This window comes from Pseudomonas sp. FG36, from assembly GCF_057809275.1.
In genome coordinates this window covers 1-56,222 of the sequence record NZ_JBMDJQ010000019.1, presented here as the reverse complement: position 1 = coordinate 56,222, position 56,222 = coordinate 1, and the positions used below count along the sequence as shown (strand labels likewise).

Annotated in this window: 54 protein-coding genes, 1 pseudogene and 1 riboswitch (1 of these 56 running past the window's edge); of the genes and pseudogenes, 38 read left to right on the top strand and 17 right to left on the bottom strand. The window is 65.1% G+C overall.

Annotated elements, in window-relative coordinates:
- Together ligB and ACODS9_RS16215 are read left to right on the top strand one after the other, a co-directional pair.
- Positions 1-1,297: the 3' portion of an NAD-dependent DNA ligase LigB gene (ligB, locus tag ACODS9_RS16220; RefSeq protein WP_489094276.1), read on the top strand. The gene continues 407 nt to the left of window position 1, outside the view; 1,297 of the gene's 1,704 nt are visible here — the last part of the coding sequence; its start codon lies beyond the left edge, outside the window; it ends in the stop codon at positions 1,295-1,297.
- 117 nt (positions 1,298-1,414) lie between these two features.
- Positions 1,415-1,807, top strand: coding sequence for a DUF1090 domain-containing protein (locus tag ACODS9_RS16215; protein ID WP_023632841.1), 393 nt, complete (start codon positions 1,415-1,417; stop codon positions 1,805-1,807).
- A gap of 54 nt (positions 1,808-1,861) precedes the next feature.
- Here ACODS9_RS16215 and ACODS9_RS16210 read toward each other — a convergent pair whose 3' ends face one another.
- Positions 1,862-2,308 carry a c-type cytochrome gene (locus ACODS9_RS16210; protein ID WP_489094275.1) on the bottom strand — a complete coding sequence of 149 codons (447 nt, stop codon included), beginning with the start codon at positions 2,306-2,308 and terminating at the stop codon, positions 1,862-1,864.
- A gap of 119 nt (positions 2,309-2,427) precedes the next feature.
- Here ACODS9_RS16210 and mltA point away from each other — a divergent pair, with 119 nt between their 5' ends.
- Positions 2,428-3,579, top strand: a complete 1,152-nt coding sequence (gene mltA / locus ACODS9_RS16205; RefSeq protein ID WP_046853942.1) for a murein transglycosylase A — start codon at positions 2,428-2,430, stop codon at positions 3,577-3,579.
- Positions 3,580-3,640: 61 nt separating this feature from the next.
- Here mltA and ACODS9_RS16200 read toward each other — a convergent pair whose 3' ends face one another.
- Positions 3,641-4,027 (bottom strand): MAPEG family protein, encoded by a 387-nt coding sequence (locus ACODS9_RS16200; protein WP_489094274.1) that lies wholly within the window; start codon positions 4,025-4,027, stop codon positions 3,641-3,643.
- 31 nt (positions 4,028-4,058) lie between these two features.
- Entirely contained in the window at positions 4,059-4,892 is an 834-nt protein-coding gene (locus ACODS9_RS16195; RefSeq protein ID WP_414534427.1) for an EamA family transporter, read from the bottom strand.
- Positions 4,893-5,110: 218 nt separating this feature from the next.
- On the opposite strand from ACODS9_RS16195, the gene ACODS9_RS16190 reads away from it, so the two are divergent.
- The gene (locus ACODS9_RS16190; RefSeq protein ID WP_023629467.1) at positions 5,111-6,346 is read left to right on the top strand and encodes a cation:proton antiporter; all 1,236 of its coding nucleotides are present in this window, start codon (positions 5,111-5,113) and stop codon (positions 6,344-6,346) included.
- A gap of 33 nt (positions 6,347-6,379) precedes the next feature.
- On the opposite strand, the gene ACODS9_RS16185 is transcribed toward ACODS9_RS16190, so the two are convergent.
- Positions 6,380-6,781 (bottom strand): acyl-CoA thioesterase, encoded by a 402-nt coding sequence (locus tag ACODS9_RS16185; protein WP_003257757.1) that lies wholly within the window; start codon positions 6,779-6,781, stop codon positions 6,380-6,382.
- Positions 6,782-6,958: 177 nt separating this feature from the next.
- A riboswitch (S-adenosyl-L-homocysteine riboswitch) is annotated at positions 6,959-7,055 on the top strand.
- Positions 7,056-7,076: 21 nt separating this feature from the next.
- Between ACODS9_RS16185 and ahcY the strand changes: the two genes are divergently transcribed.
- The 4 genes from ahcY (at position 7,077) to rhlE2 (ending at position 12,487) form a co-directional block, all read left to right on the top strand.
- A complete protein-coding gene (gene ahcY / locus ACODS9_RS16180; RefSeq protein ID WP_046853939.1) occupies positions 7,077-8,486 on the top strand; it encodes an adenosylhomocysteinase in 1,410 nt (469 codons plus the stop codon).
- A gap of 141 nt (positions 8,487-8,627) precedes the next feature.
- Positions 8,628-9,473 carry a methylenetetrahydrofolate reductase [NAD(P)H] gene (gene metF / locus ACODS9_RS16175; RefSeq protein WP_046853938.1) on the top strand — a complete coding sequence of 282 codons (846 nt, stop codon included), beginning with the start codon at positions 8,628-8,630 and terminating at the stop codon, positions 9,471-9,473.
- 107 nt (positions 9,474-9,580) lie between these two features.
- Positions 9,581-10,363, top strand: coding sequence for a substrate-binding periplasmic protein (locus ACODS9_RS16170; protein WP_489094273.1), 783 nt, complete (start codon positions 9,581-9,583; stop codon positions 10,361-10,363).
- 222 nt (positions 10,364-10,585) lie between these two features.
- A complete protein-coding gene (gene rhlE2, locus ACODS9_RS16165) occupies positions 10,586-12,487 on the top strand; it encodes an RNA helicase RhlE2 (RefSeq protein WP_489094272.1) in 1,902 nt (633 codons plus the stop codon).
- Between the two features lie 94 nt (positions 12,488-12,581).
- Here rhlE2 and ACODS9_RS16160 read toward each other — a convergent pair whose 3' ends face one another.
- The 3 genes from ACODS9_RS16160 to ACODS9_RS16150 all read right to left on the bottom strand — a co-directional run bounded on the left by ACODS9_RS16160 (position 12,582) and on the right by ACODS9_RS16150 (position 15,781).
- Positions 12,582-13,160: a YceI family protein gene (locus tag ACODS9_RS16160; protein WP_023629958.1), complete on the bottom strand. Its 579-nt coding sequence runs from the start codon at positions 13,158-13,160 to the stop codon at positions 12,582-12,584.
- Between the two features lie 34 nt (positions 13,161-13,194).
- On the bottom strand, positions 13,195-13,746 hold the full coding sequence (locus tag ACODS9_RS16155; RefSeq protein WP_094012344.1) for a cytochrome b: 552 nt from the start codon (positions 13,744-13,746) through the stop codon (positions 13,195-13,197).
- Between the two features lie 193 nt (positions 13,747-13,939).
- Positions 13,940-15,781 (bottom strand): flavin monoamine oxidase family protein, encoded by a 1,842-nt coding sequence (locus ACODS9_RS16150; protein WP_489094271.1) that lies wholly within the window; start codon positions 15,779-15,781, stop codon positions 13,940-13,942.
- 190 nt (positions 15,782-15,971) lie between these two features.
- Between ACODS9_RS16150 and ACODS9_RS16145 the strand changes: the two genes are divergently transcribed.
- From ACODS9_RS16145 to ACODS9_RS16135, 3 genes are all read left to right on the top strand, one after another.
- Positions 15,972-16,409 carry a hypothetical protein gene (locus ACODS9_RS16145; protein WP_401108919.1) on the top strand — a complete coding sequence of 146 codons (438 nt, stop codon included), beginning with the start codon at positions 15,972-15,974 and terminating at the stop codon, positions 16,407-16,409.
- Positions 16,410-16,497: 88 nt separating this feature from the next.
- Positions 16,498-17,904 (top strand): adenosylmethionine--8-amino-7-oxononanoate transaminase, encoded by a 1,407-nt coding sequence (locus ACODS9_RS16140; protein ID WP_217867444.1) that lies wholly within the window; start codon positions 16,498-16,500, stop codon positions 17,902-17,904.
- Between the two features lie 81 nt (positions 17,905-17,985).
- The gene (locus ACODS9_RS16135; protein ID WP_489094270.1) at positions 17,986-18,705 is read left to right on the top strand and encodes a 16S rRNA (uracil(1498)-N(3))-methyltransferase; all 720 of its coding nucleotides are present in this window, start codon (positions 17,986-17,988) and stop codon (positions 18,703-18,705) included.
- Here the strand turns inward: ACODS9_RS16135 and trhA are convergent.
- From trhA to pilG, 7 genes are all read right to left on the bottom strand, one after another.
- Entirely contained in the window at positions 18,702-19,319 is a 618-nt protein-coding gene (trhA, locus tag ACODS9_RS16130; RefSeq protein ID WP_046853930.1) for a PAQR family membrane homeostasis protein TrhA, read from the bottom strand. The two genes, ACODS9_RS16135 and trhA, sit on opposite strands and share 4 nt — an antisense overlap.
- A 68-nt stretch (positions 19,320-19,387) precedes the next feature.
- Positions 19,388-19,861 carry a chemotaxis protein CheW gene (locus ACODS9_RS16125; protein ID WP_401108913.1) on the bottom strand — a complete coding sequence of 158 codons (474 nt, stop codon included), beginning with the start codon at positions 19,859-19,861 and terminating at the stop codon, positions 19,388-19,390.
- Positions 19,854-25,148, bottom strand: coding sequence for a hybrid sensor histidine kinase/response regulator (locus ACODS9_RS16120; RefSeq protein ID WP_489094297.1), 5,295 nt, complete (start codon positions 25,146-25,148; stop codon positions 19,854-19,856). The genes ACODS9_RS16125 and ACODS9_RS16120 overlap by 8 nt, the downstream gene beginning before the upstream one ends.
- A gap of 11 nt (positions 25,149-25,159) precedes the next feature.
- A complete protein-coding gene (locus tag ACODS9_RS16115; protein WP_156177729.1) occupies positions 25,160-27,184 on the bottom strand; it encodes a methyl-accepting chemotaxis protein in 2,025 nt (674 codons plus the stop codon).
- A 63-nt stretch (positions 27,185-27,247) separates the two neighbouring features.
- Complete coding sequence (locus ACODS9_RS16110; protein WP_046853926.1) at positions 27,248-27,802, bottom strand: chemotaxis protein CheW; 555 nt, start codon at positions 27,800-27,802, stop codon at positions 27,248-27,250.
- Positions 27,799-28,164, bottom strand: a complete 366-nt coding sequence (gene pilH, locus ACODS9_RS16105) for a twitching motility response regulator PilH (protein WP_046853925.1) — start codon at positions 28,162-28,164, stop codon at positions 27,799-27,801. The genes ACODS9_RS16110 and pilH overlap by 4 nt, the downstream gene beginning before the upstream one ends.
- Before the next feature lie 46 nt (positions 28,165-28,210).
- On the bottom strand, positions 28,211-28,612 hold the full coding sequence (pilG, locus tag ACODS9_RS16100; protein ID WP_046853924.1) for a twitching motility response regulator PilG: 402 nt from the start codon (positions 28,610-28,612) through the stop codon (positions 28,211-28,213).
- 185 nt (positions 28,613-28,797) lie between these two features.
- On the opposite strand from pilG, the gene gshB reads away from it, so the two are divergent.
- The 15 genes from gshB to ACODS9_RS16025 all read left to right on the top strand — a co-directional run bounded on the left by gshB (position 28,798) and on the right by ACODS9_RS16025 (position 44,052).
- A complete protein-coding gene (gene gshB, locus ACODS9_RS16095; protein WP_046853923.1) occupies positions 28,798-29,751 on the top strand; it encodes a glutathione synthase in 954 nt (317 codons plus the stop codon).
- A 233-nt stretch (positions 29,752-29,984) separates the two neighbouring features.
- Positions 29,985-30,884, top strand: a complete 900-nt coding sequence (locus ACODS9_RS16090) for an energy transducer TonB (RefSeq protein ID WP_023631717.1) — start codon at positions 29,985-29,987, stop codon at positions 30,882-30,884.
- Between the two features lie 82 nt (positions 30,885-30,966).
- Positions 30,967-31,944: an ankyrin repeat domain-containing protein gene (locus ACODS9_RS16085; protein WP_489094269.1), complete on the top strand. Its 978-nt coding sequence runs from the start codon at positions 30,967-30,969 to the stop codon at positions 31,942-31,944.
- Positions 31,945-32,249: 305 nt separating this feature from the next.
- The gene (locus tag ACODS9_RS16080) at positions 32,250-32,819 is read left to right on the top strand and encodes a YqgE/AlgH family protein (protein WP_046853921.1); all 570 of its coding nucleotides are present in this window, start codon (positions 32,250-32,252) and stop codon (positions 32,817-32,819) included.
- A complete protein-coding gene (ruvX, locus tag ACODS9_RS16075; protein WP_028688357.1) occupies positions 32,819-33,244 on the top strand; it encodes a Holliday junction resolvase RuvX in 426 nt (141 codons plus the stop codon). Before ACODS9_RS16080 ends, ruvX begins: the two co-directional genes overlap by 1 nt.
- Before the next feature lie 52 nt (positions 33,245-33,296).
- Positions 33,297-33,815, top strand: coding sequence for a bifunctional pyr operon transcriptional regulator/uracil phosphoribosyltransferase PyrR (pyrR, locus tag ACODS9_RS16070; RefSeq protein ID WP_102682235.1), 519 nt, complete (start codon positions 33,297-33,299; stop codon positions 33,813-33,815).
- Positions 33,816-33,827: 12 nt separating this feature from the next.
- Positions 33,828-34,832: an aspartate carbamoyltransferase catalytic subunit gene (locus ACODS9_RS16065; protein WP_038706925.1), complete on the top strand. Its 1,005-nt coding sequence runs from the start codon at positions 33,828-33,830 to the stop codon at positions 34,830-34,832.
- Entirely contained in the window at positions 34,829-36,100 is a 1,272-nt protein-coding gene (locus ACODS9_RS16060) for a dihydroorotase (RefSeq protein ID WP_401108903.1), read from the top strand. Before ACODS9_RS16065 ends, ACODS9_RS16060 begins: the two co-directional genes overlap by 4 nt.
- A gap of 179 nt (positions 36,101-36,279) precedes the next feature.
- On the top strand, positions 36,280-36,810 hold the full coding sequence (gene hslV / locus ACODS9_RS16055; protein WP_011536056.1) for an ATP-dependent protease subunit HslV: 531 nt from the start codon (positions 36,280-36,282) through the stop codon (positions 36,808-36,810).
- 74 nt (positions 36,811-36,884) lie between these two features.
- Positions 36,885-38,228: an ATP-dependent protease ATPase subunit HslU gene (gene hslU, locus ACODS9_RS16050; protein ID WP_046853918.1), complete on the top strand. Its 1,344-nt coding sequence runs from the start codon at positions 36,885-36,887 to the stop codon at positions 38,226-38,228.
- Between the two features lie 87 nt (positions 38,229-38,315).
- Positions 38,316-38,693, top strand: a complete 378-nt coding sequence (locus ACODS9_RS16045) for a gamma-butyrobetaine hydroxylase family protein (protein WP_046853917.1) — start codon at positions 38,316-38,318, stop codon at positions 38,691-38,693.
- A gap of 335 nt (positions 38,694-39,028) precedes the next feature.
- Positions 39,029-40,708, top strand: a complete 1,680-nt coding sequence (gene phaC / locus ACODS9_RS16040) for a class II poly(R)-hydroxyalkanoic acid synthase (protein ID WP_046853916.1) — start codon at positions 39,029-39,031, stop codon at positions 40,706-40,708.
- 64 nt (positions 40,709-40,772) lie between these two features.
- Positions 40,773-41,624, top strand: a complete 852-nt coding sequence (gene phaZ, locus ACODS9_RS16035; RefSeq protein WP_038706927.1) for a poly(3-hydroxyalkanoate) depolymerase — start codon at positions 40,773-40,775, stop codon at positions 41,622-41,624.
- 126 nt (positions 41,625-41,750) lie between these two features.
- Positions 41,751-43,433, top strand: coding sequence for a class II poly(R)-hydroxyalkanoic acid synthase (gene phaC, locus ACODS9_RS16030; protein WP_401108898.1), 1,683 nt, complete (start codon positions 41,751-41,753; stop codon positions 43,431-43,433).
- Between the two features lie 4 nt (positions 43,434-43,437).
- On the top strand, positions 43,438-44,052 hold the full coding sequence (locus ACODS9_RS16025) for a TetR/AcrR family transcriptional regulator (protein WP_046853913.1): 615 nt from the start codon (positions 43,438-43,440) through the stop codon (positions 44,050-44,052).
- Between the two features lie 85 nt (positions 44,053-44,137).
- Here ACODS9_RS16025 and ACODS9_RS16020 read toward each other — a convergent pair whose 3' ends face one another.
- From ACODS9_RS16020 to ACODS9_RS16010, 3 genes are all read right to left on the bottom strand, one after another.
- Complete coding sequence (locus ACODS9_RS16020) at positions 44,138-44,881, bottom strand: phasin family protein (protein WP_489094268.1); 744 nt, start codon at positions 44,879-44,881, stop codon at positions 44,138-44,140.
- Between the two features lie 10 nt (positions 44,882-44,891).
- Positions 44,892-45,314, bottom strand: a complete 423-nt coding sequence (locus ACODS9_RS16015; RefSeq protein WP_023632554.1) for a phasin family protein — start codon at positions 45,312-45,314, stop codon at positions 44,892-44,894.
- Positions 45,315-45,514: 200 nt separating this feature from the next.
- The gene (locus ACODS9_RS16010) at positions 45,515-45,790 is read right to left on the bottom strand and encodes a polyhydroxyalkanoic acid system family protein (protein ID WP_401108893.1); all 276 of its coding nucleotides are present in this window, start codon (positions 45,788-45,790) and stop codon (positions 45,515-45,517) included.
- A 125-nt stretch (positions 45,791-45,915) separates the two neighbouring features.
- Between ACODS9_RS16010 and ubiE the strand changes: the two genes are divergently transcribed.
- The 12 genes and pseudogenes from ubiE to ACODS9_RS15950 all read left to right on the top strand — a co-directional run bounded on the left by ubiE (position 45,916) and on the right by ACODS9_RS15950 (position 56,051).
- The gene (gene ubiE, locus ACODS9_RS16005; RefSeq protein WP_023632556.1) at positions 45,916-46,686 is read left to right on the top strand and encodes a bifunctional demethylmenaquinone methyltransferase/2-methoxy-6-polyprenyl-1,4-benzoquinol methylase UbiE; all 771 of its coding nucleotides are present in this window, start codon (positions 45,916-45,918) and stop codon (positions 46,684-46,686) included.
- Positions 46,686-47,309, top strand: a complete 624-nt coding sequence (locus ACODS9_RS16000) for a ubiquinone biosynthesis accessory factor UbiJ (protein ID WP_038706930.1) — start codon at positions 46,686-46,688, stop codon at positions 47,307-47,309. The genes ubiE and ACODS9_RS16000 overlap by 1 nt, the downstream gene beginning before the upstream one ends.
- Positions 47,306-48,919: a ubiquinone biosynthesis regulatory protein kinase UbiB gene (ubiB, locus tag ACODS9_RS15995; protein ID WP_038706931.1), complete on the top strand. Its 1,614-nt coding sequence runs from the start codon at positions 47,306-47,308 to the stop codon at positions 48,917-48,919. Before ACODS9_RS16000 ends, ubiB begins: the two co-directional genes overlap by 4 nt.
- A 73-nt stretch (positions 48,920-48,992) precedes the next feature.
- The gene (hisI, locus tag ACODS9_RS15990) at positions 48,993-49,385 is read left to right on the top strand and encodes a phosphoribosyl-AMP cyclohydrolase (RefSeq protein ID WP_023632585.1); all 393 of its coding nucleotides are present in this window, start codon (positions 48,993-48,995) and stop codon (positions 49,383-49,385) included.
- Position 49,386: 1 nt separating this feature from the next.
- Positions 49,387-49,722 (top strand): phosphoribosyl-ATP diphosphatase, encoded by a 336-nt coding sequence (locus tag ACODS9_RS15985; RefSeq protein ID WP_139674022.1) that lies wholly within the window; start codon positions 49,387-49,389, stop codon positions 49,720-49,722.
- Between the two features lie 77 nt (positions 49,723-49,799).
- Positions 49,800-50,072, top strand: coding sequence for a twin-arginine translocase TatA/TatE family subunit (locus tag ACODS9_RS15980; protein ID WP_046853910.1), 273 nt, complete (start codon positions 49,800-49,802; stop codon positions 50,070-50,072).
- 3 nt (positions 50,073-50,075) lie between these two features.
- Entirely contained in the window at positions 50,076-50,444 is a 369-nt protein-coding gene (tatB, locus tag ACODS9_RS15975) for a Sec-independent protein translocase protein TatB (protein ID WP_401108887.1), read from the top strand.
- The gene (gene tatC, locus ACODS9_RS15970; RefSeq protein WP_023632588.1) at positions 50,441-51,232 is read left to right on the top strand and encodes a twin-arginine translocase subunit TatC; all 792 of its coding nucleotides are present in this window, start codon (positions 50,441-50,443) and stop codon (positions 51,230-51,232) included. The genes tatB and tatC overlap by 4 nt, the downstream gene beginning before the upstream one ends.
- Positions 51,229-51,936: a 16S rRNA (uracil(1498)-N(3))-methyltransferase gene (locus ACODS9_RS15965; RefSeq protein WP_489094267.1), complete on the top strand. Its 708-nt coding sequence runs from the start codon at positions 51,229-51,231 to the stop codon at positions 51,934-51,936. The genes tatC and ACODS9_RS15965 overlap by 4 nt, the downstream gene beginning before the upstream one ends.
- A 99-nt stretch (positions 51,937-52,035) precedes the next feature.
- Positions 52,036-53,097: pseudogene (locus ACODS9_RS15960) on the top strand (methyl-accepting chemotaxis protein); the annotation flags it as partial.
- The gene (locus ACODS9_RS15955; protein ID WP_404940931.1) at positions 53,080-53,952 is read left to right on the top strand and encodes a methyl-accepting chemotaxis protein; all 873 of its coding nucleotides are present in this window, start codon (positions 53,080-53,082) and stop codon (positions 53,950-53,952) included. The pseudogene ACODS9_RS15960 and the gene ACODS9_RS15955, both read left to right, overlap by 18 nt.
- 155 nt (positions 53,953-54,107) lie before the next feature.
- Complete coding sequence (locus ACODS9_RS15950) at positions 54,108-56,051, top strand: methyl-accepting chemotaxis protein (protein WP_489094266.1); 1,944 nt, start codon at positions 54,108-54,110, stop codon at positions 56,049-56,051.
- Positions 56,052-56,222 lie beyond the last annotated feature (171 nt).

The window sequence follows — 56,222 nt, the reverse complement described above, 5'->3', positions numbered from 1 at the left end:
CCAGCAGGGCCGGTTGGTCCGGCTGCTCAGTCGCGGTGATGGCGTCCAAGGCCATGACTGGAGCCGGCATATTCCCTCGCTCGGCGCCATCACCCGACAGCTGCCGCAACCTGTGGACCTGGTGCTGCAAGGGGAACTGTACAAACGCCTGGAGGGCCATGTGCAGGCCCAGGCAGGCAGCCTCAATGCTCGCGGCAACGTGGCCGGGCTGATGGCACGCAAGCAGCTGGACACCGAGCTCGGCGCGAGCATCGGCCTGTTCGTCTGGGACTGGCCGCACGGGCCGCAAACCCAGGCAGAGCGTCTCGAGCAGCTGGCCGCCATGGGCTTTGCCGACAGCCAGCGCTACAGCGTCGCCATCGCCAGCCCGGAGCAGGCCGCCGAGATGCGCCTGCACTGGTATCGCGCCGCCCTGCCCTTCGCCACCGATGGCGTGATCCTGCGCCAGGACAGCCGCCCGCCCGCCGAACGCTGGCAAGCCAAGGCCCCTTACTGGATTGCGGCCTGGAAATACCCCTTCTCCCAGGCACTGGCCGAAGTGCGCGAAGTGCGCTTTCGCATTGGGCGCACTGGCAAGGTAACCCCCATCCTGCATCTGGCGCCTGTCGAGCTGGACGACCGTCGGGTTTCACAGGTCAGCCTGGGGTCCCTGGCACGCTGGCAGAAACTCGATATTCGCCCTGGCGACCAGGTGGCCATCAGCCTTGCCGGCCTCACCGTTCCGCGGTTTGACGACGTGGTACATCGCTCGGTCGTGCGACAGCCCGTCGCCTCACCGGCTGCCGGCCAGTATGACGCCCACACTTGCTGGCAGGCCGGCGCTGGCTGCGAAGAGCAATTCATCGCCCGATTGAACTGGTTGAGCGGCAAACAGGGGCTGGCCCTTGCAGGGATCGGGCCGGGCACCTGGCGCCGACTGGTGAATGCCGGCCTGGTGACCACACTCGCGGACTGGCTGGAGCTCGATACCCAAGTCCTGGCGGCGGTGCCGGGTCTCGGCGCTGCCAGGGCCCGACAGCTTCATGACAGTTTCAGCGCGGCTCGCTTGCACCCCTTCCTCCAGTGGTTGAAAGCGCTGGGCGCGCCCTTGCCTCAGGGAATGCTCCTGGAGGCCGACTGGTCGACGCTCGCAGCGCGAACTGCTGACGCATGGCAAACCTTGCCGGGCGTCGGTGGCGCAAGATCGAAACAACTCGAGGTATTTTTTGCAACAGAAGATGTTCAGGCCCTTGCCGCGCAACTGGGCGGGTATCGTATCGCCGGTTTCCAGCACTCGAACGACACCGCCGAACAATGACGAGCGTAGGGTAACTCCGAGTTTGCCGTTTAAAGCCCACCAAGGGTTCCTAAATCCGGCAAACCAAGGCAGGATTCCACCAACTTTTGCTGCTCCGCCCCGCTCAGGAGGCTTTTCATGACACGTTTCACCGCTCTTTTCCTGCTGGCAACCCTTGGCCTGGCGACCGGCGTCGCGCAAGCCGCCCAGCCGGATGCAGGCTTGACCGGCTGCGCCGCCAAACGCAGCGCCATCGAGAACCAGCTGAAGATTGCCCGTGACCATGGCAACAGTGACCAGGTTGCCGGGCTCGAAGAGGCGCTGCGTGGCGTGGACAACTGCACCGAAGCCGGCCTGCGCAAAGAGCGCGAGCAGAAAGTGCTCGATGCCCGCCACGAAGTGAACCAGCGCACCAAAGACCTGGACAAAGCCATGAAGAAAGGTGACGCGGAAAAGATCAACAAGCGCAAGGACAAGCTGGCCGAGGCGAAGAAAGAACTGCAGGAAGCCGTGGACGAGCTCGAGCGCTGACCGAACAACCCTCGATGTGGGAGCGAACCCGCTCCCACAACAGCCTCCCACGGCTCAGTGATTACGAAACTCGCTATGACAGGCCTTGCACGCCGCCTCGACCTTGTCCATTGGTGCCTTCATCTGCGCTGCGTCCAGCGACGGGTTGCGGGTCACCGTCACCAGTTCGCCGGTAACGCCCTCCAGCTGCCGGGCCAGGTCCTGGAACCGCGCCTGACGCTCCCAGACATCCGCCCGGGCGCTGCTGTCACCCTCGTCGCGCACCTGCGGGAAGTGCTGCCACGGGTCATGGGCCAGGGTATCCAGCTTCACCGCGCCCTCGGCGAACTTCACGCCATCGAAGGGCAACCGCCCGCGCAGCATGCCACCCATGTCTTCACTGGTCTTGAGCATCTGCTTGAAGATCGCCTTGCGCTGGCCCAGCGGCGAGTTGGGGTCGACGCCGTCACAGGCGGTCAGGGCAAGGGCGGCGAGCAGTACTACGGTCAATCGCTTGAACATCACGGTCTCTTTGGCCAGGCAAACGGGTGGCCAGTATCGCCGCCTGCCGGGCAAAGACCAATAGCCACACAGAAAACAAGGGCGAATGTTCATGTTTCGCCCAGCACAGGACCCTCACGATGAAATCTGTATTGCGCCATCTCGCCTGGGCCCTCCCCGCCCTGGCGCTCCTGGCCGGCTGCAACGGCGGCGAAAGCGCCAAGCCCGAGCCTCATGCCATCGCCACTTATGTGCCAGCCACCTGGAAGGACCTGCCCCAGGTCAGCGACGACGACCTGCTGGCCGGTTTCTATGCCTGGCGCAACGGTTGCGAGAAGCTCAAGCGCGATCCGGTGTGGGCCGCAACCTGCGAGGCAGCCGGTTCAGCCACGGCGAGCGCTGATCAGGTACGCACCTTCCTCGAGCAGAATCTCCAGGTGTACGGGCTGCGCTCGGCGCAGAACAGCGCCAACGGCCTGATCACCGGGTACTACGAGCCGGTCTACCCCGGCAGCCTGGAACGCACCGAAGCCGCGCATGTGCCGGTGTACGGCGTACCCGAGGACATGATCGTGGTCGACCTGGCCAGTGTGTATCCCGAACTCAAGGGCAAGCGCCTGCGCGGGCGCCTCGATGGCCGCGTGCTCAAGCCCTATGACACCGCCGAAGTGATCAACCGCGACGGTGCCAAGGCGCCGGTACTGGCCTGGCTGACCGACCCGATGGACTTGCAGTTCCTGCAGATCCAGGGCTCCGGTCGCATCCAGCTGGAAGGTGGCCGTCAGCTGCGGCTGGGGTATGCCGACCAGAACGGCCACCCCTATAGGCCGATTGGCCGCTGGCTGGTGGACCAGGGCCAGCTGCCCAAGGAACAGGTGACCATGGGCAGCATCCACGCCTGGGCTCAGGCCAACCCACAGCGGGTCCCTGAGTTGCTGGCCAGCAACCCGAGCTATGTGTTCTTCAGCACCCGCCCGGACAGCAACGAAGGTCCGCGCGGCTCGCTCAACGTCCCATTGACCGCTGGCTACAGCGTGGCCATCGACCGTAAGGTGATCCCCCTTGGCAGCCTGTTGTGGCTGTCGACCACGCGGCCTGACGGCGCGCCAGTGGTGCGCCCGGTGGGCGCTCAGGACACTGGTGGCGCCATCACTGGTGAGGTCCGCGCGGATCTGTTCTGGGGCACCGGGCCAGAGGCCGGCGAGCTGGCAGGGAACATGAAACAGCAAGGACAGATCTGGATGCTTTGGCCCAAGGGTCAGCCTCTACCCGACGTCCCCAAGGTCCTCTGACTGGCGTTGTTGCCGGGCAAGCTCCCTTCCATCGCGGGAGCGAGCTTGCCCCACGATGCAGTCAGATCGAAACGACAAAGAACGACACGATCAGCGCCATCCCGATGAACCACACCAGCGAGCGCAACACCGCCCAATCCGCCAGGTAGCAGATGATGTAGAGCAACCGGCTGGTGATGTACAACACGCCCAGCACATCTTGGGTCACTTGTTCGGCATTGCCGACGATATCGGCCACCAGCACTGCCGCGGCAAACGCGGGAAACGCCTCGTAACCGTTCAGCTGGGCGGCATGGGCTCGCCGTGGCAGCCCTTCGAGCTTGTCCAGGAATGCACGCGGATCGTGATTGGCACGCAGGCCGAAATACCCGCTGCTGAGTTTGGCGATCAGTGCACACAGCGGCGGCAGGACCAGCGCGACGAGAATGCACCACAGGGCTACGGTCATCTACAGGACTCCTTGTTCATAGAGGTTCGCTTCAGAGCTTCATCACCAGCATGCCGGCCAGCACCAGCCCGCAAGCTAGGAGTCTTGGCCCGCCAAAAGGTTCTTTGAGGTAGCGCATGCCCAACAGCACCACGAGGATCACGCTCAACTCGCGCAACGCTGCAGCTTCAGCCACCGAGCCCAGGTGCATGGCCCAGAGCACCAGAGCGTAGCTGAACAATACGCAGAACCCGACCGCCAGGCCCAGCTTCCATTGGGTTCGCCAGAACAGCATGAACGGCCCTCGTCGGGCCACCACAGCCAGCAACGGGAACGGCCAGGAGCTAAGCAGGCTCAGCCACACCAGGTAATCCCACGGTTTACCCCACAGGCGTACGGCCTGGCCGTCGAACCAGGTGTAGCAGCCGATGCACAGGCCAATCAGCGCCACCACCGGCAGCATCGACCAGGGCAGGCGGTCGCCGCCGCCGCCCTGCCAAAGCAGGCACGCCATGCCACAGGGGATCAGCAGGATGCCGATGATCTGCTGCTGGCTCAGCGACTCGCCGGCGAAGGCCAGGGTCAGGCCCAGCACCACCAATGGCGACAGACCACGCATCAACGGATAGACCAGGCCCAGGTCGCCGACCCGATAGGCCTGGATCAGCAGAAAGCGGTACAGCTGCTCGGCCAGCGCCGAGGCCAACAGCCAGGGCCAGATCTCGGCGGGCGGGAAATCTACAAAGGCCACCGCCAGCAGGGCGAAACTCAGCGCCACCACGTCCATGCTGGCGATCACCAGCAAGCGCTCGGCGCTGAACTTGATCAAGGTATTCCAGGTGGCATGGAGCAGGGCTGCGACCAGTACGAGGGAAGTTGCCAGCACGCCTTGGAATCCTTGTTGTCGTTTGGTGGGGACCACTATATAGCGCCTGGCCTGTTATGGCCTCATCGCGGGGCAAGCCCGTTCCCACGCCATTGCCTGACAGGAACCAATTGGAGAAATCCGGTCATAAGGTGTGTCCCGAATGCCGCGCCAGGTCATCAAAGAACTGCCCGAGCCATTCGGGTAATGACTTGGAAGCCACTTTCACAGGATTCGGGATGCTTGAATTAGTTGCCGCGTTTATCTGCCTTACCACCCTTCTCACTTATGTGAACTACCGCTTCATCGGCCTGCCGCCGGCCATCGGCGTGATGGTCACCGCATTGCTGTTCTCCCTGATGCTGCAGGGCCTGAGCCTGATCGGCTTCCCTGGCCTGGAAGAACGCGTCGAAGGCCTGATGAACCAGATCGACTTCAACGACCTGCTGATGCACTGGATGCTGTCGTTCCTGCTGTTCGCCGGCGCCTTGCACGTCAACCTCGCCGACCTGCGCAGCTACCGCTGGCCGATCGGCCTGCTGGCCACCCTGGGCGTGCTCATCGCCACCGTGGTGATCGGCTACCTGGCGCACTGGGTGTTCGCCCTGTTCGGCTGGAACGTGCCGTTGATCTACTGCCTGCTGTTCGGCGCGCTGATCTCGCCGACCGACCCGATCGCCGTGCTCGGCGCACTGCGCACCGCCAACGCCTCCAAGCCGCTGAAGACCACCATTGTCGGTGAGTCGCTGTTCAACGACGGCACGGCGGTCGTGGTGTTCACCGTGCTGCTGGGCATCATCCAGCTGGGCGAGACGCCGAGCGTCGCAGACACCGCCATTCTGTTCGCCCGCGAGGCATTGGGCGGCATCGCCTTCGGCGGCCTGATCGGTTACGCCACCTACCGCATGATCAAGAGCGTCGAGCAGTACCAGGTGGAAGTGATGCTGACCCTGGCGCTGGTGATCGGCGGCTCGGCCATGTGCTACGAGCTGCACGTGTCGGCGCCGATCGCCATGGTTGTGGCCGGCCTGATCATCGGCAACCTGGGGCGCAACCTGGCGATGAACGACATGACCCGCCGCTACATGGACGGCTTCTGGGAGCTGATCGACGACATGCTCAACGCCCTGCTGTTCGCCCTGATCGGCCTGGAGCTGTTGCTGCTGCCGTTCAACTGGCTGCACCTGGCGGCCGGTGGCGTGCTGGCGGTGGCGGTGCTGGCTTCGCGGCTGCTGACCGTGGCGCCGGCGATCGTGCTGTTGCGCCGCTGGCGCAGCGTGCCGCAAGGCACCATCCGCGTACTGACCTGGGGCGGCCTGCGCGGTGGCGTTTCGGTGGCCCTGGCGCTGTCGCTGCCGCAGGGCGCCGAGCGTGATCTGCTGCTGTCGATCACTTACATCGTGGTGCTGTCGTCGATCCTGATTCAAGGCCTGACGGTCGGCAAGGTAGTGCGCAAGGTCAGCACACCGGCATGAAAACGCCGGGGCCGCTCTGCGGCCCCGGCTTTATCACTCGACCGCAGAATCGGGGAACTGGTCCTGGATGTACTTGATCTCGGTGCGCCCGTGAGCGGCCGGCAGGCCATCCTCACCCAGGTTGACGAAGACCATCTTGTCGACGGTCAGGATCGCCTTGCGGGTGATCTTGTTGCGCACTTCGCACTTGAGGGTGATCGAGGTGCGACCGAACTCGGTGGCGGTGATGCCCAGCTCGATGATGTCGCCCTGACGCGAAGCACTGACGAAGTTGATCTCGGAAATGTACTTGGTCACCACGCGCTGGTTACCCAGCTGGACGATGGCGTAGATCGCCGCCTCCTCGTCGATCCAGCGCAGCAGGCTGCCGCCGAACAGGGTGCCGTTGGGATTGAGGTCTTCGGGTTTTACCCATTTGCGGGTGTGAAAGTTCATCTGTACTCCTGACCTGCTTGCTGACATGCGCTAATGATGGCAGACCGCTCGGTCACGCTCCATTGAACATCGACTATCGTCTCGATTAATCGACAGAAAGTCTTGGGTGTGTCACACGCCCGCGGCTATAATCTCGCCGTTTCACATGGTCCCCCACAGTGGTGGCCATCCCGCCACCCATCCGAGGGGCGCTGCAGCAGGCTTGGCCTGTCAGGCTCGGTTGGGGCGTTGTCCGCGCAAGCGGACGCTCAACGCACAACGGCGCCCATTCGCACACTACGAATGGAGGCTCTCAATGAGCGCTGTAAACACGCCTGCAGGTTTTTCCGACTTCAAGGTCGCCGACATCTCCCTGGCCGACTGGGGCCGCAAGGAAGTCATCATCGCCGAATCGGAAATGCCCGCACTGATGGGCCTGCGCCGCAAGTATCAAGCCGAGCAACCGCTCAAGGGCGCGAAGATCATCGGCTGCATCCACATGACCATCCAGACTGCCGTGCTGATCGAGACCCTGGTCGCCCTGGGTGCCGAAGTGCGCTGGTCGTCGTGCAACATCTTCTCCACCCAGGACCAGGCCGCCGCCGCCATCGCTGCCGCCGGCATCCCGGTGTTCGCCTGGAAAGGTGAAACCGAGCAGGAATACGAGTGGTGCATCGAGCAGACCATCCTCAAGGATGGCCAGCCATGGGACGCCAACATGGTGCTGGACGACGGCGGTGACCTGACCGAGATCCTGCACAAGAAATACCCGGCCATGCTGGACAAGATCCACGGCGTGACCGAAGAGACCACCACCGGCGTGCACCGCCTGCTGGACATGCTGGCCAAGGGCGAGCTGAAAGTCCCGGCGATCAACGTCAACGACTCGGTCACCAAGAGCAAGAACGACAACAAGTACGGCTGCCGTCACAGCCTCAACGACGCCATCAAGCGCGGTACCGACCACCTGCTATCGGGCAAGCAGGCCCTGGTGATCGGCTACGGCGACGTGGGCAAGGGCTCGGCCCAGTCCCTGCGTCAGGAAGGCATGATCGTCAAGGTCACCGAAGTCGACCCGATCTGCGCCATGCAAGCCTGCATGGACGGTTTCGAAGTCGTCTCGCCATTCAAGGACGGCATCAACACCGGTACCGAAGCCGGCATCAACAAGGACCTGCTCGGCCGCATCGACCTGATCGTCACCACCACCGGTAACGTCAACGTCTGCGACGCCAACATGCTCAAGGCCCTGAAGAAGCGCGCCGTGGTCTGCAACATCGGCCACTTCGACAACGAGATCGACACCGCCTTCATGCGCAAGAACTGGGCATGGGAAGAGGTCAAGCCACAGGTGCACAAGATCCACCGCACCGGTGCCGGCGTGTTCGACCCGCAGAACGATGACTACCTGATCCTGCTGGCCGAAGGCCGCCTGGTGAACCTGGGCAACGCCACCGGCCACCCAAGCCGCATCATGGACGGTTCGTTCGCCAACCAGGTCCTGGCACAGATCTTCCTGTTCGAGCAGAAGTTCGCCGCGCTGCCTGCCGCGAAGAAGGCCGAGCGCCTGACCGTGGAAGTGCTGCCGAAGAAACTCGACGAAGAAGTGGCCCTGGAGATGGTCCGCGGCTTCGGCGGCGTGGTCACCCAGCTGACCCCGCAGCAGGCCGAGTACATCGGTGTGACCGTCGAAGGCCCGTTCAAGCCGGACGCTTACCGCTACTAAGCGGCTGGTTGCCAGTGCCAGGTATTCTTGCCCGGCACTGGCAGGCAACGTTTCGAACCGATGTCCGAGCCAGGCCGGCCCCCACCGTCCTGGCTTTTATTTGCAGGCAGCAGCCCAGGCTCACTGCCGAAGGAACCAGAGATGTCACAAGAACGCCGCTACAGTTTCGAATTCTTCCCCACCAAGACCGATGCCGGTCACGAAAAGCTGATGGGCGTTGCCCGCCAGCTGGCCAGCTACAACCCGGACTTCTTCTCCTGCACCTATGGTGCCGGTGGCTCGACCCGCGACCGCACGCTCAACACCGTGCTGCAACTGGAAAACGAGGTGAAAGTCCCCGCCGCCCCGCACCTGTCCTGCGTGGGCGACAGCAAGGACGACCTGCGCGCCCTGCTGGCCGAGTACCAGGCCGCCGGCATCAAGCGCATCGTCGCCCTGCGTGGCGACCTGCCGTCGGGCATGGGCATGGCCAGCGGCGAACTGCGCTACGCCAGCGACCTGGTCGAGTTCATCCGCCAGGAAACCGGCAACCACTTCCACCTGGAAGTGGCCGCCTACCCGGAGATGCACCCGCAGGCGCGCAACTTCGAGAGCGACCTGGCCAACTTCGTGCACAAGGTCAAGGCCGGCGCCGACAGCGCCATCACCCAGTATTTCTTCAACGCCGACAGCTACTTCTATTTCGTCGAGCGCGCGCAGAAACTGGGCGTCGAGATCCCGGTGGTGCCCGGCATCATGCCGATCACCAACTACAGCAAGCTGGCGCGTTTCTCCGACGCCTGCGGCGCCGAGATCCCACGCTGGATCCGCAAGCAGCTGGAAGCCTATGCCGACGACACCGCCAGCATCCAGGCATTCGGCGAGGAAGTGATCACCCGCATGTGCGAACAATTGCTGCAAGGCGGCGCACCGGGCCTGCACTTCTATACCCTGAACCAGGCCGAGCCGAGCCTGGCGATCTGGAACAACCTGAAGCTGCCACGCTGATGGTCGCGAACAAGGCTTTGGCGCAGGTCAAAGCCTTGTTCGTTCGCGCACGCGCCTGCGGCCAGCGTTCACTGGTCTTGCCCGGGCTTGCAGCGTACTCTCACGCCATGCGCACGCTCATCCTCCCTCTCCTGCTGTTGCTGCTCGCCGGCCTGAGCCCGCTGGCCCATGCCGAACGCCTGCGCATCGTCAGCGACGACTGGGCCCCCTACCTCTACCAGGAGAATGGCCAGGCCAAAGGCATCGACTACGAGATCACCAACGAGGTGTTCAAACGCCTGGGCGTCGAGGTGCAGTGGCAGTTCCTGCCCTGGAAGCGCTGCCTGGCCATGGTCGAACAGGGCCTGGCGGATGCCGTGATGGATATTTTCCAGGTCGACTCGCGCCAGGGCTACATGGTCTACCCGGACGAGCCGATGTCCGAGGTCGAGTTCGTCCTCTACCAAGCGCGTTCACGGCCACATCCGGTCAAGCGCGTCGAGGACCTGGCCGGGCTGACCGTCGGCACCTCGCCGGGCTATGTCTACGACGGCTCTTTCGCCGAATCGCCGCTGTTCCGCCGCGAGCCCGCGCCCAGCCACGAGGCCAACTTCGGCAAGCTGGCGCTCGGACGCATCGACCTGCTGGTGACCGACCGCCGGGTCGGCCGCTATGTGAGCCGCCGCCTGGGCCTGGAGCAGACCGTGGAAGAGCTGCCCCTGGTGGTCAGCCGTCGTCCGCAGTATCTGGGGCTGGCCCGCAAGCCTGGCCGCGAGCAGTTGGCGCGGGCCTTCAGCGAGGAACTGCGGCGCTTCAAACAGGAGCCAGCCTATGCGGCGATCAGTGCCCGCTACCTCGGCAATCAGGATTTTCCTTTCGCCGTTGAGCAGCAGGAACGCGGCACACGCTGATTGCTCTGTTATACTCGGGCCTTCCCGCCCGGCTCACGCCCGGACGCTCGGCCTCGCAACAGGCATCTCGACCCGCAGCCGCGCACCTTTGGTGCCCGCCCGCCGGTTCCAGGATGCGCAGTGAACGCCCAGCTGGACCGGACGCGATCGCATCCCTCCGATGCCCTTCGCGCCAGGCAGAACACCCCATCGGGCCTAGCCCCCACGAGAACAGGATTGCCCATGTCCTTTGCTTCCCTCGGTCTCTCCGAGGCTCTTGTCCGCGCTATCGAGGCAGCGGGCTATACCCAGCCCACTCCGGTGCAACAGCGGGCGATTCCCGCCGTGTTGCAAGGTCGCGACCTGATGGTCGCCGCCCAGACAGGTACTGGTAAAACCGGCGGCTTCGCGCTCCCGATCCTTGAGCGTCTGTTCCCGGGTGGCCACCCCGACAAATCGCAACGCCATGGCCCGCGCCAGCCGCGCGTGCTGGTGCTGACCCCCACCCGCGAGCTGGCTGCCCAGGTGCATGACAGCTTCAAGGTCTATGCCCGCGACCTCAACTTCATCAGCGCCTGCATCTTCGGCGGCGTCGGCATGAACCCGCAGGTCCAGGCCATGGCCAAGGGCGTCGACGTCCTGGTCGCCTGCCCGGGCCGCCTGCTCGACCTGGCCGGCCAAGGCAGCGTCGACCTTTCGCGGGTCGAGATCCTGGTGCTGGACGAAGCCGACCGCATGCTCGACATGGGCTTCATCCACGACGTCAAGAAAGTGCTGGCGCGCCTGCCGGCCAAGCGCCAGAACCTGCTGTTCTCGGCGACCTTCTCCAAGGACATCACCGACCTCGCCGACAAGCTGCTGCACAACCCCGAGCGCATCGAGGTCACGCCGCCGAACACCACCGTCGAGCGTATCGAGCAGCGGGTCTACCGCCTGCCGGCCAGCCACAAGCGCGCCCTGCTGGCGCACCTGATCACCCTGGGCGCCTGGGAACAGGTGCTGGTGTTCACCCGTACCAAGCACGGTGCCAACCGCCTGGCCGAGTACCTTGAGAAGCATGGCCTGACCGCCGCGGCGATCCACGGCAACAAGAGCCAGAACGCCCGCACCAAGGCGCTGGCCGACTTCAAGGCCAACACCGTGCGCGTGCTGGTCGCCACCGACATTGCCGCCCGCGGCCTGGACATCGACCAGTTGCCCCACGTGGTCAACTTCGAGCTGCCCAACGTCGAGGAAGACTACGTTCACCGCATCGGCCGTACGGGCCGTGCCGGTCGCTCCGGTGAAGCCATTTCGATGGTCGCGCCGGACGAAGAAAAGCTGCTCAAGAGCATCGAGCGCGTCACCCGCCAGAAAATCCCGGATGGCGACCTGATGGGCTTTGACGCATCGCAGGTCGAGGCCGAGAAACCGGAAGTGCGCGAGCGCCAGCCGAACAATGGCCGCGGCGGCCGCAACCAGCAACCTCGCGGCGAAGGCAGCAAGGAAGGCAGTGGCGGACGCAAGGACAAAGGCAAGGACAAAGGCCGCAACAAGCCTTCGTCCGAGAAGTCCGCGGAAAAGGACAAGTCCGGCGAGAAACAGCAGCAGGGCCAGCAGCGCAAGCCGCGCGACCAGAAGCCACGCCAGCAGCAGAACAACGGCCAGAAAGCCGCGCCTGTCGCCGCACCCAATCGTGACCCTGAGGAGTTCCTCGACGACGACGTCGACAACTTCGGCAACCGCGCCGACTACGTCAGCCCGTACCAGAACGCCAAGAACCAGGGCCGCAACCGTCGCCCGGGCGGCAACGGTGGCCAAGCCCAGGGGCAAGGCCAACGCAGTGGTGGCGGCCAGGGCCAGGGTCAAGCCCAGGGTCGTGGCAATGGCCAGCAGCGCCAGGGCCAGGGCTCCGGTGAAAAGCGCCCGCGCAACGGCGGCGGCAGCAATGGTGGCGCCCGACGCGACAACAACGGCGGCCGTGCCCGCCGTGAAGACTCGTCCCGCCAGGAACCGGCCGTGCGCAACCCGCGAGAGTCGCAGAGCGCGCCAGTGATCATCCGCAAGGAATCCAAGCTCGACCGCTACCCGACGCCCGAGCAACTGGACGACCTGCCAAGCCGCCCACGCGGTGAGCGCCCTGCGCTGCTGACCCGCAAGGGCTGAGCCCGCCATCGCGGGGCCTGCCCCGCGATGAGGCCATGCAAAGCCAACAAAAACGCCGCCCATTGGGCGGCGTTTTTGTTGCTGGCGAAGCGAATTACTTCTGCTTCACGCCTTCGACGCTGATATCCAGGTCCAGGGTCTGCGAAGTCGGGCCTGGGCCCTTGATGCCGAAGTCGTTCAGGTTCAGCGTGGTGGTGGCGTTGAAGCCAGCGCGCTCGCCGCCCCATGGGTCCTTGCCCTCGCCATTGAACACGGCCTTGAAGGTGACCGGCTTGGTCACGCCGTGCAGGGTCAGGTCGCCGGTCACATCGGCAGTCTTGTCACCGGTCGACTTGACGCTGGTGGAGACGAACTTGGCTTCTGGATATTTTTTGACATCCAGGAAGTCCTTGCTGGCGATGTGCTTGTCACGCTCGGCGTGGTTCGACCACAGGCTGGCAGTCTTCAGGTCGACGCTGATCTTGCTCGCCTCGGGCTTGGCGCTGTCCCAGGTGAAGTTGCCGTCGAAGTCCTTGAAGGTGCCGTGGATGAAGCTGTAGCCCAGGTGGCTGATCTTCCAGTCGACGAACGCGTGCTGGCCTTCCTTGTCGATCTTGTATTCGGCGGCCATGGCCTGGCCGGCGGAGATCAGGGCGGTACCGAGCGCCAGAGCGGCAAAAGTCTTTTTCAACATCCTTACTTCCTTCCTTTGCAATTGAGGTTGAGAGTCAAGCTTTGCGGCCCAGCATGCGGGTCAGGGTCGCGTCACGGTCGATGAAATGATGTTTCAGTGCCGCCAATGCGTGCAGTACAGCGAAAATCACCAGGCCCCAGGCCAGCCAGAGGTGGATCACCCCCGCCAGGTCGGCCTGGTCGGGCAGGTCGCTGACCAGCGCGGGAACGTCGAACAAGCCGAACACCGGAATACCCACGCCGTCGGCGGTGGAAATCAGATAGCCCGCTATCATCACCGCGAACAGGCCCAGGTACAGCGCCAGATGGCCCAGCTTGGCGGCCAGGCGAGTGACCTTGCCATGGTTGGCCGGTGCCGGTGGCGGCGGGCTGACGAAACGCCAGACTACCCGCAACAGCATCAGTGCCAGCAACACCAGACCGATGCTCTTGTGCAGGTCCGGGCCGGACTTGCGCCATGGGTCGTAGTAATCAAGGCCGACCATCCACAGGCCCAGGCCAAACAGCCCGAAGACCGCCAGTGCCACACCCCAGTGCAGGACGATGCTGACCAGGCCATAGCGAGAAGATGAATTGCGCAGTTGCATGTTGGCGTATTTCCCCGTGAAAGCTGTGCACAAGACTAACGCGTAATGCATCGAATAAAAGCGTAAAAAACAGCTTCTGATTATCGAAAAACCAGATATTAATTCTGCAAGCTTCCTATTAAGGAAACATTAACGATAGACGTTTGGAAGATCCGCCGCCATCGCGGGGCCCGCGATGGCGGCTATACCGAGATCAGCCGGCCTTGGCCTGGCTGTTGACCACCGGCTTCTTGGCCGGTTCCGACTTGGCGGTGGCCTTCTTCACCGGCGCCGGTTTGGCTGCAGGCTTGTGGGCCTGCTTGGCCGCAGGCTTGGCTTGAGCGGGCTTGGTAGCGGCAGGTTTCACCGGTTCATCCTTGACCACAGGCGCCGGGACGACCGGGACGGGGGCTGGTGCAGGCACCGGTGCAACCTCTTCAGCCTTGGCGATCGGCGCAGCCTTGGCCTCTGGCTGGTCACCGCCACCAAACAGGCGCGAGAAAAAGCCCGGCTTGTCCTGCTTGGCCTGCTCGACCTTCACTGGCTCTGCCTTGGCGGGGGCCTTGTCGGACGAGCCGCCGAACAGGTTGGAGAAGAACCCGCCCTTGTCCTTCGCGGCCGCCACGCCGGCCGCTCCAGTAGCCGCTGCGGCGGCGACCGATGCAGTCTTGGCCGCGTCGAAGGACTTGCCCGCCGCCAGGTCCTGGACCTGCCCCGCGGCACGCTGGCCGCTACGCAGGGCCCCTTCGAGGGTACCTGGGTAGAGCGCATCGGTGTGTTCGCCGGCAAAGGCGATCCGTTGTACCGGGCGCTCCCACAGGCGCCAGTATTTGCTGATCTGCCCCGGGCCGTAGGCCAGGTAGGCACCGCCCATGCCGGCGTCGGTGCTGTAGCGGCGGATTTCATAACCGGTGAAGGCGCCGCGTGCCTGCGGGTAGAAGGCGTGCAGGCGGATCAGCACCTGGTCGACCATCTGCTTGTCACCAAAAGCCTGGAGCAAGCGGGCGTTATCGCCGGACAGGTTGATCACCACGTTGGCGCCGCCCTTGAGCGCCGGCTCGATCCACAGCATGCCCAGGCCAGTGTTGCTGAAGATCTCGCCGGACATGCGTGCACGGCTTTCCCATACCGGGTTCTTGAACTTGAGCATCAGCTGGTCGCGCCAGCCATAGTTGGTACCCTTCAAGGCGGCCAGGTGCTGCCCGTCCAGGCCCGGTGTCATCTGGATCTTGGCCAGTGCACGCAGCGGCACGGCCATGACCAGATAGTCAGCCTGATAGCCGACGCCGCCGACCTTGACGGTGACACCGTCCTTGTCCTGGACGATGGCGGTGACCGGCGAGCTGGTCTTGATGGTTTTCAGCTGCTTGACGAAGGCCTGGGCCAACACCGGGCTGCCACCAGGCAGGCGCGCGGCGCGCAGATCACGGTCGCTGACATTGCGGTAGACCCGGCCTTGCTGGGCGAAGTACAGCAACGACAGACGCGACGGTTCGTCATAACGGGTGCGGATCTGCTGGTTGACCAACTGACGGGCGGTGGCTGGCAGTTGCAGCTTGTCGAGCCAGGTGGACACGTTCATCTGGTCGAGGGCGAACAGGGTGCTGTTTGCCGCAGGATTGAGCGGGTCTTCGATGGAGCGGGCCAGGTCGTCGAGGGTTTTCTCGTAGCGCTTGAGCGCTTCGGCAGTGGCCGGCTGCTTGGCCGCGAGATCGGTGGCGCTGAAATATTCACCATCGATCAGGTAGCCGGGGTTGCGCACGAACTCCGGGGCCGGCAGGGTGGCGACCTTGAACTGCTCCAGATACTGGTTGAGCACCGGCTGGGTCTTGCTGTTGCCGACCCACTCGCTGGTGGCCAGGCCCGAACGTCCGCCCATGCCCGACTTGGCTTCCAGCAGGGTCACCTGCCAGCCCTTGCTCTGCAGCTCGTAGGCCGCGGTCAGGCCCGCCAGGCCACCACCGACGACGATTGCCGTCTTGTCCTTGGCCAGCGCGACGCCGCTGGTCACCCCGATCAATACCAACGCGCACAGGCGCACCCAAGCAGCAGCCATGATGGCGAACTCCGGTTAGAGAAGCGATAGAAGAGACGGGGAGCAATGCCCCGGGAGAGATGCGTTAAGAATACGTCACCTCTGCCCACCCTGCCACCGCAGTGACATCAAGTGCCTTTGGCAACTGGTAATTTTGTCAGTTGTGCCTCACGCCACTGCGAAAGCAAGCTGCAATCAGGCCAACACCCCAATGGACAAGATCGTGCCTTGCATAGCGCCATTCGACCTCATCGTCGCACCACCCCAAGTGAAACTGAACTGGAACACCACGTCAGCCTGGAGCATGCGTACCCAAGGTCAGGTAGAAATCGAGGACTACGTGACCGACGAATGGCAGATGGCCAAGGAATTGACCCTGCTAGGTGAATGCGACGTTGCGATCGATTTCGGTCGCATCGTGCATGACCTGTCGTTCGAACTGGACATCTGCAGATTCGGCAGGGGCATCAGCCAAGCGTACTGGCTCGAACTCTACGACGGCGAGAGCTTGTTTGTACGCGGCCCCGACCAATACGGCCGCCACGTACACACGCTGGACCGCCCTGTCCTGAGACTGACCATCTGTACATGGCAACGATCCATCGTGCGCCTGCGTGACCTGCAATGGTCGCAGGTCCTGCTTCAATGAGGTAGCAGGCGCCCAACGGTTGTCCTGCCCCCCGGCATTGCTTAGGCTTACGCGGTCAAACCGAGCCGTAACGCCAGGAGAAGTGCCCATGGGCCTCAACGATCAGTGGATGCAGCGTGACCTGAAGGTCCTTTGGCACCCCTGCACCCAGATGAAAGACCACGAACAGCTGCCGCTGATTCCGATCAAGCGCGGCGAGGGCGTGTGGCTGGAGGACTTCGAGGGCAAGCGCTACCTGGACGCCGTCAGCTCATGGTGGGTCAACGCTTTCGGTCATGCCAACCCGCGCATCAACCAGCGCATCAAGGATCAGGTCGACCAGCTCGAACATGTGATCCTCGCCGGCTTCAGCCACCAGCCGGTGATCGAGCTGTCCGAACGCCTGGTGGCGATCACCCCGGCCGGCCTGGAGCGGGTGTTCTACGGCGACAATGGTTCGTCGTGCATCGAAGTGGCGCTGAAGATGAGCTTCCATTACTGGCAGAACACCGGCAAACCGCAGAAGAAGCGCTTCGTCACCCTGACCAACAGCTACCATGGCGAGACCATCGCCGCGATGTCGGTGGGCGACGTGCCGCTGTTTACCGAAACCTACAAGGCGTTGCTGCTGGACACCATCAAGGTGCCAAGCCCGGACTGCTACCTGCGCCCGGAAGGCATGGGCTGGGAAGAGCACTCGCGGAACATGTTCGCGGCCATGGAGCAGACCCTGGCCGAACATCACGCCAGCATCGCCGCGGTGATCGTCGAGCCACTGATCCAGGGCGCCGGCGGCATGCGCATGTACCATCCGGTGTACCTCAAGCTGCTGCGCGAGGCCTGCGACCGTTACGACGTGCACCTGATCCACGATGAGATCGCCGTCGGCTTCGGCCGCACCGGCACGATGTTCGCCTGTGAGCAGGCCGGCATCACCCCGGACTTCCTGTGCCTGTCCAAGGCCCTGACCGGCGGCTACCTGCCGCTGGCCGCCTGCCTGACCACCGACAAGGTCTACCAGGCCTTCTACGACGACTACCCGACCCTGCGCGCCTTCCTGCACTCGCACAGCTACACCGGCAATCCGCTGGCCTGCGCCGCGGCCCTGGCCACTTTGGACATCTTCGAGCAGGACAACGTGATCGAGGCCAACAAGGCCTTGTCGGCGCGCATGGCCAGCGCCACCGCGCACCTGGCCGACCATGCCCACGTCGCCGAAATCCGCCAGACCGGCATGGTCCTGGCCATCGAGATGGTCCAGGACAAGGCCACCAAGGCCGCCTACCCCTGGCAGGAACGCCGCGGCCTGAAAGTCTTCGAGCACGCCCTGAGCCGTGGCGCGCTGTTGCGCCCGCTGGGCAGCGTGGTGTATTTCCTGCCGCCTTACGTGATCACACCCGAACAGATCGACTTCCTGGCCGAGGTGGCCAGCGAAGGGATCGATATCGCCACCCGCGACAAGGTGAGCGTCGCCGTGCCGGCCGACTTCCATCCGGATTTCCGCGATCCGGGCTAACCCCAGACCAACCCGAAACCTGTAGGAGCCGGCTCATCCGTTCCTACAGGATCTGCGTCAGCCTTTTTCCAGAGCAAGCCCATGAGACTCTCCCGCTTCTTCATCGACGCCCCACTGGGCCTTGGCGAGCACGAGCTCCCCGAAGCCCAGGCCCACTACATTGGCCGCGTGCTGCGCATGGCCGCTGGCGACGCCGTGCAGCTGTTCGACGGCAGCGGCCAGGAATACATCGGCCAACTGCTCGAAGTCGGCAAGAAAACCGTGCGCGTCAGCCTCGACCAGGCCCTCCCCGGCCAGGCCGACTCGCCTTTGCACATCCACCTCGGCCAGGGCCTGTCCCGTGGCGAGCGCATGGACTGGGCAATCCAGAAAGCCACCGAGCTGGGTGTCAATGAAATCACCCCGATCGTCAGCGAACGCTGCGAAGTACGCCTGAAGGACGAACGCGCCGACAAGCGCCTGGCCCACTGGCGCCAGGTGGCTGTCAGTGCCTGCGAGCAGTGCGGGCGCTCGACATTGCCGTTGATCCACCCGCCCGTGACCCTGGCCGAGTGGCTGAAAAGCACCGAAGCCGACCTCAAGCTGGTGCTGCACCCGGTGGCCGAGCCACTGACCAGCCATGCCAAACCGGCCAGGCTGGCCTTCCTGATCGGCCCCGAGGGCGGCCTGAGCGAAGCGGAGGTCGAGCAGGCCAAGGCCGCCGGCTGCCACGCCGCCCGCCTCGGCCCTCGCGTGCTGCGCACCGAAACCGCGCCTGTGGTGGCCCTGTCGGTGGCACAGCAACTGTGGGGCGATTTCTAACGCACGTAGAAGAACACCGCGACGAAGTGCATCAGGCTGCCGGCAATCACGAACAGGTGCCAGATGCCATGCCAATGGCGGAATCGGCTGTCAAAGGCGAAGAAGATGATGCCGACGGTGTAGAACACACCGCCGGCCGCCAGCCAGGCGAAGCCGGCGGCACCCAGGCTGTGCAGCAGCGGTTTCACCGCCACCAGTACGATCCAGCCCATCAGCGCATAGATGACGATCGACAGGATCCGCGCCTCCGAGCGCGGCTTGATCTCCTGCAACATCCCAATCAGCGCCAACCCCCAGACCACCCCGAACAGGCTCCAGCCCCAGGGACCGCGCAGGCTGACCAGGCAGAACGGCGTGTAGCTGCCGGCAATCAACAGGTAGATCGACAGGTGGTCGAGCTTGCGCATGACCCGCTTCGCCCGCCCGCGGGTGCTGTGGTAGAGGGTGGAGATGCTGTAGAGCAACAGCAGGGTGAAACCGTAGATGGAGAAACTGACGATCTTCCAGGGATCGCCCTGCAGGCCCGCCACGACGATCAGCCAGCTCGCGCCGATGCAGGCCAGTACCGCGCCGACCAGGTGGGTCCAGGCGTTGAAGCGTTCACCGTAATACATGCAAGCACAGACCTCCCGCAGCAGTCAGGGTTCCTGAGCCCCGCGACAGGGCCCGCGTAACCACTATCCTAGCCAGCTAGAGATTGCAGATCAGCGTCACGCACCAATCTTTCCAGCCCGGCCAGGTCCGGCACCCGCGCCACCTGCTCGCCCACCTGCACTGCCGCCAGCTCCAGCGCGGCCAGTGGCACATCAACATAGTTCAACTGGCTGTCGAGCTTGCACGAGCGCGGAATACCCTGCAGCAGCAACGCCAGGAAGCGCAGGCCGGTATCCCCCAGTGCATTGAGCACCACCACCCGTGCCCGCTCGCCGCAGGTGGTCTGCCCGCCACAGGCCGCCTCGAAACCGATCAACGGCAGGCGCTGCTGGCGCCAGTCCACCCAGCCCAGGTGCCAGGCCGGCTCTCCTGGCTCGCAGGCGATGGCGCGATGACCAATCAATTCGGCCACCGCCACGTTGGGCAGTACCAGGGTGCGGTCGCCCAAGGGCAACAGCAGGCCGGTGAGGCTGCTGCGCTGGCCGGCGATATGTTCAAGCATGGGGTTGGCTCCAGTGGGCGATGCTCTGCAACAGGACCGACTCCTGGTAAGGCTTGCCGAGGTATTCGTTGACACCGATGGCCATGGCGCGGTCGCGGTGCTTCTGCCCGGTGCGCGAGGTGATCATGATGATCGGCAACTGCGCCAGGCGCTGGTCGCGGCGGATGCGCGTGGCCACCTCGAAACCATCCATGCGCGGCATCTCGATATCCAGCAGCAACACGTCCGGGCGGTGCTCTTCGAGCAGCGCCATGGCATCCACCCCGTCCTTGGCGGTCAGCACGCTCATGCCGTGGCGTTCGAGCAGGCGGCTGGTGACCTTGCGCACGGTCACCGAGTCGTCCACCACCATCACCAGCAGTGGCCGACGCGGCACGGGCCCCGTCAGCAGATGCTGCCCCTGCGCCACGCCCGGTAGGCGCGCCAGGCGTCGCTGCTGGCCGCGCAACTGGCCGAGCAGGTCGAGAATCAGCACCACCCGCCCGTCGCCGAGCAGGGTGGCACCGGACAGCCCCGGCACCGCCGCGAACTGCGGGCCCAGGCTCTTGACCACGATCTCGCGGCTGGGCGACAGGCTGTCGACCTGGATCGCGAACGATTGTTCGTGGGAATGGGTGAGCAGCACCGGCAGCGGTACGCTCTGGCCCAGCAGGTTGGGCTGCGTGCCCTCCTGCAACAGTTCGCCGAGGTAACGCAGTGCGTAGTCATGCCCGGCATAGCTGTAGCGTGGCGGGTCAAGCCGGTAGCAGGCCTCCAGCTCCGCTGGCGGCACGCGCACGATGCCCTCGATGGTGTTCAGCCCAATTGCGTATTGCTCATCCTCCACATGCACCATCAGCGCCCGGTTCACCGACACCGTGAACGGCAGGCGGATCAAGAAGCGCGCACCCTTGCCGGGGCTGGACTCGATGCTCATCGAACCGCCCAGTTGCTTGACCTCTTCATGGACCACGTCCATGCCCAGGCCGCGCCCGGAGATCTGGGTGATCTTCTCGGCCGTGGAAAACCCCGGGCGCAGGATGAACTGCAGGATCTCGTGGTCGCTCAGACGCGCCTGAGGATCGAGCAGGCCGCGTTTGATCGCCTTGTTACGCACCGCCTCCAGCGGCACCCCGGCGCCGTCGTCGCTCATCTCGATGACGATGTCGGCGCCTTCGTGCAGCAGGTTCAGGTGGATGGTGCCCTGCTCCGGCTTGTCGGCCGCCAGGCGCGCCTCGCGGGCTTCCAGGCCATGGTCGACGGCATTGCGCAGCATGTGCTCCAGCGGCGCGACCATGCGTTCGAGCACACTGCGGTCCAGCTCGCCCTCGGCATTGCCGACCACCAGTTCGACCTGCTTGCCCAGTTCGCTGGCCACCTGCCGCACCACCCGCTGCAAACGCGGCACCAGGCGCTCGAACGGCACCATCAAGGTGGCGGTCAGCCCCTCTTGCAACTGGCTGTTTACCCGCGCCTGCTGCTGCAACAGGCTATGCGCCTCCTGGGCCCGCTGCAGCAGGGTTTCCTTGAGGTCGAGCAGGTCCGAGGTGGACTCGAACAACGCCCGCGACAATTGCTGCAACTGCGAATGGCGGTCCATCTCAAGTGGGTCGAAGTCGTCGTAGGCATCACCCTCGAACTGGTGCCGGCTCGAGATCCGCCCCTGGGTCTCGATATCCAGGCGCAACAGCTGGTCGCGCATGCGCTCCAGCGTGGTCTCCATCTCGTTGAGGGCGAACTGCGCATCGTTGACCTGCTGCTCGATGCGCCCGCGGATCACCGAATGCTCACCGGCCAGGTTGCCCAGGTCGTCCAGCAGTTCGGCATCGACCTTGACCATGTCCCCGGCTCGCTCGGGGGCGATAGCCGGAGCTTCGGCCGGGGCGGGCTCGGCCTGGGGCTGCCCGGCGGCGCTGTCGGTCAGCGCGGCACTGGAGAAGTTGCGGATATAGTCGATCAGCGCCGTCGCCGCATGCAGGGGCTCGCCCAGGCGCGCCGCGTCGAGCATGTGCGCCAGGCGGTCATGGCAGTTCTGCAGCAGGCTGAACAAGGCCGGCGTCGACGGCAGCCGTACGGCCGCCAGCAGCTCGTAGAGAAATTCCAGCTCATGGGCCAGGTCGCCGATGGCGGCGATCTCGACCATGCGCGCCCCACCCTTGAGGGTGTGCAGGTCGCGCAACAGGTTCTCCACCTCGACCGTGTTGCGCGGGTCGGCCTGCCAGCGCGCCAGGGACTGGGCCGCGCTTTCGAGGATATCGGAACTCTCCTCGAGAAAAACTTCCAGCAGTTCCTTGTCGCCTTCGCTTTCCTGCGTGTCGTCCTGCGCCTCGACCGGGCCAGGTGGCGGAGCGTTGTGGCGGAAATCGCGCAGCTCACCCAGCAACTCCACCGCCGACAGCGGTGACTGGCCCTCGTGCAAGCTGCGCAGCATCCCGGCCAGGGCGTCATGGCTGCGTGCGAGCAGCTCGAACAGCCCCGGGCTTGCCCCGATCCGCCGGTCCACCAACCCTTCGTAGAGCAGCGCGAGCTCCTGGGCAAGCACTTCGATGGCACCGATCGCAGCCATCTGCGCGCCGCCCTTGAGGGTCAGCACATCATGTTGCAACGCAGACAGCGGTGACAGGCTTTCGGGATCGTCCTTCCATTGCCGCAGCGCCTGGTCGGCGCCCTCGAGAATATCGGCGGCTTCCTCGAGGAACAGTTCGACGACCGCGGGGTCCGGTAGCTGACCTGCGATAGGCAGCGTTGTCGCGCCAGCTGCGCCGACCAGCCCCAGGGCCGCCGGGTCGAGGGCATCATCAAGCAAGCCGTGCAAGGCGGCCAGGCAATCGGGGCGTGCTGTCGGATCCTGCCCGGCGGCTATTTCGTCGAACAGGTCGAACAGCGCTTCGTGCGCCTGCCGGGCGATGGCGAAGAAACGCGGCGTCACCGCCAGGCTGCCCTCTTCGACCGCGCCATACAGGTCGAGCAGCCCTTCGCAGACTTCATCCACCTGCCACAGCTCGGCCTGGTGCGCGCCATGGCTGAGGGTGGTCATTTCCTCGAGCAGCAGGTGCAGCTCATGATGCTGCGTTGCGTCGGCCTGCCAGTTGGCCAGCCGCGCCTCGGCGTCGAGCAGGATATCCATGCCCAGGGTCAGGAAAGTGGCCGTCAGTTGCGGGTCACGCCGGGCCCGGCGTGCCGGGTGCGCCTCGGCCTGGTGCCTGGCCAGCCTGGCATCGACCGTTTGCCCGACCTGCTCGATCAACGCCGCAGCCCCCGGAATGGCAGCCAATGGCGTGCTGTCCAGCTGGGCCAGCCCCAGGTGGAACAGCGCACGCGCAGCCTCCAGCAGCTCGATCTCGGCCTGCTGCAAAGGCAGGTGGTGACCTTTGTACTCGCGCACCAGGCGGTCGAGCGCGGTGGCCAGTTCCGCCACCGGCATCACGCCGGCCATGGCGGCGCTGCCCTTGAGGGTGTGCAAGGCGCGTTGCAGGCTGTCGCTGACCACTGAGCCTTGAGCATCAGCCACCTGCAGGAAAGCATCGAGCCCGGCCAGGTGCCCTTGGGCCTCGTTACGGAAAATCTCCAGCAACTGCGGATCGAGACCGTCGATGCTGGCACTGGCCGGCGTGTCGTTGAGCGCCAGCGCATGCAGATGCCCGGCCAGTTGCTCGATCTCCGCAGTGGGCGGCAGTTGGCTGGCGGCGAAGTCGGCGAGCAGGTCGGGCAGGCGCACGAAGACCTGCTGCAAAGCCACCAGGCCTTCGGCGCTCAGCGTGATACGCCCCTCCAACACCCGGTTCAGCAGGTGCTCGGCGCCCCAGGCAAGTTCCGCCACGGCCTCTGCGTGGACCATCCGCCCGCTGCCCTTGAGCGTATGCAGCGCACGACGCACCTCGATCAGTGAATCACGCAAACCGTTGTCGGCACGCCAACGCAGCCATTGCCGCTCGATTTCAGGCAACAGTTCGCCGGCCTCTTCGAGAAACACCTCGCGCAACTCGTCATCGATACCGTCCGCCATCCGGGAGGCAGCCAAGGGACGTTCAAGGCGTGGGCATTGCACGCCCAGGGCGGTCAGGCTGGCGTGGGCCATGTCGATGAAACGCTGGGCATCGGCCAGCGGGTCAGCCACCCGCCACTGCAACCAGGCCTCGCCGGCGCACAAGGCATCGGCCAGATGGGCCAGCTCATCGGGCAGCGGCTCGTCCTCCACATGGACCAGCCAGCCCTGCACATATCCCGCACACCCACCGAACACTTCGGCGGCAGCCGGCAGCATCAGCATCGCCAACGCCCCGCGCACCTGCTGCAGCAGACCGGGCAAGGCCTGCAGGCGCTGACGCGACCAGTCCGACTCCAGGCAGTCGCCGATCAGGTCCTTGGCCTGCTGCAGCACATTGAGCGACTCGTTGAGTACCAGCTGGCGAATCTCGGCAAGGTCAGAACCAGGCAGATTGCCTGGCGAGGTCTCCTCCAGCGGGCCAACCATGCCGTTGAGGGTCGCCTCGACGTACAACAGCGCCCCGGCGACATCCATCAACAGCGCCTCGTCGACCGCGCCGTCCTTCTCGACCTGCGCCTGCAGCGCCAGCACCTGGTCGATGATCACGCGTCGTGGCTGCTGGAAACCCAGCACTGCCAGAGTGTCGGCGACATGGCGCAGGGGCGGCAGCAACGTCTCCAGCGGTTCGCGTGGCGGATGCTCGCCACTGACGAAGGGGTCGAGACGGTCCTTGATGCGCATCAGGTCATCGCACAGCGCCATCACCACCGAACGCAGCGCGTCGCGCCCAGGGCCGGCCTGCATGTGTTCACGCCAGCTCCCCAGGGAAAGGTCGAGGTTGGCCAGGTCCGCCGCGCCAGCCAGACGCTGCCCGAGGTCGCCCAGCAGGCTGCCTTGGGCCAGGGGTTCGGCACCGCGGCAGACGCGCAGCTGGTTGAGCAGGGGCATGACCACCAATGGCAGGTCGTGGCGTGCCCCGCGCAAGCGATCCAGGTAGGGCGGCAATTGCTCGAGCCCCCGGAACAGCGCGCCCAGGCAGTCGCCACGGGGGCTCACCTGACCCTCGGCCATGGCCCGCCCAAGCAGTTCCAGTTCCTCGGCCAGGCGCGTCGCGCCCGGCAACTCGAGCAGGTGCAGGCAACCGTGCACCTGGTGCAGGTTGTCGACGAAGAACGCCAGCATCGACAGGTCGCCCGGATCTGCCGAGAAACGCTCCAGGGCCTGGCGCGCTTGCGCCAGGCAATCAAGGATGGGGGCCTTGATCCAGGCCAGGGCCACCGTGTCGTGGCGCTCGCCGGCCGTTCTGGCCGGGCCGGCCATGCTTGCCCCGCTCACGACCGCTCCACCGGTTTGGGCAGGGTGAAACCGGATACCGAACGGCGCATCTCGCTGGCCATGCGTGCCAGGTGGCGGATGCTGTCGGCCGTCGCGCCGGAGCCGGCGGAGGTCTGCGCGGTGATCTGCTGGATCACCGCCATGGTGTGGGAAATCTGCCCGGCAGACGACGTCTGCAATTGAGCGGCATCGGAGATGCTGTGAATAAGGTCGGCCATCGTCTGCGATACGCCTTCGATCTCTGCCAGGGCCACGCCGGCGTCCTGGGCCAGGCGCGCGCCGCGCACCACTTCGGCGGTGGTCTGCTCCATGGAGATCACAGCCTCGTTGGTGTCGGCCTGGATGGTGCGCACCAACGCCTCGATCTGCCGGGTTGCCGAGGACGAGCGCTCAGCCAGGCGCTGCACTTCGTCGGCGACCACGGCAAAGCCGCGGCCGGCCTCGCCGGCGAGCGATGCCTGGATGGCCGCGTTGAGGGCGAGGATGTTGGTCTGCTCGGCAATGTCGTCGATCAGGCTGACGATATCGCCGATCTCCTGGGAGGACTCACCCAGGCGCTTGATCCGCTTGGCGGTGTCCTGAATCTGTTCACGGATGTTGTCCATGCCGTGGATGGTGTTATGCACCACCTCGTTGCCCTTGTTGGCGATGGCCACCGAGCGCTCGGCCACCTTGGCCGATTCATAGGCATGCGCGGAAACCCGGTCGATCGACTCGACCATGTCGCCCACCGCCTCGGACGCCTCGCTGATCTGCTCGGCCTGGTGCTCGGAAGCCTTGGCCAGTTGGCGGGCGGTGTTCTGGGTGTCCTGCACCGCAGCGGCGACCTGCTCGGCACTGTGGTTGATGGTGGCCACCAGGTCGCGCAGTTGGTCCACCGAGAAGTTGATCGAATCGGCAATGGCCCCGGTGAAGTCCTCCGTCACCGAGACGGTGACGGTCAGGTCGCCGTCGGCCAGTTCCTCGATCTCGTCGAGCAGGCGCATGATCGCCTGCTGGTTGCGCTCGTTCTTCTCGGCGGTCTCGCGGAGCTGGCGGTGGGTGGCGCGTACCATCACCAGGCCGATAAGGATGATCGAAGCCAGTGCCAGCAGGCCGAGCACGTAGCCACCTACGGTGTCGAGGGTACGCCCGCCAGCCAGGTTCTCGAAGCCGTTGGCCAGGTGCGAGGCCTCGTCGAGCAGGGTCTGCGACAGGCTGAAAATGTTGCCGGCAGCCTCGCGCACGCGGAACAGCTCGGGCGAAGTCTCGAGAATTTCGTCCACCGAGCCCGAGACGAACTGGAACAGTTCGGCGATCTCGGCCAGCCGTGCCCGGGCATCGGCATCCTCGACGCGGGTGACCTGAATCGCCGGGTTGCCGGCGAGCATGCCCTCGAGCACCTGGCCGAAGCGGCTGGCGTCGCGGCCAAAGGCATCGGCGGCCTGCACCGAGGTCTCGTCACCGGCGAGCACGGTGTTGACCGAGCCGAGAATGCGCTCGGCCAGCAGCAATTGGCGCTGGGCCACGGCCACCTGATTGGCCGGCGCACCGCTCTGCAGCAGGATTTCCACCACTTTCTCGTATTCGACCTGCAACTGCGGAACGGTCTCGGCCAGGGTGGCCGCGACCTGATGCAGCGACAGCACGGTCTGTTCGCTGGCAAGAATGGTGTCAGTGTTCTTACGCAGGTTTTCCCAGTCCTGGCGTACCGCGTCCATTTCATCGCGCACCGCCACGGGCGCTGCGGGCAGGCCGGTGGTCTTGTCACCTTCGCGCAGGTAGCTCCAGCGCCGCTCGAAGTCGTTGCGCGCATCGCTGAGCAGTCTGAACGCCAGCGCCTTGCCCGCTGCCGCCTCGGTGGCGTTCTTGGCAATGCGCTGGGACAGCACGCGCAGCTCGCCGGCGTGGCCGATGTACTGCTTGTCGTGGTTGGCCTGGGTGTTGAGGTAGGCGAAGTTGGCGAACAACAGGACGATCGACAGGATCAGCACCACGAACAGCACGGTGATCTGCGCGGTGCTGCGCGGGCGTTGGGCCACGGCAGCGGGCGAGACGCCGGCTGCGGCAACGGTGGGTCCTGGCTTGTTCACGTCGAAAGTCCTCTACAACGCCACATCGAGAAAGCCCGGCGCCTGGGCCAGGGCGAACGGGCTGAAGATCGCCCAATTGCGCTCACGGGGAAAATGGCCCTGCACGAAGGGCGCGGCCGCACGGATCAACGGTTGCGGCGGTGACAACTCGAGGCTGCTCAGGGCGAAGTGCTGCAGGCCGACCACTTCGTCCACCAGCAGCCCGGCGAACAGCTCTTCATGATCCAGCACCAGCACCCGCCGTTGCTTGCCCGCTGCAGCCGGACCAAGGCCAAAGAACGCACACAGGTCCATCACCGGCAGCAGCCGCCCTCGCAGGTTGGCCACCCCACGCACCCAGGGCTGCACACCCGGCACCCGGCTACCGCGGGGTTCGCGCAGCACTTCAGCAACTTCACCCATGGGCGCGACGAACCACTGCCCGGCAACACGAAAGCCGATGCCGCTCCATTGTTGCAGGCGGATGTCCTGCGGTGGCTGGTCAGCCACCAGCAGGCGGCAGCGCCGGTCGATGTCCAGCAGCAGCTCGAAGGCGGTCAGCGACGCGCCCTGGGGCCGGGTGGTCAAGCCTGCAGCACTTCTTTGAGCTTGGCGATCAGCGCGTCTTCTTCCACAGGTTTGGTCAGGAAGTCGCGGGCGCCCTGGCGCTGGGCCCAGATCCGATCGGTTTCCTGGTCCTTGGTGGTGACCACGATCACCGGGATGGCGCTGGTTTCCGGGTCCTTGCTCAACTGGCGGGTGGCCTGGAAACCGTTCATGCCGGGCATGACGATGTCCATCAGCACCGCGTCAGGCTTCTCCTGGCGCGCCAGGGCCACGCCGTCGGCGCCGTTGTCGGCCTTGAGCACCCCATAGCCGTGCTTCTCCAGCCATTCGGTCAATCTGTACATCTCTGTCGGCGAGTCGTCGACAATCAGAACTCGGGCCATGCTGTTTCCCCATCAGGAAATAGAGACGCCGCCTTGCGTGGGCGCGTCAGGGTGCGTGTGGATCCTGCGCGGCGAAGCCGGGCACGCAGGCACGGATCGCGTCGAGCAGTTCTTCCTTGCTGAAAGGTTTGGTCAGGAACTGGTCGGAACCGACCACCCGGCCGCGGGCCTTGTCGAACAGGCCGTCGCGGGAAGAGAGCAGGATCACCGGGGTGTCCTTGAACTCGCTGTTGTGCTTGATGATGGCGCAGGTCTGGTAGCCGTCGAGGCGCGGCATCAGCACGTCGACGAAGATGACCCGCGGTTTATGGTCGACGATCTTGGCCAGGGCGTCGAAGCCGTCACTGGCGGTGATCACCTCACAGCCTGCCTCGCCGAGCAACATCTGCGCGGTGCGGCGGATCGTGCGGGAATCGTCGATCACCATCACCTTCAGGGGTTGTTCCATAGTTGCGCTTCTGCCTGGGAGCGAATTCGCCAAAAGGCCGTGCAGGCCATGTGCCTGGCCTTTTTAGCACACTCCCGAAGGCCATTCCATCCGCCCGCCCCTTGACCGTGGGCGCGCCCGGCGCCACCCTGAGCCACTTTTTCTTTCGTGCCATGCGGCCAAGCGCCGCCAAGAGGAACTACCCCATGAGCGTTCGCCTCGGGATTGTCATGGACCCCATCGCGTCCATCTCCTACAAAAAGGACAGCTCGCTGGCCATGCTGCTGGCCGCCCAGGCCCGCGGCTGGAGCCTGTTCTACATGGAGCAGCGCGACCTTTACCAGGGCCAGGGCAAGGCGCGCGCGCGCATGCGCCCGCTCAAGGTATTCGCCGACCCGGCCCGCTGGTTCGAACTGGGCGAGGAGCAGGACAGCACCCTGGCCGAGCTGGACGTGATCCTGATGCGCAAGGACCCGCCCTTCGACATGGAGTTCGTCTACAGCACCTACCTGCTGGAACAGGCCGAGGCCGAAGGCGTGCTGGTGGTCAACAAGCCGCAGAGCCTGCGCGACTGCAACGAGAAGCTGTTCGCTACGCTGTTCCCGCAGTGCACGCCCCCCACCCTGGTCAGCCGCCGCCCCGACATCATCCGCGAGTTCGCCGCCGAGCATGGTGATGTGATTCTCAAGCCGCTGGATGGCATGGGTGGCACTTCGATCTTCCGTCACCGGGTCGGCGACCCCAACCTGTCGGTGATCCTCGAGACCCTGACCGCGCTCGGCGCCCAGCAGATCATGGCCCAGGCCTACCTGCCGGCGATCAAGGACGGCGACAAGCGCATCCTGATGATCGACGGCGAGCCGGTGGACTACTGCCTGGCGCGCATCCCGGCCAGCGGCGAGACCCGCGGCAACCTGGCCGCCGGTGGTCGCGGCGAAGCCCGCCCGTTGAGCGAGCGTGATCGCTGGATCGCCGCCCAGGTCGGCCCGACCTTGCGTGAAAAGGGCCTGCTGTTCGTCGGCCTGGACGTGATCGGCGACTACCTCACCGAAATCAACGTCACCAGCCCGACCTGCATCCGCGAGATCGACGCCGCTTTCAACACCAATATCGGCGGGCAATTGATGGACGCCATTGATCGCAAGCTTCAGGCGCGCTGACCGAGGACACGTGGCAACACCGCGCAGTGGGGTATGATGCCGGTCCTTTTCGACTGAGCTGCTGCCCCGCCGAGGCTCTGTACGAAAAGTCTTGAGACGCAGGTCAGGCAAGGCGAAAACAGCCGAGGAAGCGCAGTGTACTGAAGTACATGAGCATTCCGAGGCTGTTTTCAACGCAGCATGAACAAGTATCAAGGCTTTTCGTACAGAGCCTAGCGGTTGCTGGATACCCGATGACGCTCCCCGCTGACATCCCACCCGACCTGCTGCCACCGCGCGTCCGCCCGGTGGACCGGCTCGGTTTCACCCTGTTCCTGGCCGCCCTGGTGCACCTGGCGCTGATCCTGGGCGTGGGTTTCACCGTGGTCAAACCGGCCGAGATTCGTCACGCCATGGACATCACCCTGGCCACCTTCAAGAGCGAGAAAGCGCCCGAGAAGGCCGACTTCCAGGCCCAGGACAACCAGCAGGGCAGCGGCACCCTGGACAAGAAAGCGGTGCCCAAGACCACCGAGGTCGCGCCGTTCCAGGACAGCAAGATCAACAAGATCACCCCGCCCCCGGCGGCGAAACCGCAAACACCCCCGGCACCGGCCAAGGCCGTGGTCGCCACCCAGGCGCCGAAGCCGCAGAAAGTCGAGCCCAAGCCGAAGGAAAGCAAGCCGCAACCCCAGCCCCAGGCCAAGGTTCCGGACTTCGACAGCTCGCAGCTGTCCAGCCAGATCGCCAGCCTCGAGGCCGAGCTGTCCCAGGAACAGCAGCTCTACGCCAAGCGCCCGCGCATCCACCGCCTGAACGCCGCCTCGACCCTGCGCGACAAGGGCGCCTGGTACAAGGAAGAGTGGCGCAAGAAGGTCGAGCGCATCGGCAACCTCAACTACCCCGAAGAAGCCCGGCGCCAGCAGATGTACGGCAGCCTGCGGATGATGGTGTCGATCAACCGCGACGGCTCGCTGTATGAGGTGCTGGTGCTGGAGTCCTCCGGCCAGCCAGTGCTGGACCAGGCCGCCCAGCGCATCGTGCGCCTGGCGGCGCCCTTCGCGCCGTTCACCGGGGACCTGGCGGAGTTCGACCGCCTGGAGATCATCCGTACCTGGCGCTTTGCCCGGGGTGACCGGCTGCAGAGCAACTGACATCAGGGCTTACCTGATGGCAAAACAATAGCCATTCTGTAATCATGCGCGCCTTTGGATCCAACTGAGAAAGGACTCTTCCATGGCGCGCCCCCCCTTCGCCCGCAATACCGCAGCCTTTGTCTTTGCCCTTGGCGCCCTCGCACTGCCCGCCGTGGCGTGCGCGGATGCCGCCGCCCTGACGCAGAAACTGATCGACGAAGTGGGCGAATACCACTACGACGAAACCCCGCAGCGCCTGGCCGCCATCAAGGCCCTGCTCGACCAGGGCGCCGATCCTGATGGCCAACCGGTGTTCCTGGCGGCCTCCTACAAGGCGACCGCACCTTTCGAGCTGTTCCTGCCGAAAGTGAACGTCAATGCCCCCGTTCAGGAAAACGGCGAAACCTTGCTGCTGCTGACCCTCAACCAGGCTGAGCAGCCGGCCTCCAAGGCCGACCTGGGCATGGTCAAGGCGCTGATCGCAGCAAAAGCCAATGTGAACGTGCAGGCCCAGGAAGACACGGCTTCGCCCCTCAACACCGCGGCGGAAAAGGGCTCGCCAGAGCTGGTCAAACTGCTGCTGGCCGCCGGCGCCGATGCCAAGGCCACCCTGGCCAACGACTTCACGCCCCTGACCGGCAAAGGCGCCTCGAACCTGGAGGTGATCAAGCTGCTGGTCGAGTCCGGCGCCAACCCGTACCAGGTGACAGGCGCGGGATCCACCCCTCTGCACTTTGTCTGCCAACGCCCCTATGAACTCAATGGCCAGCCGGACCCTCAGGCGAACCAGCGCATCGCACTGTTGCTGAAGAAGGGCAGCTCCATCGATGCCATTCACGAGCAGCAAGGCACCTTCCCGGTCGGCACGCCGCTCAAGGAAGCGCTGATGAGCAACAACCCAGACTGCGTCGCCGCCCTGATCAAAGCCGGCGCCAGCCCCCAGGCCCCGGTGTACCCGGCGAGCTACCTGGCGCAGTACCCGACCGCCAGGCAACAGACGATCAAGGCCTATGTACTGTCCCAGGCCGACGCCGAGCCGGATCTGTATCCCGCCGAGATCATCAAGCTGTTCAAGTGACTTCCCCAGGCACGGCGGTCCATACCCACTGCTGGAGGCCGCCTGCTCGAACAACCCGGACTGTGTTGCGGCACTGATCGCCGCAGGTGCCGACCCGGAGGCACCCGCCCATTCGCCGACCTACATGAAGAACTTCCCGGATACCGAGCAGGAAACGGTCAGGCAGTACATCCTGTCCCGTGCAGCGAAACCCCGCAGCCTGTACTCGCCCGGAGTGGTGAAGCTGTTCCAGTAACCCGCCGTGCCACTGACAAGGTGCCCCTGGCACCTTGTCAGCCTCGCCACCTGGCGCCACACTAGCGGTCATGAAGACCCTCGCCCCCAGCTACCTCAAGCACCAGTTCCTGATCGCTATGCCGCACATGGCCGATCCGAACTTTGCCCAGACCCTCACCTACATCGTCGAGCACAATGCCCACGGCGCCATGGGCCTGGTGGTCAACCGCCCGCAGGAGCTGAACCTGGCCGACATCCTCGAACAGTTGCGCCCGGACGATGAGCCGCCGGCCAGCACCCTGCACGTCCCGATCTACCAGGGCGGCCCGGTGCAGACCGACCGCGGCTTCGTGCTGCACAGCAACGACCGCAGCTACCAGGCCACGGTCGAACTGGAGGGCCTGTCGCTGTCCACCTCCCAGGACGTGCTGTTCGCCATCGCCGCTGGCGACGGTCCGCGCAAGAGCCTGATCACCCTGGGCTACGCGGGCTGGGAAGCCGGCCAGCTGGAGGCCGAGCTTGCCGACAACGCCTGGCTCAACTGCCCCTTCGACCCCGAGATCATCTTCGGCATGGCCAGCGACATGCGCCTGGGCGCCGCCGCCGCCAGCCTGGGGATCAACCTCAGCCTGCTGACCAGCCAGGCGGGCCACGCCTGATGGCCGAACTGCGCTTGCTGCTTGGCTTCGACTACGGCACCCGGCAGATCGGCGTGGCCGTCGGCCAGGTGATCACCGGCCAGGCCCGAGAACTGTGCACGCTCAAGGCGCAGAACGGTGTGCCGGACTGGAACCAGGTCGAGAAGCTGATCAAGGAATGGAAACCCGACGCCATCGTCGTCGGCCTGCCGCTGAACATGGACGGCACGCCCAGCGAGATGAGCGAGCGCGCCGAAAAATTCGCCCGCCGCCTGCACGGCCGCTACAACCTGCCGGTGCACACCCACGACGAACGTCTGACCACCTTCGAAGCCAAGGGCGAGCAGATGGCCCGTGGCGGCCGTCACGGCAGCTACCGCGACAATCCGGTCGACGCCATCGCCGCGGCCCTGCTGCTGCAAGGCTGGCTGGAGGCCAACACTTAAATCCGCTTTGCCGCCGGCGGCTTGCCGGCGCCCGCCTTCCGAGGAGCACGCAATGAGCCTACCCAATCCCGCCGACCTGATCCGGCAGATGGCCGTCGACCTTCGCGCCCACCTGGCCCGTCGCACGATCGCCGAGCCACGCTTCATCGGTATCCGCACCGGCGGCGTGTGGGTGGCCCAGGCCCTGCAGGCCGAGCTCGGCGACCAGAGCCCGCTGGGTACCCTGGACGTCTCCTTCTACCGTGACGATTTCAGCCAGAACGGCCTGCACCCGCAGGTGCGCCCCTCGGAGCTGCCTTTCGAGATCGAAGGCCAGCACCTGGTGCTGGTGGACGACGTGCTGATGAGCGGGCGTACCATCCGCGCCGCCCTCAACGAGCTGTTCGACTACGGCCGCCCGGCCAGCGTGACGCTGGTGTGCCTGCTCGACCTGGATGCCGGCGAACTGCCGATCCGCCCGAATGTACTTGGCGCCACCCTGTCCCTGGCCGCCCATGAACGGGTAAAATTGACCGGACCCACGCCGCTCGCCCTCGAGCGCCAGGACCTCGCTCCCGCATCCGCCCTTTAAGAGTCCCCTGCGATGACGCCATTCGACGCCAAGCGCCCGCTGCAGCTCAATGATCAGGGCCAGCTGCGCCACTTCCTCTCGCTCGACGGTTTGCCCCGCGAACTGCTGACCGAAATCCTCGATACCGCCGACTCGTTCCTCGAAGTCGGTGCCCGGGCAGTGAAGAAAGTCCCGCTGCTGCGCGGCAAGACCGTGTGCAACGTATTCTTCGAGAACTCCACCCGTACCCGCACCACCTTCGAGCTGGCCGCCCAGCGCCTGTCGGCGGACGTGATCAGCCTGAACGTGTCGACCTCCTCGACCAGCAAGGGCGAGACCCTGTTCGATACCCTGCGCAACCTGGAGGCCATGGCCGCCGACATGTTCGTCGTGCGCCACTCCGACTCCGGTGCCGCCCATTTCATCGCCGAGCACGTGTGCCCGGACGTGGCCGTGATCAACGGCGGTGACGGCCGCCACGCGCACCCGACCCAGGGCATGCTCGACATGCTCACCATCCGTCGGCACAAGGGCAGCTTCGAGAACCTGTCGGTGGCCATCGTCGGCGACATCCTGCACTCGCGCGTGGCCCGCTCGGACATGCTCGCGCTCAAGGCGCTGGGCTGCCCGGACATCCGCGTGATCGGCCCGAAGACGCTGATCCCGATCGGCATCGAGCAGTACGGCGTGAAGGTCTACACCGATCTTGCCGAGGGCCTCAAGGATGTCGACGTGGTGATCATGCTGCGCCTGCAGCGTGAGCGCATGGCCGGCGGCCTGCTGCCCAGCGAAGGCGAGTTCTACCGCCTGTTCGGCCTGACCACCGCACGCCTGGCCGGCGCCAAGCCCGACGCCATCGTCATGCACCCGGGTCCGATCAACCGGGGCGTGGAGATCGAGTCGGCGGTGGCCGACGGCAAGCACTCGGTGATCCTCAACCAGGTCACCTACGGCATCGCCGTGCGCATGGCCGTGCTGTCCATGGCCATGAGCGGGCAGAACGCGCAACGTCAATTCGAGCAGGAGAACGCCCAGTGACCCTAAGCATCATCGGCGCCCGGGTCATCGACCCTGCCAGCGGCCTGGACACCATCACCGACCTGCACCTCGATGGCGGGCGCATTGCCGCCATCGGCGCGGCCCCGGCGGGCTTCAACGCCAGCCGCACGATCCAGGCCGAAGGCCTGGTCGCCGCCCCCGGCCTGGTCGACCTCGGCGTCTCCCTGCGCGAACCGGGCTACAGCCGCAAGGGCAACATCGCCAGCGAAACCCGCGCCGCGGTCGCCGGCGGCGTCACCAGCCTGTGCTGCCCGCCGCAGACCAAGCCGGTACTGGACACCTCGGCGGTCGCCGAACTGATCCTCGACCGCGCCCGCGAAGCAGCCAACAGCAAGGTCTATCCGATCGGCGCCCTGACCAAAGGCCTGGAAGGCGAGCAACTGGCCGAACTGGTGGCCCTGCACGACACCGGCTGCGTGGCCTTCGGCAACGGCCTGAAAGAGATCCCCAACAACCGCACCCTGGCTCGCGCCCTGGAATACGCCGCAACCTTCGACCTGACCGTTGTGTTCCATTCCCAGGACCGCGACCTGGCCCAGGGCGGCCTCGCCCACGAGGGCCCAATGGCCAGCTTCCTCGGCCTGCCCGGCATCCCGGAAACCGCCGAAACCGTGGCCTTGGCCCGCAACCTGCTGCTGGTCGAGCAGAGCGGCGTGCGCGCCCACTTCACCCAGATCACCAGCGCCCGTGGCGCCCGGCTGATCGCCCAGGCCCAGCAACTGGGACTGCCGGTCACCGCCGATGTGGCGCTGTACCAGCTGATCCTCACCGACGAGGCGCTGCGCGACTTCTCAAGCCTTTACCACGTGCAACCACCTCTGCGCACCGCCGCCGACCGCGACGGCCTGCGAGAAGCCGTGAAATCCGGAGTGATCCAGGCGATTTCCAGCCATCACCAGCCCCACGAGCGCGATGCCAAGCTGGCGCCGTTCGGCGCCACCGAGCCAGGCATCAGCAGTGTCGAGCTGTTGCTGCCGCTGGCCATGACCCTGGTCGAAGATGGCCTGCTCGACCTGCCGACCCTGTTGGCGCGCCTGAGCAGCGGCCCGGCCAAGGCCATGCGCCTGCCGGCCGGCGAGCTGAAAGTCGGCGCCGCCGCCGATCTGGTGCTGTTCGACCCGAAAGCTTCGACCGTGGCCGGCGAAAACTGGTTCTCCCGCGGCGAGAACTGCCCGTTCATCGGCCACTGCCTGCCGGGCGCGGTACGTTATACCTTGGTCGATGGACACGTCTGCCACGAGGCCTGAGTAACGCCATCGCGGGGCAAGCCCGCTCCCACGAAGCCCCCTGGGGTCATTGTGTGGAGCAGGCCTGCCAGGCAATGCCTTGAAACAACCATTCATCCCTCTCGGTTGAAATCCTTCCCCCCTCCCCCCATATGAGTCTGCATCAGGCATTTTCGCCCCGCTGCGTGGAGACTCTCCCCTTGACTACCATCGTTTCTGTCCGCCGTAACGGCAAAGTCGTCATGGGCGGCGACGGCCAGGTTTCCCTCGGCAACACCGTGATGAAAGGCAACGCCAAGAAAGTGCGTCGCCTGTACAACGGCCAGGTCATCGCCGGCTTTGCCGGTGCCACCGCCGATGCCTTCACCCTGTTCGAGCGCTTCGAAGCCCAGCTGCAGAAACACTCCGGCCACCTGGTGCGTGCCGCCGTCGAGCTGGCCAAGGAATGGCGTACCGACCGCTCGCTGAGCCGCCTGGAAGCGATGCTGGCCGTGGCCAACAAGGATGCATCCCTGATCATCACCGGCAACGGCGACGTGGTCGAACCCGAGGACGGGCTGATCGCCATGGGTTCCGGCGGTGGCTATGCCCAGGCCGCGGCCCGCGCCCTGCTGAACAAGACCGACCTGTCGGCCCGCGAGATCACCGAGGCCGCCCTGAACATCGCCGGCGACATCTGCGTGTTCACCAACCACAACCTGACCATCGAGGAGCAGGACCTGGCCGAGTGAATCAGTTGTTTTGGCGTCCCGCTCGCAGCGGGACTTTTCCACACTGATCACTGTGCTTGAGGACCCCATACATCATGTCCATGACCCCACGCGAAATCGTCCACGAACTCAACCGCCACATCATCGGCCAGGACGACGCCAAGCGCGCCGTCGCCATTGCCCTGCGCAACCGCTGGCGGCGCATGCAGCTCCCCGCCGAGCTGCGTGCCGAAGTCACCCCCAAGAACATCCTGATGATCGGCCCCACCGGCGTGGGCAAGACCGAAATCGCCCGCCGCCTGGCCAAGCTGGCCAATGCGCCGTTCATCAAGGTCGAGGCGACCAAGTTCACCGAGGTCGGCTACGTTGGCCGTGATGTCGAGTCGATCATCCGCGACCTGGCCGACGCTGCGCTGAAGATGCTGCGCGAGCAGGAGATCGTCCGCGTGCGCCACCGCGCCGAGGACGCCGCCGAGGACCGCATCCTCGACGCCCTGCTGCCACAGGCGCGGGTCAGCAGCTTCAGCGAGGAAGCCCAGCAGAGCAGCAGCGACTCCAACACCCGCCAGCTGTTCCGCAAGCGCCTGCGCGAAGGCCAGCTGGACGACAAGGAAATCGAGATCGAGGTCGCCGAGAACATGGGCGTCGAAATCGCCGCGCCGCCCGGCATGGAGGAGATGACCAACCAGCTGCAGAGCCTGTTCGCCAACATGGGCAAGGGCAAGCGCAAGGCGCGCAAGCTCAAGGTCAAGGACGCGCTGAAGATGGTCCGCGACGAAGAAGCCGGGCGCCTGGTCAATGAGGAAGAGCTCAAGGCCAAGGCCCTGGAAGCGGTCGAGCAGCACGGTATCGTGTTCATCGACGAAATCGACAAGGTTGCCAAGCGTGGTAATGTTGGCGGTGCCGATGTGTCCCGTGAAGGCGTGCAGCGCGACCTGCTGCCGCTGATCGAAGGCTGCACCGTCAACACCAAGCTGGGCATGGTCAAGACCGACCACATCCTGTTCATCGCTTCCGGCGCGTTCCACCTGAGCAAGCCGAGCGACCTGGTGCCCGAGCTGCAAGGCCGCCTGCCGATCCGTGTCGAGCTCAAGGCGCTGACCCCGGAAGACTTCGAGCGCATCCTCAAGGAGCCGCACGCCTCGCTGACCGAGCAATACAGCGCCCTGCTCAAGACCGAGGGCCTGAACATCGAGTTCGCCGACGAGGGCCTCAAGCGCCTGGCCGAGATCGCCTACCAGGTCAACGAGAAGACCGAGAACATCGGTGCCCGCCGCCTGCACACCCTGCTCGAGCGCCTGCTCGAAGAGGTGTCGTTCAGCGCCGGTGACCTGGCCAGCGCCCACGACGAGACGCCGATCCACATCGACGCCGCCTACGTCAACAGCCACCTGGGTGAGCTGGCGCAGAACGAAGACCTGTCGCGTTACATCCTGTAAGACCGCAGGGGGCCGCCTTGCGGCCCCCTTGCACAATGCCTGGAATCACTCGAAGCTTGCAGCTTGAAGCCAAAGAGAGAGTCACCCATGGCCCGCCTGCCCACCGCCATCAACCTGCACAAAGCCTCCAAGACCCTCACCCTCACCTACGCCCCCGGCGAGGTCTACCACCTGCCCGCCGAGTTCCTGCGCGTGCACTCGCCCTCCGCCGAAGTCCAGGGCCACGGCAATCCCATCCTGCAATTCGGCAAGATCAACGTCGGCCTCAGCGGTCTGGAACCGGCCGGTCAATATGCACTGAAACTGACCTTCGACGACGGCCATGACTCAGGATTGTTCACCTGGGAATACCTCGAGCAGCTGTGCCTGCGCCAGGAGCAGCTATGGGCCGACTACCTCGACGAATTGCACAAGGCCGGCAAATCCCGCGACCCGTCCGAATCGGTGGTGAAATTGATGCTCTAGCTCAAGCCCCGCAAGCTTTAGAGCGCATTTTCTAATCTCATCTGCTTGAATGCCTGGATGACTGCCAAAGATTGGCTGTCTTGCGCATTACACGAAAGTCGGGTAACCAATGGAGCTGGCAAGTTCCCTGCATCGCCTCCGGGCAGGCAGGGCCAGGCCGGTATGTAGAGGTCGCGAGCGAAAGCAGGTTGTCTTCACACGCAGAAACCCCCGCAGCTCATCATCGGCACGCATCCGGTCGCAGCACCGCTGTTCCTTATCACTGGTCACCCGAGTAGCAGTACCGGGCTGTCACAGCACACCGGTACTCGTCTCAGGACAACGGAGCGTCGTAGATGAGTAACAAGAACAACGATGAGTTGCAGCGGCAGGCCTCGGAAAACACCCTGGGGCTGAACCCGGTCATCGGCATTCGCCGCAAGGATCTACTTACATCGGCGCGCACGGTGTTGCGCCAAGCCATGCGCCAGCCCTTGCACAGCGCCAAGCACGTGGCGCACTTCGGCCTGGAGCTGAAGAACGTCCTGCTGGGCAAGTCGGCGCTGCAGCCGGAAGGCGACGACCGTCGCTTCAGCGACCCGGCGTGGAGCAAGAACCCCCTTTATCGCCGCTACCTGCAGACCTACCTCGCCTGGCGCAAGGAACTCAACGACTGGATCAGCGAGAGCGACCTGTCGCCGCAGGACATTAGCCGCGGGCAGTTCGTCATCAACCTGGTGACCGAGGCCATGGCGCCCACCAACACCCTATCCAACCCGGCTGCAGTCAAACGCTTCTTCGAGACTGGCGGCAAGAGCCTGCTCGACGGCTTGTCCAACCTGGCCAAGGACATCGTCAACAACGGCGGCATGCCCAGCCAGGTGAACATGGAGGCCTTCGAGGTCGGCAAGAACCTCGGCACCAGCGAAGGCGCGGTGGTGTACCGCAACGATGTGCTGGAGCTGATCCAGTACAGCCCCATCACCGAGCAGGTGCACAGCCGCCCGCTGCTGGTAGTGCCGCCGCAGATCAACAAGTTCTACGTCTTCGACCTGAGCCCGGAAAAGAGCCTGGCGCGCTTCTGCCTGCGCTCGCAGCAACAGACTTTCATCGTCAGCTGGCGCAACCCGACCAAGGCCCAGCGCGAGTGGGGCCTGTCCACCTACATCGACGCACTCAAGGAAGCCGTCGACGCGGTGCTGGCGATCACCGGCAGCAAGGACCTGAACATGCTCGGTGCCTGCTCCGGCGGCATCACCTGCACCGCGCTGGTGGGCCACTACGCCGCCCTCGGCGAGAAAAAGGTCAATGCCCTGACCCTGCTGGTAAGCGTGCTCGACACCACCGTCGACACCCAGGTGGCATTGTTCGTCGATGAGCAGACCCTGGAGGCGGCCAAGCGCCACTCCTATCAGTCCGGCGTGCTCGAAGGCAGCGACATGGCCAAGGTGTTCGCCTGGATGCGCCCCAACGACCTGATCTGGAACTACTGGGTCAACAACTACCTGCTCGGCAACGAGCCGCCGGTGTTCGACATCCTGTTCTGGAACAACGACACCACCCGGCTGCCGGCCGCCTTCCACGGCGACCTGATCGAGATGTTCAAGAACAACCCGCTGATCCGCTCCAACGCCCTCGAGGTGTGCGGCACGGCCATCGACCTGAAGCAGGTCGACTGCGACATCTACAGCGTTGCCGGCACCGCCGACCACATTACCCCGTGGCAGTCGTGCTACCGCTCGGCGCACCTGTTCGGCGGCAAGATCGAGTTCGTGCTGTCCAACAGTGGCCATATCCAGAGCATTCTCAACCCCCCGGGCAACCCCAAGGCGCGCTTCATGACCGGCGAGGATCGCCCGGACGACCCGGTGGCCTGGCAGGAGAACGCGGTCAAGCACGCCGACTCCTGGTGGCTGCACTGGCAGGCCTGGCTGGGTGAGCGCGCCGGCGAACTCAAGAAGGCACCTACACGCCTGGGTAACCGCGCCTATACCGCGGGCGAGGCCGCACCGGGAACATACGTGCACGAGCGTTGAGCCGAACCGCCGTGGTGCGCCTGGTGGCGCAGCGCGGCGCTACTTTCACCACAGAGTCACGCGCATGCCGCAACCGTATATCTTCAGGACCGTCGAGCTGGACGACCAGTCCATCCGCACTGCGGTCCGCCCGGGCAAGCCACACCTGACGCCGCTGCTGATATTCAACGGCATCGGCGCCAACCTCGAGCTGGTGTTTCCATTCATCGAGGCCCTGGACCCGGACCTGGAGGTCATCGCCTTCGACGTGCCCGGGGTGGGCGGCTCGTCCACGCCCCGTCACCCCTACCGTTTTCCCGGCCTGGCCAAGCTGACCGCAAGGATGCTCGACTACCTGGACTACGGCCAGGTCAACGTCATCGGCGTGTCCTGGGGCGGCGCCCTGGCCCAGCAGTTCGCCCACGACTACCCCGAACGCTGCAAGAAACTGGTGCTGGCCGCCACCGCCGCCGGCGCGGTGATGGTACCGGGCAAGCCCAAGGTGTTGTGGATGATGGCCAGCCCACGGCGCTACGTGCAGCCCTCCCATGTCATCCGCATCGCGCCGCTGATCTATGGCGGCGGCTTTCGCCGGGATCCGGACCTGGCCATGCACCATGCCTCGAAGGTGCGTTCGGGCGGCAAGCTGGGCTACTACTGGCAGCTGTTCGCCGGGCTCGGCTGGACCAGCATCCACTGGCTGCACAAGATCCACCAGCCCACCCTGGTACTGGCCGGCGACGACGATCCGCTGATCCCACTGATCAACATGCGCCTGCTGGCCTGGCGGATTCCCAATGCCCAGCTACACATAATCGATGATGGCCACCTGTTCCTGATCACCCGGGCCGAGGCCGTCGCCCCGATCATCATGAAATTCCTCGAGCAAGAACGCCAACGCGCGGTCATGCACCCTCGGCCAGCGGCACGGGGGTAGGAAGGCTTTTTATTGCGTCAGCACGGGCCTTTGCGGGCACTCCCAGGCAGGCGATGCGAGCCTGCAGGAGTAGCTTTACCCGCATCAAGGCCAACGCGGAAATGGATCTGACGAAGGAGTGTTGGCATGAAGGACAAACCGGCCAGAGGATCGACACCGGTCCCCGCCACGAGCATGAACGTGCAGAACGCCATCACCGGCCTGCGCGGTCGCGACCTGTTCTCGACCCTGCGCCAGGTCGGCCGGATCGGCCTGCGCAATCCGCTGCACACCGCGCATCACCTGCTGAGCCTGGGTGGCCAGCTGGGGCGCGTGCTGATCGGCGACAGCCCCTACCAGCCCCACCCGAGGGACGCCCGCTTCAGCGACCCGACCTGGAGCCAGAACCCGTTCTACCGCCGCGGCCTGCAGGCCTACCTTGCCTGGCAGAAGCAGACGCGCCTGTGGATCGAGGAAAGCAGCCTGGCCGACGACGACCGCGCACGAGCGCAGTTCCTGTTCAACCTGGTCAGTGACGCCTTCGCCCCTAGCAACTCGCTGCTCAACCCGCTGGCGGTCAAGGAACTGTTCAACACCGGCGGTCTGAGCCTTCTGCGCGGTGTCAGCCACCTGCTCGACGACCTGCGCCACAACGACGGCCTGCCACGGCAGGTGGACGAACGGGCCTTCGAGGTCGGCGGCAACCTGGCCGCCACACCGGGCGCAGTGGTGTTTCGCAACGAACTGCTGGAGCTGATCCAGTACAAGCCCATGAGCGAGAAACAGTACGCCCGACCGCTGCTGGTGGTGCCGCCGCAGATCAACAAGTTCTATATCTTCGACCTGGGCCCGACCAACAGCTTCGTCCAGTACATGCTCAAGCAGGGCCTGCAGGTATTCATGGTCAGCTGGCGCAACCCCGACCCACGCCACCGCGAGTGGGGCCTGTCCAGCTATGTGCAGGCCCTGGAGGAGGCGCTCAACGCTTGTCGCAGCATCAGCGGCAGCCGCGACCCCAACCTGATGGGCGCCTGTGCCGGCGGCCTGACCATGGCCGCGCTGCAGGGCCACCTGCAGGCGAAGAAGCAGCTGCGCAAGGTGCGCAGTGCCACCTACCTGGTGAGCCTGCTCGACAGCCAGTTCGACAGCCCCGCCAGCCTGTTCGCCGACGAGCAGACCATCGAGGCGGCCAAGCGCCGCTCCTACCAGCGCGGCGTGCTGGACGGCGGCGAGGTGGCACGGATCTTCGCCTGGATGCGCCCCAACGACCTGATCTGGAACTATTGGGTCAACAACTACCTGATGGGCAAGACGCCGCCGGCCTTCGACATCCTCTACTGGAACGCCGACAGCACGCGCCTGCCGGCCGCGCTGCACGGCGACCTGCTGGACTTCTTCAAGCTCAACCCGCTGACCTTCCCTGAAGGCCTGGAGGTGTGCGGCACCCCGATCGACCTCACGCAGGTCGGGCTGGACAGCTTCACCGTGGCCGGCAGCAACGACCACATCACCCCCTGGGACGCGGTGTACCGCTCGGCCCTGCTGCTCGGCGGCGACCGACGCTTCATCCTGGCCAACAGCGGTCATATCCAGAGCATCATCAACCCGCCCGGCAACCCCAAGGCCTACTACCTGGAAAACCCCAAGCTCTCCAGCGACCCGCGGGCCTGGTTCCACGACGCCCAACGCCGCGACGGCAGCTGGTGGCCCCTGTGGCTGGAATGGATAGAGCAACGCTCCGGCACGCTCAGGACGCCACGCGACGAGCTGGGCAACACCACCTATCCACCGCTGGGCCCCGCGCCCGGCAGCTACGTACTGGCACGCTGACCGGATGAAGACCCGCGACCGTATCCTCGAATGTGCCTTGCAGCTGTTCAATCGCCAGGGCGAACCCAACGTCTCGACCCTGGAGATCGCCAACGAACTGGGGATCAGCCCAGGCAACCTGTACTACCACTTCCACGGCAAGGAGCCGTTGGTGATCGGCCTGTTCGAGCGTTTCGAAGAGCAATTGATGCCACTGCTCGACCCACCGCTGGACGTACGCCTGGATGCCGAGGACTACTGGCTGTTCCTGCACCTGATCGTCGAACGCATGGCCCAGTACCGTTTCCTGTTCCAGGACCTGTCCAACCTGACCGGGCGCCTGCCCAAGCTGGCGCGGGGCATGCGCAGCCTGATCAACGCCCTCAAGCGCACCCTGGCCGCGCTGCTGGCCAGTCTCAAGGGCCAGGGCCAGGTGACCAGCGAGACCCAGGCACTGGGGCAGTTGGTGGAACAGATCACCCTGACCCTGATGTGCTCGCTTGATTATCAGCGCGTGCTTGGCCGCGAGGGCGATGTCGGCGTGGTCGTGTACCAGGTGATGATGCTGGTGGCGCCGCACCTGCAGGCCCCGGCGCGCATGGCGGCGGAGCAGTTGGCAATGAGGTATCTGGAAGGCTGAAACGATCGCGGGGCAAGCCCGCTGCCACAAGTCCTGTGCAGGCTTCGTGGCAGCGGGCTTGCCCCGCGATCAGTACGACCCGGTATCAGGCCTGGGTGGCCGCGTTCACCGGTGCCGACGGGGTGCTGCTGGCCGGTGCCGCGCTCGGTGCCGGGGCTGCGGTGGCGGCAGGCGCCGGTGCGGCGGGCTTAGCTGCCGCAGGTTTGGCCGGCGCCGCTTTCTTCACGGCCGGTTTCTTGGCGGCTGCCGGTTTGGCAGCGGGCTTGGCCGCTACAGGCTTGGCCGCAGCCTTGACCGCAGGCTTGGCCGCTGCGGTTTTCGCCGCAGGTTTTGCCGCAGCGGTCTTGACCGCAGGCTTGGCAGCCGCCTTGGCCAATGGCTTGGCGGCCGTCTTGCTGGCGCTGGCCTTGGAGATCGGGGTGACCGAGGCACCGGTCAGTTTCTCGATCTGCTTGGTCAGCGAATCGACCTGCTGGTGCAGGGCCTTGATCTCATTGCGGCTGGGCACGCCCAGACGCGAGATGGCGCTGTTCAGGCGCTTGTCGAAGGCTTCCTCCAGCTCGCTCCACTTGCCCAGCGCACGATCCTTCACGCCCGACACTCGCGAGTTGGTCGACGACTTGGCGCTTTCAGCCACGTCTTCGGCGGTTTTCTTCGCCTGCTTCTCGGCCTTCTCGCCGTCCTTCACCAGCGAATCGAACAGCTTCGGACCGTCCTGGTCGACCTTGGAGTAGATACCCAGGCCAGCCAACCAGATCTTGCGGGAGTACTTCTCGATTCCGCCGATCCAGGAGCTGCCTTCTTTCTCGGTGTTCTTCTTGCCAGCCATCCTGCTCTCCTTATGGTTTGTGCGCGACGCGCTCGAGCAGCTCGTGCAGCTGTTCAAGCTTGATGGACAACGCCTCAACGTCATGTTTAGACGGAATGCCGAGGCGATTCAAGGCGCGACCTACACGGGCGTCGAAGGCGCGTTCGATTTTGTCCAGCTGCGCCTCGACCCGGCCGGGCACGCGGGTGACTTCCTGGGTGGCTTCGTCGATCTGGGTATTGGCGGCTTCGACAGCCTTGTCGAGGCGTTTCTTGCCGCGCTTCTCGACGCCTTCGCCGGCTTTCACCAGCTCCTTGAAGTAGTCGGAGCCTTCCTGGCCGACACGGGCGTAGGCACCGATGCCCGCCAGCCAGATCTTGCGGGCGTAGCCGCGCACCTCGCCCAGCGTGCTGCCTTGGGCGTCGTCTTTCTGCTTGAGATTCACTTTGGCCATGCTCTGCACCTCATGCTCATTTAAGGGAGGGAGGAACTGCCCGGGTGGTAGGGCTTGAGCGTGAAGGTAGGCGGAAAAATTAGAATCCTCACCCTAAGAGCAATTGCGAGCTTCAAGTGGCAAGCTGCAAGCAAGAGCAAACCTTTACAAAACCTGCTCTTGCTTGCTGCTTGAAGCTTACAACTTGAGGCTGCTGGCCATCAGGCCAGCGCCTTGTCCAGCGCCCGCTCGATCTCGCCCTTGATGGTGCCGCTCATCATCGACAGCATCATGCCCAGCTTGAGCTCGACGCGGATGGTGTCCTCACCGATATGCACACTGCCGTTGGCGCCGCTGCGTTTCACATCGACGCGATCACCGTTCCAGCTGGCCTTGAGGTCGTATTCGCGGGTCAGCTTGTCCACCAGCGCCTCGGCCTTGGCGCGAGCGGCTTCACGGCCGAGGGAGTGTTTGCGTTCGACGCTGATCTGGGTCATGCGGGTGATCCTGGATATGAAGACATAATCGCCATTATGCCCGCCCCCTTTGCGTGACACACCCCGCCAAGACAAATCCGCCCGTAGCCCCTAGAATGGCCGTAATTTTTTTCTGGTGAAGCGATATGACCGACCAGCGCAAAGGCGACCACGCCGAACCCACCACCCACTTCGGCTACCAGGACGTTCCCGAGAGCCAGAAGGCGAAGAAAGTCGCCGAGGTGTTCCACTCGGTGGCCGCCAAGTACGACCTGATGAACGACGTGCTCTCCGGCGGCATGCACCGCCTGTGGAAGCGCTTCACCATCGAGCTGTCCGGGGTACGCAGCGGCAACCGCGTGCTGGACATTGCCGGCGGTACCGGCGACCTGGCCGCCAAGTTCTCGCGCCTGGTCGGCCCGACCGGGCAGGTGGTGCTGGCCGACATCAACGAATCGATGCTAAAGGTCGGCCGCGACCGCCTGCTCGACCGCGGCGTGTCGGGCAATATCGAATTCGTCCAGGCCGACGCTGAAAAGCTGCCGTTCCCGGACAACCACTTCGACTGCGTGACCATCGCCTTCGGCCTGCGCAACGTGACGCACAAGGATGCGGCCATCCGCTCCATGCTGCGCGTGCTCAAGCCCGGTGGCCGCCTGTTGATCCTGGAATTCTCCAAGCCGACCAACAAGCTGATGTCCAAGGCCTACGACGCCTACTCGTTCGCCTTCATGCCGCTGGCCGGCAAGCTCATCACCAACGATTCGGAAAGCTACCGTTACCTGGCCGAATCGATCCGCATGCACCCCGACCAGGAAACGCTCAAGAGCATGATGGTCGAGGCCGGCTTCGACCGCGTCACCTACCACAACATGACCAGCGGCATCGTCGCCGTGCACCGGGGGATCAAGCCCTGATGCTCCTGGCCGGCCTGCTCGCCAGCGTCGAGCACGGGCTCAACCGTGTCCTGCGCTTGGACAGCACCGCCCTCCCGCGCCTGGCGGCGCTGGAAGGCAAGGTGATCGAGATCGACTGCGTGCAGCCGGCCCTGAAGCTGTTCGTGCTGCCCGACGAGGAAGGCCTGATGCTTGCCGCCCACTGGGAAAGCGAGGTCGACTGCACCCTGCGCGCCCCCGCCGGGCGCCTGGCGCAGCTGGCATTGGCCAAAGACAAGACCGCGGTACTGCACAGCCCCCAGGTCGAGCTGCATGGCGACAGCGCCGTGCTGCTCGACCTGTTCGGCATCCTGCAGGACTTGGAACTGGACTGGGAACACGAGCTGCAGCGTTGGCTGGGGCCGGTCCCCACCGCGCTGATCGCCGGCCACCTGCGCCTGCGCGCGCGCTGGACCCGCCAAGGCCTGGCCCGCTTCGGCGAGAATCTCTCCGAGTACCTGGCCGAGGAATCGCGTACCCTGGTCGGCAAACGCGAAGCCGAAGCGGCATTCAGCGAACTCGATGCGCTGAAGGTCGATATCGAACGCCTTGAGGCACGCCTGCGCCGCCTCGCCCACACTCTTGATACCAGCGATAACGCATGAAGCTGCTCGCCGTCCGCCGTCTGTTGCGCATCCAGCGCGTCGTGATCCGCTACCGCCTCGATGACCTGCTGTTCGAACAACCCCTGCTGCCCTGGTGGCTGGCCAGCCTGCGCCTGCTGATGCCCTGGCGCTGGTTGCCGCGCAAGCCCCTGGAGCTGAGCCGCGGCGCACGCCTGCGCCTGGCGCTGCAGGACCTGGGCCCGATCTTCATCAAGTTCGGCCAGTTGCTCTCCACCCGCCGCGACCTACTGCCCACCGACATCGCCGACGAGCTGATGCTGCTGCAGGACCGCGTGCCACCGTTCGACCCGCAGCACGCCGTGGCGCTGATCGAAGCACAGCTCGGCGCCAAGGTAGGCGAGGTGTTCAGCCGTTTCGACGTCGAGCCGCTGGCCTCGGCTTCGGTGGCCCAGGTACACGCCGCACGCCTGAAGAGCGGCGAGGAGGTGGTGGTCAAGGTGGTGCGCCCGGGCCTGAAACCGGTCATCGCCCAGGACCTGGCCTGGCTGTTCCTGATCGCCAAGGCCGCCGAGCGCGCCTCGGCCGATGCCCGTCGCCTGCACCCGGTGGAAATCGTCGGCGACTACGAAAAGACCATCTACGACGAGCTCGACCTGCTGCGCGAGGCCGCCAACGCCAGCCAGCTGCGGCGCAACTTCGAAGGCTCCGAGCTGATGTACGTGCCCCAGGTCTACTGGGACTTCTGCCGGCCCAAGGTACTGGTGATGGAGCGCATCTACGGCGTGCCGGTCACCGACATGGCGACGCTGGCCGACCAGCGCACCGACATGAAGATGCTGGCCGAGCGCGGCGTCGAGGTGTTCTTCACCCAGGTGTTCCGCGACAGCTTCTTCCACGCCGACATGCACCCGGGCAATATCTTCGTCAGCACGGTCAAGCCGTGGAGCCCGCAATACATCGCCATCGACTGCGGTATCGTCGGCAGCCTCACCGCCGAGGACCAGGACTACCTGGCCCGCAACCTGATCGCCTTCTTCAAGCGCGACTACCGCCGCGTGGCCCAGCTACACATCGATTCGGGCTGGGTACCGGCGCAGACCAAGGTCAACGAGTTCGAAGCGGCGATCCGCACGGTGTGCGAGCCGATCTTCGAAAAACCGCTCAAGGATATCTCCTTCGGCCAGGTGCTGATGCGTCTGTTCCAGACGGCTCGGCGCTTCAACATGGAAGTCCAGCCACAACTGGTGCTGCTGCAGAAGACCCTGCTCAATATCGAAGGCCTGGGCCGCCAACTCTACCCCGACCTGGACCTATGGAGCACCGCCAAGCCCTTCCTCGAGCGCTGGATGCGCGAGCGCATGAGCCCGAAGGCGGTAATCGGCAACCTCTACAGCCAGGCCGAGCAACTGCCGCACCTGGCCGACATGACCCGCGATCTGCTCGAACGCCTGTCGCAACCGCACCTGCACGACCCGCAACTGCCCGAGCGGCGCCGCGCCGGCGACAACTGGGCGCTGCGTCTGCTCGGTGCTGGCCTGCTCGGCGGTGGCGCCACCCTGGCGGCCGGCGCGGTCAGCCTCAGCGCCCCGGCCGCCTGGCCCGCGTGGTTGATGCTGGCAGCGGGCCTGTACCTGATCGTGCGCCGATAGCCAGCCGCGCCGCCGGCTGGCACACTAGCGCACAGGGGCCCGGTACGGGAGCGGGCCCGGTTTGGAGTCGACGATGAAAGACTGGCTGGACGAGATCAAGTGGAACAGCGATGGCCTGGTACCGGCGATCGCCCAGGACCACAAGACCGGGCGCGTGCTGATGATGGCCTGGATGAACCGTGAATCCCTCGCCCTGACCGCCGCCGAGCATCGCGCCATCTATTGGTCGCGCTCGCGGGGCAAGCTGTGGCGCAAAGGCGAAGAGTCGGGCCATGTGCAGAAGCTGCACGAAATGCGCCTGGACTGCGACGCTGACGTGATCATCCTGATGGTCGAGCAACTGGGCCATATCGCCTGCCATACCGGCCGCGAAAGCTGCTTCTATCGCGTGTTCGAAGACGGCCAGTGGAAAATCGTCGATCCGGTCCTCAAGGATCCGGACGCCATCTATAGCGCAGGGCATTGACATGAGCGACACGCTAGACCGCCTCGCCGAGGTGCTGGAAGAACGCAAGCACGCGGCGCCCGACAGCAGCTACGTGGCCAGCCTGCATCACAAGGGCCTGAACAAGATCCTCGAGAAGCTCGGCGAAGAGTCCATCGAGACCATCCTTGCCGCCAAGGATGCCGCCGTCAGCAAGGATTACAGCGATGTCATCTACGAGACCGCAGACCTGTGGTTTCATAGCCTGGTCATGCTCAGCGCGCTGGGCCAGCATCCGCAGGCAGTGCTCGACGAACTGGAGCGCCGCTTCGGCCTTTCCGGCCATGACGAGAAGGCCGCCCGTCAGCCCCAGGCCTGACCGCGCATATTTACAGGAACGGGCTTGCCCCGCGATAGCGCCGGTTCCGGCTGACATACATTTTTCAGGAGTACGAAATGGGTATTTTTGACTGGAAACACTGGATCGTCCTGCTGGTCGTCGTGGTGCTGGTGTTCGGCACCAAGAAACTGAAGAACTTCGGCAGCGACCTGGGCGAATCGATCAAGGGCTTCCGCAAGGCCATGAACGAAGAAGAAGCCAAGCCGGCCGAGCAGACCCCGCCGCCGGCGCAACCTGTTCCGCCGGTACAGAACACCGCGCAGCAGGCCCAGGGCCATACCATCGAAGGCCAGGCCCAGCCGGTTCAAGAGCCGCAGCGGAAAGACTGACCCATGTTCGGTATCAGTTTCAGCGAGCTGCTGCTCGTCGGCCTGGTCGCCCTGCTGGTGCTCGGCCCCGAGCGCCTGCCGGGGGCCGCACGCACTGCCGGGCTATGGATCGGTCGCCTCAAGCGCAGCTTCAACGCGATCAAGATGGAGGTCGAGCGCGAGATCGGCGCCGATGACATCCGCCGCCAGCTGCACAACGAGCACATCCTGCAGATGGAGCAAGAGGCCAAGCGCATCCTCAATCCGCTGACGCCGCCCACACAGCCGCCGGCAAACGCTGAAACGCCTGCCGCACCTGCCGCCGACGCAGCGCCCGCGCAGCCGGCCGCAGCCCCACCCTCCGAACCGCCACAACCGCCGCGAGCCCCATGAGCGAGAATCCGGAAACCGACCAGCCGATGCCGCTGGTCTCGCACCTGACCGAGCTGCGCACCCGCCTGCTGCGCTGCGTCGCCGCCATCTTCCTGATCTTCGCCGGGCTGTTCTCCTTCGCCCAGCAGATCTACACCCTGGTCTCGGCACCGCTGCGCGAGCACTTGCCAGCCAACGCGACAATGATCGCCACCGACGTGGCCTCGCCGTTCCTGACGCCGTTCAAGTTGACCATGATCGTCTCGCTGTTCCTGGCGATCCCGTTCATCCTCCAGCAGATCTGGGGTTTCATTGCCCCAGGCCTCTACCGCCATGAAAAGCGCATCGCCATCCCGCTGTTGGTGTCGAGCATCTTCCTGTTCTACGCCGGCATGGCCTTCGCCTATTTCCTGGTGTTCCCGCTGATCTTCGGCTTCTTCGCCAGCGCCACACCCGAAGGCGTGTCGATGATGACCGACATTTCCAGCTACCTCGACTTCGTCATGACCCTGTTCTTCGCCTTCGGGGTCGCCTTCGAAATCCCCGTGGCGGTAGTGCTGCTGGTGTGGATTGGCGTGGTCGACGTGCAGTACCTGAAAAAGATCCGCCCGTACGTGATCATCGGCTGCTTCGTGGTCGGCATGATCCTCACCCCGCCGGACATCTTCTCCCAGACCCTGCTGGCCGTGCCGATGTGGATGCTGTTCGAGGTCGGCGTGCTGTGCGGCAGCCTGATCCGCAAGCGCAGCCACGCCCATGAAGAAACCGGCAACGACCACAACGACCAGCCGCCTGCGACCCAACCGTGAACCTGTTGCTCCTTGAAGAGGCCGACTTCGTGTCGGCCGACCGTGTTGTCCTGGCTGATCGCCGCTTCACCCACATGCAGGAGATCCATCGCGTGGCGGTGGGCGACAGCCTGCGCGTCGGGCGCATCGGCGGGCTGATGGGCAAGGCCGAGGTCATCCGCCTCGAAGGCCACGAAGCCGAACTGCGGGTGGCCTTCGACCAGCCCCCGCCGGCCAAACTGCCACTGACCCTGGTGCTGGCCGTGCCACGGCCGAAGATGCTGCGCCGGCTGTTCCAGACGGTCGCCACCCTGGGCGTGCCACGGCTGATCCTGGTCAACAGCTACAAGGTCGAGAAGAGCTTCTGGCAGACGCCGTTCCTCCAGCCCGAGACCATCCGCGAAAACTTCATTCTCGGTCTGGAGCAAGCCCGTGACACGGTGCTACCGGAGGTGATCATCGAGAAGCGCTTCAAGCCCTTCGTCGAAGACCGCCTGCCCGCCATCGCCGAAGGCACCCTGGGCCTGGTCGGCCACCCTGGTCCCTACCCTGCCTGCCCCCGCGCGGTGGAAGGCGCGGTAACCCTGGCAATAGGCCCCGAAGGCGGCTGGATTCCCTACGAGGTCGAGCTGCTCGGCAAGGCCGGCCTGGCCCCCGTACAGCTGGGCGATCGCATCCTGCGGGTGGAAACGGCGGTGACAGCCCTGCTCTCGCGAATTTTCTGACACGCGAGTCAAGTTTTTACCATCAAGTTTCCCCGCCCCTCGCCGATGGCCTGTGCAACAGAACAATAATCCGCACTGCCACGCGCCGGGGAGTCGTCTATGTACCGTTGGTTTGCCCAATCACTGGGAAATGTAAGCGTCAATCGCAAGTTGGGGATCGGCTTCGGCCTGGTGTTGCTGCTCACCCTCGGCATCACCTTCACCGGTTGGCTAGGCATCGACAGCGTCACCAGCCGTGGCGACAAGCTCGGCAACATCTCGGTGATCCACCAGTACACTCAGGACCTGCGTCTCGCCCGCCTGGCCTACGAACGCAGCCGTGATGACGCCTCCGTGGCCGAGCTGGAAAAGGCCCTGGCCAATCTCGAGCGCCAGGTGCAGTTCATGCTCGGGCAGATCGAAATCCCCGCCGACCGCCAGCGCCTGGACAAGCAACAGGACGCCGTACGCCAGTACCAGCAAGCCTTCGCCGAGCTCAGGCAGGCCGGTCAGCGCCGCGAGGCCAGCCGGGGTACCCTGGGCGACAGCGCCGACAAGGCTGCCGAACTGATCGGCAAGGTCCAGCAGCGCCTGCTGCAGGGCGGCGATATCCAGCAGTACCAGGAGGCGGTGCAAGTCGCGGCCCTGCTGCAGCAGGCACGCTTCCAGGTGCGTGGCTACACCTATAGCGGCAAGGCCGAATTCCAGCAGACCGCGCTCACTGCCATCGACCAGGCCCTGACCGTGCTCAAGGCCCTGCCCGCCAGGCTCCCGGCCGAGTTCGCCGCCAGCCTGGACGATGCCGCCAGTGCGCTGGCCGCCTACCGCGACGCGGTGAACCAGTTCGGCAATGCCCAGGCCGCCAGCGAGCAAGCGTTGACGCGCATGTCCGCACAGGGCCAGGTGCTGCTGGACGCCAGCCAGGCAATGACCGTTTCGCAAACTACCGTGCGCGACCAGGGCACCCAGCAGGCCAAGACCCTGCTGGCCGGTGCCACGGCGCTGGCCTTGCTGCTGGGCGTGCTCGCCGCGTTCGCCATTACCCGACAGATCATCGTGCCCCTGCGCCAGACCCTCGCCGCCGCAGAGCGCGTGGCCGGTGGCGACCTGCGCCAGGACCTCAAGGCCGACCGGCGCGACGAACTGGGCCAGTTGCAGGCCAGCATGCAGCGCATGACCCAAAGCCTGCGCGAACTGATCGGCGGCATCGGCGACGGCGTGACGCAAATCGCCAGTGCTGCCGAGGAACTGTCGGCGGTCACCGAGCAGACCAGCGCCGGGGTCAACAACCAGAAGGTCGAGACCGACCAGGTCGCCACCGCCATGAACGAGATGGCCGCCACCGTCCAGGAAGTGGCGCGCAACGCCGAACAGGCCTCGGAAGCGGCGCTGATGGCCGACCAGCAGGCCCGCGAAGGTGACAAGGTGGTGGGCGAGGCAATCAGCCAGATCGAGCGCCTGGCCAGCGAAGTGGTCAACTCCAGCGAAGCGATGAACCAGCTAAAGGCCGAGAGCGACAAGATCGGCAGTGTGCTCGATGTGATCAAGTCGGTGGCCCAGCAGACCAACCTGCTGGCTCTCAACGCCGCCATCGAGGCGGCCCGTGCCGGCGAGGCAGGCCGCGGCTTCGCCGTGGTCGCCGACGAAGTGCGCAGCCTGGCCCAGCGCACCCAGCAGTCCACCGAAGAGATCGAGGAACTGATTGCCAGCCTGCAGAACGGCACCGAGCGCGTGGCCGGTGTCATGGACAGCAGCCGCGCCCTCACCGACAGCAGCGTGGAACTGACGCGCCGCGCCGGTGATTCGCTGGGCACCATCACCCGCACTGTGTCGTCGATCCAGTCGATGAACCAGCAGATCGCCACAGCCGCCGAGCAACAGAGCGCCGTGGCCGAGGAGATCAACCGCAGCGTGATGAACGTGCGCGATATCTCCGACCAGACCTCCGCGGCCAGCGAGGAGACGGCAAGCTCCAGCGTCGAGTTGGCGCGCCTGGGGACCCACCTGCAGGGTCTGGTAGGACGTTTCAGGCTCTAGACCGCGGCTTACGGGCTGTAGGCTTTGCCCTTCAGCCCGTAAGGACTTTTCCTACCCTATTTACAGGTCCAGTCCGACGGACTCCCTGCCGATGAGCAAGGGTCATAGCGGCAACATACCGCTATGGCCATTTCTCAATTGGACGGAGACCTGCCATGTTCGGATACCTTGACCGCCAGATCGGCAACCTTGGCGTCGGGCTCAAGCTCGCCCTGGGCTTCACCGTGGTGCTGCTGCTCACCCTGGCCACCACGCTCAGCGGCTGGCGCGCCCTGGACGGCGCCATCCAGCGCTCGGAGCAGCTCAGCGACATCGGCCAACTCAACGACCTGACCCGTGACCTGCGCGCCGAGCGCATCACCTACCGGGTACTCGCCGACGACGTCAGCAAGACCCGCATCGCAACCATCCTGGAGCAGTTGCACGAACGCCTGACCCTGCTGCAACAACGCAGCGGCGTCGACTCGTCGCGGCAGATGCTGAACCAGAAACTGCAGCTGCTGCAGCGCCTGAAGGCCGATTTCGCCATCCTGCAAGGTACCGTGGACAGCCGCGAAAGCTTGCGTGCGGCAATGCAGGCGCAGGCTGGCGTGCTCGAAGCCGTGATCGACGAGCTGCAGACCCAGGCCTTGCTGAAGCTGCCGGGCGACGGACAGCAGGGCAGCGTGGTCGGCCTCATGGATACCCTGGGCCGCCATATCGAGTCTGCCAGCCAGCAAAGCCAGGTGCCGGCCTATACCTACTCGCCCCAGGACAGTTTCGCCAGCATGGGCGATGCCGCGCTGCAGGCGGCGAACGTCAGCCTGGGGCAATTGCTGCGGGCCATTGCACCACTGGAACTGCCCGCCACATTGATCCAGCGGCCACAGGTGGAATTGGACCGCTATCGCGACACCCTGCGCCAATACCGCGAGGCCGCGCTCAAGGTTGAGCAACTGCAGGACGGCATGGAGAAAATGGGCGACGAACTGCAGGCCGTGAGCCGAGAACTGAGCGAGCGCAAGGTCGAGCAGCGCGACAACGAGGCCTTGGCCGACCGTTCGTTGCTGACCAGCGTGGCCGTGTTGGCGCTGGTGTTCGGCATCCTGGCCGCCTGGCTGATTACCCGGCAGGTCACCCAACCCCTGCGCCAAGTGCTGGCCCAGGCCGCGCGCATCGCCCGTGGCGACCTCAGCCAGGTACAGACGGTGCACCGCCGTGACGAGATGGGCCAGCTGCAAACCAGCATGCGCGAGATGACCTTGAGCCTGCGCGAGCTGCTCGGCGGCATCGATCAGGGCGTCGGCCAGTTGTCCAAGGCAGCGGCAGAGCTGGCCTGCGCCAGTGTGGATACGCGCGAGCGCATCAGCCAGCAGCGCGAAGAGACCGATCAGGTGGCCACGGCCATGAACCAGATGAGCGCCACGGTACAGGAAGTCGCGCAGAACGCCGAACAGGCCTCGCTGGCGGCAACCACCGCCGATCATCAAGCACAACTGGGCGACCAGGTGGTGGCCGAGGCTATCGCCCGCATCGAGCAACTGGCAAGCCAGATGGACCGCTGCCTCACCGCCATGGGCCACCTGGCCGGTGAAAGCCAGCGCATCGGTTCGATTCTAGATGTGATCAAGTCGGTTTCCGAGCAGACCAACCTCCTGGCGCTCAACGCCGCCATCGAGGCAGCCCGGGCGGGGGAAGCAGGACGGGGCTTCGCCGTGGTGGCCGACGAAGTGCGCGGCCTGGCCCAACGCACGCAACAGTCGACCGAGGAAATCGAGCTGCTGATCGACAGCCTGCACCGTGGTACCGACGAAGTCACCGGTCTGCTCGACGACAGCAAGAGCCTGACCGGGCAGAGTGTCGAGCTCAGCCGCAAGGCGGGTGCCGCGCTGGGGCAAATCACCGAAACGGTATCGAGCATCCAGGGCATGAACCAACAGATCGCCACAGCCAGCGAGCAGCAGAGCGTGGTTGCCGAGCAGATCAACCGCAGCGTGATCAATGTGCGCGATGTGTCGGACCAGACCAGTGCGGCCAGTGAGCAGACGGCGGTTTCGAGCGGGGAACTGGAGCACTTGGGGCAGCAGTTGCGGGGCATGGTGGGGCGGTTCAGCCTTTAGGCCTTCCGGCCGTGCGTTCAAATCCCCAGCCCCGGGCCTAGGCTTTGGCTTTGCTTTGCTTTGCTTTGGCGATCAGAAGGTTCCCCCAAAGCCCACTAGCGACAGCTGCGCCAGCCCAGGCGCCGCCCGTAACTTCGCGACTTCAGGAGGCCGAACGCAGGTCTTGCGGAG

Bases quoted from the DNA above. Each gene is read 5' to 3' on its own strand.
- ubiB (WP_038706931.1), top strand. From the start codon at position 47,306: ATGAAGCTGCTCGCCGTCCGCCGTCTGTTGCGCATCCAGCGCGTCGTG.
- ACODS9_RS15980 (WP_046853910.1), top strand. From the start codon at position 49,800: ATGGGTATTTTTGACTGGAAACACTGGATCGTCCTGCTGGTCGTCGTG.
- ACODS9_RS15950 (WP_489094266.1), top strand. From the start codon at position 54,108: ATGTTCGGATACCTTGACCGCCAGATCGGCAACCTTGGCGTCGGGCTC.
- rhlE2 (WP_489094272.1), top strand. From the start codon at position 10,586: ATGTCCTTTGCTTCCCTCGGTCTCTCCGAGGCTCTTGTCCGCGCTATC.
- ACODS9_RS16000 (WP_038706930.1), top strand. From the start codon at position 46,686: ATGCTCCTGGCCGGCCTGCTCGCCAGCGTCGAGCACGGGCTCAACCGT.
- ACODS9_RS16020 (WP_489094268.1), bottom strand. From the start codon at position 44,881: ATGGCTGGCAAGAAGAACACCGAGAAAGAAGGCAGCTCCTGGATCGGC.
- pilG (WP_046853924.1), bottom strand. From the start codon at position 28,612: ATGGAACAACCCCTGAAGGTGATGGTGATCGACGATTCCCGCACGATC.
- ACODS9_RS16025 (WP_046853913.1), top strand. From the start codon at position 43,438: ATGAAGACCCGCGACCGTATCCTCGAATGTGCCTTGCAGCTGTTCAAT.
- ubiE (WP_023632556.1), top strand. From the start codon at position 45,916: ATGACCGACCAGCGCAAAGGCGACCACGCCGAACCCACCACCCACTTC.
- tatC (WP_023632588.1), top strand. From the start codon at position 50,441: ATGAGCGAGAATCCGGAAACCGACCAGCCGATGCCGCTGGTCTCGCAC.
- ACODS9_RS16210 (WP_489094275.1), bottom strand. From the start codon at position 2,308: ATGTTCAAGCGATTGACCGTAGTACTGCTCGCCGCCCTTGCCCTGACC.
- ACODS9_RS16140 (WP_217867444.1), top strand. From the start codon at position 16,498: ATGGGCCTCAACGATCAGTGGATGCAGCGTGACCTGAAGGTCCTTTGG.
- pyrR (WP_102682235.1), top strand. From the start codon at position 33,297: ATGAGCCTACCCAATCCCGCCGACCTGATCCGGCAGATGGCCGTCGAC.
- ACODS9_RS16090 (WP_023631717.1), top strand. From the start codon at position 29,985: ATGACGCTCCCCGCTGACATCCCACCCGACCTGCTGCCACCGCGCGTC.
- pilH (WP_046853925.1), bottom strand. From the start codon at position 28,164: ATGGCCCGAGTTCTGATTGTCGACGACTCGCCGACAGAGATGTACAGA.
- ACODS9_RS16015 (WP_023632554.1), bottom strand. From the start codon at position 45,314: ATGGCCAAAGTGAATCTCAAGCAGAAAGACGACGCCCAAGGCAGCACG.
- mltA (WP_046853942.1), top strand. From the start codon at position 2,428: ATGAAATCTGTATTGCGCCATCTCGCCTGGGCCCTCCCCGCCCTGGCG.
- hslU (WP_046853918.1), top strand. From the start codon at position 36,885: ATGTCCATGACCCCACGCGAAATCGTCCACGAACTCAACCGCCACATC.
- tatB (WP_401108887.1), top strand. From the start codon at position 50,076: ATGTTCGGTATCAGTTTCAGCGAGCTGCTGCTCGTCGGCCTGGTCGCC.
- phaZ (WP_038706927.1), top strand. From the start codon at position 40,773: ATGCCGCAACCGTATATCTTCAGGACCGTCGAGCTGGACGACCAGTCC.
- ACODS9_RS16185 (WP_003257757.1), bottom strand. From the start codon at position 6,781: ATGAACTTTCACACCCGCAAATGGGTAAAACCCGAAGACCTCAATCCC.
- trhA (WP_046853930.1), bottom strand. From the start codon at position 19,319: ATGTATTACGGTGAACGCTTCAACGCCTGGACCCACCTGGTCGGCGCG.
- ACODS9_RS16125 (WP_401108913.1), bottom strand. From the start codon at position 19,861: ATGCTTGAACATATCGCCGGCCAGCGCAGCAGCCTCACCGGCCTGCTG.
- ACODS9_RS16155 (WP_094012344.1), bottom strand. From the start codon at position 13,746: ATGCAACTGCGCAATTCATCTTCTCGCTATGGCCTGGTCAGCATCGTC.
- ACODS9_RS16080 (WP_046853921.1), top strand. From the start codon at position 32,250: ATGAAGACCCTCGCCCCCAGCTACCTCAAGCACCAGTTCCTGATCGCT.
- phaC (WP_401108898.1), top strand. From the start codon at position 41,751: ATGAAGGACAAACCGGCCAGAGGATCGACACCGGTCCCCGCCACGAGC.
- ACODS9_RS16010 (WP_401108893.1), bottom strand. From the start codon at position 45,790: ATGACCCAGATCAGCGTCGAACGCAAACACTCCCTCGGCCGTGAAGCC.
- metF (WP_046853938.1), top strand. From the start codon at position 8,628: ATGTCACAAGAACGCCGCTACAGTTTCGAATTCTTCCCCACCAAGACC.
- ahcY (WP_046853939.1), top strand. From the start codon at position 7,077: ATGAGCGCTGTAAACACGCCTGCAGGTTTTTCCGACTTCAAGGTCGCC.
- ACODS9_RS16160 (WP_023629958.1), bottom strand. From the start codon at position 13,160: ATGTTGAAAAAGACTTTTGCCGCTCTGGCGCTCGGTACCGCCCTGATC.
- ACODS9_RS16190 (WP_023629467.1), top strand. From the start codon at position 5,111: ATGCTTGAATTAGTTGCCGCGTTTATCTGCCTTACCACCCTTCTCACT.
- ruvX (WP_028688357.1), top strand. From the start codon at position 32,819: ATGGCCGAACTGCGCTTGCTGCTTGGCTTCGACTACGGCACCCGGCAG.
- gshB (WP_046853923.1), top strand. From the start codon at position 28,798: ATGAGCGTTCGCCTCGGGATTGTCATGGACCCCATCGCGTCCATCTCC.
- ACODS9_RS16120 (WP_489094297.1), bottom strand. From the start codon at position 25,148: ATGGCCGGCCCGGCCAGAACGGCCGGCGAGCGCCACGACACGGTGGCC.
- ACODS9_RS16215 (WP_023632841.1), top strand. From the start codon at position 1,415: ATGACACGTTTCACCGCTCTTTTCCTGCTGGCAACCCTTGGCCTGGCG.
- ACODS9_RS15985 (WP_139674022.1), top strand. From the start codon at position 49,387: ATGAGCGACACGCTAGACCGCCTCGCCGAGGTGCTGGAAGAACGCAAG.
- ACODS9_RS16170 (WP_489094273.1), top strand. From the start codon at position 9,581: ATGCGCACGCTCATCCTCCCTCTCCTGCTGTTGCTGCTCGCCGGCCTG.
- ACODS9_RS15955 (WP_404940931.1), top strand. From the start codon at position 53,080: ATGCAGCGCATGACCCAAAGCCTGCGCGAACTGATCGGCGGCATCGGC.
- ACODS9_RS16065 (WP_038706925.1), top strand. From the start codon at position 33,828: ATGACGCCATTCGACGCCAAGCGCCCGCTGCAGCTCAATGATCAGGGC.
- ACODS9_RS16135 (WP_489094270.1), top strand. From the start codon at position 17,986: ATGAGACTCTCCCGCTTCTTCATCGACGCCCCACTGGGCCTTGGCGAG.
- ACODS9_RS16145 (WP_401108919.1), top strand. From the start codon at position 15,972: ATGGACAAGATCGTGCCTTGCATAGCGCCATTCGACCTCATCGTCGCA.
- ACODS9_RS16045 (WP_046853917.1), top strand. From the start codon at position 38,316: ATGGCCCGCCTGCCCACCGCCATCAACCTGCACAAAGCCTCCAAGACC.
- phaC (WP_046853916.1), top strand. From the start codon at position 39,029: ATGAGTAACAAGAACAACGATGAGTTGCAGCGGCAGGCCTCGGAAAAC.
- hisI (WP_023632585.1), top strand. From the start codon at position 48,993: ATGAAAGACTGGCTGGACGAGATCAAGTGGAACAGCGATGGCCTGGTA.
- ACODS9_RS16200 (WP_489094274.1), bottom strand. From the start codon at position 4,027: ATGACCGTAGCCCTGTGGTGCATTCTCGTCGCGCTGGTCCTGCCGCCG.
- ACODS9_RS16150 (WP_489094271.1), bottom strand. From the start codon at position 15,781: ATGGCTGCTGCTTGGGTGCGCCTGTGCGCGTTGGTATTGATCGGGGTG.
- ACODS9_RS16085 (WP_489094269.1), top strand. From the start codon at position 30,967: ATGGCGCGCCCCCCCTTCGCCCGCAATACCGCAGCCTTTGTCTTTGCC.